The following is a 54,069-nucleotide window of genomic DNA, read 5'->3' as shown; positions in this document are numbered from 1 at the left end:
CGTTGAGCACGGAGAAGATCTGGTCGAGGTACTTCCGTTGGTCGGCAACGTTCTCCACCCCCGAGACGCCGGACAGGCTCTCCACGAGCACATCGGACTGAGACGGGTCCTTCAGGTTGACCCAGAAGGTCTGGTTCAGCTGGTCGGGGGTCACATAGTCGGCCACCGGGTTGCCTGCGAACTGCTTCTTGAAGTTCTCAAAAGCCTGATCGTGCGTTTCGAAGTAGTACTTGTCGATGAACGGTGCCAGGGTCGGCGACTCGAGCTGGGCCGTGACCGAGTCGATCTGGTCTGCCGAGGCCTCGCCCGCGGTGCAGGTCTCGCCGGGCGAGATGGCGGTGCACATGTAGATCCCGACCTGAGCCCGGTCGTACCAGAAACTCTTCATCTGACCGACCTGCATCTGCATCAGGATGGCGGCGCCGACAAATGTCAGCGAGATGAAGGTCACGAGAACGACCGACACGACCATTGAAGCGTTGCGGCGGAGGCCGCTTGCGGCTTCGGAGAGCACAAGGCCGAGTCTCATCGGGTGGGTCCTACATTCTGTTCGCCGGACTGGTCCGTTTTCTCGCCGGGGGCGCGCAGACCGAGTTTCTCGGCCAGCGTCAGCTGTTCCGGCACGTCGTGCTGGGTGACCGGCAGCACCGGCCGCGTCATCGGACGGCCCGTCTCGGCGGGTGGAGCCTCGTCCGGCTCCGGGTCTGGCTGCCGCATGGGCATGCCCGTGTCGGCCGCGGTCGCGGACGTCTGCTCACGCCAGGGCCGGCTCGGCACCGGCGTCTGGCGCGCGGCGGGTGCCACGACCGGCTCAGGCGCGGAGGGATGGGTGAGCGGCTGGGCGGGAGCCGGGGCGAAGACCGACGGGAGGCCGGGGGCGACGGCGGGAAAAGCGGGGGCGTGCGCGACCGGGGCGTGCGCGACCGGGGCGTGCGTGACCGGGGCCGCAGAGTCGCGAGCCGCTGCGGCCTGGACGACTGGGACGGGAACCGCCGGGGCGTCGGAGTGCCGATGCGAACCGGAGCCCTCCGTGATGGTTGGAATGGCCGAGGTGGCATAGCCGCCCTGGCGCTCGTCGCGCACGATCTTGCCGCCGGCAAGCTCGATCACGCGGCGGCGCATCTGATCGACGATGCCGGCCTCGTGGGTCGCCATGATCACGGTTGTGCCGCCGGCGTTGATCCGTTCTAGCAGCGCCATGATGCCTGCGCTGGTCGCGGGGTCGAGGTTTCCGGTGGGCTCGTCGGCGAGCAGCACCTGCGGCTTGTTCACGATCGCACGGGCGATGGCCACGCGCTGTTGTTCACCACCGGAGAGTTCGTGGGGCAGTCGCTGCGCCTTTTCGGCCAGGCCGACCATCTTCAGGGTGTCCGGAACGGCTTCCTGGATGAAGCCCCGCGACTTGCCGATGACCTGAAGGCTGAAGGCGACGTTGTCGAAGACCGACTTGTTCGGCAGCAGACGGAAGTCCTGGAAGACCACTCCGAGATTGCGGCGGAAATACGGCACCTTGCGATTCGAGATCGACCGCAGATCCTGACCGAGCACGTGAATGCTGCCGCTGGTCGGTCGGTCCTCCTTGAGGACGAGTCGCAGACAGGTCGACTTGCCCGAGCCGGACGCGCCGACGAGAAAGACGAACTCGCCGCGCAGCACTTCGACGCTGACGGCGTCCAGGGCAGGTCGGTTGGTTCCCGGGTACTTCTTGGTGATGTTGTCAAAACGGATCATGGCCCCTTGAGCCTAAGCAGGCTTCTGGGTTTTTCCTACTGCGACATACCCAACCGCAGACTCGGACCGAAAAGCGGTCCGCGAGGCGCTAGTCCTTCGGTGCCTGCTTGCGCCAGCGGATTCCGGCGGCGATGAACGGGTCGAGGTCACCGTCGAAGACCTGGCTGGGATTGTTTGTCTCGTGGTTGGTGCGGAGATCCTTCACCATTTGGTAGGGCGCGAGCACGTAGCTGCGCATCTGGTCGCCCCAGCTGGCGGTGATGACCCCGGCCAGTTCCTTCTTGGTCGCGGCCTCCTGCTCGCGCTGCAGCAGGAGCAGACGTGACTGCAGCACCCGCAGAGCGGCGGCCCGGTTCTGGATCTGGCTCTTCTCGTTCTGACAGCTCACCACGGTGCCGGTCGGGAGGTGGGTGATCCGCACCGCGGAGTCGGTCGTGTTCACCGACTGGCCGCCTGGACCGCTCGAACGGAACACGTCGACTCGAATGTCCGTGTCGGGAATCTCAATCGATTCGGTCTGTTCGATCAGGGGCACGACCTCGACCGCGGCGAACGACGTCTGACGTTTGCCCGCAGAGTTGAACGGGCTCATCCGGACGAGCCGATGGGTGCCCGCCTCGACGCTCAGCGTGCCGAAGGCATACGGGGAATCAACCTGGAAGGTCGCGGACTTGATGCCGGCCTCCTCGGCGTAGCCGACGTCGAGAACCTGGACCGGGTAGTTGTGCTGCTCGGCCCAGCGCAGGTACATCCGCAACAGCATCTCGGCGAAGTCGGCGGCGTCGACGCCGCCGGCACCGGAACGGATCGTGACGACGGCGGGACGCTCGTCGAATTCGCCGTTGAGCAAGGTCTGCACCTCGAGCTGCCCGAGCACCTTCTGCAGGCTTGCGAGCTCGGTGGTCGCTTCCGTGGCGGATTCTTCGTCGCCCTCACCGTCATTGGCCATCTCCACGAGGACCTCGAGATCGTCGAGGCGGCGCTCGATACTCACGATCCGGGCCAGATCGGACTGGCGATGGCTGAGGGCGCTGGTCACCTTCTGGGCGTGCTCGGAGTCGTCCCACAGGTCGGGCGCGCCGGCCTGTTCGCTCAGGTCGGCGATGTCCGTGCGAAGCCGATCGATATCGATCACCGACCGGATGTCGTCAAAGGTGGCCCGCAGTGCGGCGATCTGCTCCGAAAAGTCCAGCTCAATCATGTCGGACCCCAGCCTACCGGGCCGCTCGGCGGAGGTCATTGCCGCGCGGGTGCTGAAGTAGCATCGAGGAGCCATGAGTAACGAAGAACGCTCCTTCAGCCTGCGCTCTGTTGCACTCGCCGCCTTCCTGCCGACCCTGCTGTTCTCGATCGGCGAGGGCGCGATCATTCCGCTCATTCCCATCGTCGCCAACAACCTCGGAGCGTCCCTGGCCATCGCCGGGCTGATCGCCGCGATGATCATGGTCGGCGAGCTCATCGGCGACATTCCCAGCGGCTGGGTGGTCTCCCGGATCGGCGAGCGCAACGCGATGATCTGGGCCTCGCTGCTCGCGATCATCGCCGTGCTGATCTGCATCGCCGCCACGAGCCCGCTGATGCTCGGCGTGGGCATCTTCCTCGTCGGCCTGGCGACCGCCGTGTTCGCCCTGGCCCGGCACGCCTTCATGACGACATACGTGCCACTCGCCTACCGGGCCAGGGCACTGTCCACCCTCGGCGGCATCTTCCGGGCCGGCTGGTTCATCGGACCGTTCATCGCGACCGGCCTGATCCGGGTGACCGGCAACACCCAGTCCGTGTTCTGGGTCTTCGTGGTCTGTTGCCTGGGCGCTGCCGCCATGCTCCTGCTGCTCCGCGACCCGTCGAGCACCTTCGGGAAGCCCGAGATGTCCGTCGCAGCCGACGGCACCGTGCGGAGCGCCGGCGAGGAACTGGCGGCCAAGGAATCCGAGGGGCTCTTCCGCACCATCTGGAGCTACCGGGCCGTGCTCGGCAAGCTCGGCTCCGGCGCGGGGCTGATCGGTGCCATGCGCGCCAGCCGCACGGTGATCCTGCCGCTCTGGGCCGTGAGCATCGGCATCAGCGAGCCGGACATCGCGCTGATCATCGGCATCGCCGGCGGCATTGACTTCGCGCTGTTCTACGCCAGCGGCCAGATCATGGACCGGTTCGGCCGGATGTGGACGGCGTTGCCGTCGATGATCGGCCTGGGCGCCGGGCACCTCGTGCTCGCGGCCACCCACGACCTGCCGAGCAACGTGGAATGGTTCATCGCCGTCGCGATGTTCCTGTCCCTGGCCAACGGGATCGGCAGCGGTCTGTTGATGACTCTCGGGGCCGACCTCGCCCCGAAGAAGAATCCGGCACCGTTCCTCGGTGCGTGGCGTTTCACGGCGGACCTCGGCGGCGCCGCCGCTCCCCTGGCGGTGTCTGGTCTGACCGCGCTGGCGTCCCTGTCGCTCGCGAGCGGAGTGATGGGGGTGTTCGGGCTACTCGGTGCGGTGATCCTCGGGCGTTACCTTCCGCGCTACGCGCCGGGTCGGCCCCGGCGACGACCGTAGGGAATGCCGGCCCCGCGAATCGCGTTGAATGGTGACATGCCATTGCACGGAGAATACGAGCCCAGCCCTCAAAAATGGGTACGCGACCAGGTCGACCTCTATGAGAGCTCTGGCGGACAGGACGGCACCACGATGCGCGGGATGCCCGTCATCGTGCTGACCACCGTCGGTGCGAAGTCGGGCAAGCTGCGCAAGGCCCCGTTGATGCGGGTGGAGCACGAGGGTCGTTATGCCGCGATCGCGTCGCTCGGCGGCAGTCCGAAGAACCCGGTCTGGTACGCCAACGTGGTCGCGCATCCGCTCGTCGAGCTTCAGGACGGTCCGCAAAAATGGGACATGGTCGCCCGCGAGGTCAGCGGCGCCGAACGGGACGAATGGTGGGCCCGGTCGGTCGCGGCCTACCCCGATTACGCGGACTACGAGGCAAAAACCGACCGCGTCATCCCCGTCTTCGTGCTCGAACCGGCCTCCGCCTCCTGATGGCGGCACGTTCGGCGACCCGCGGTCCGCTCATCGACCCGATCCGTCTGAGCGGACTCAGCGCCGCCGACCCGGCCGCCGTGCGGGCCGGCGGCAGCTACGACGCCCTAATCTTTGACGGTTTGGATCTGTCCGGCCGCGACCTCACCGGCGCCGGCTTTCTCGAGTGTGAATTCCACCGGGTCTCGCTCGACGGCGCGACCCTGCGCGGTGCGACCCTGGCCGAGTGCGTCGCCGGTGAAGTGCACGCCGCAGTGCTGAAAGCACCGCGCTCGAGCTGGCGCGACGTGCGCATCGAACGCTCCAGACTCGGCTCGGTCGAGCTCTACGAGTCCGAACTCCGCGGTGTTCACATCGACGGTTCCAAACTCGATTTCGTGAATCTGCGGAACGCCAGGCTCACCGACGTGCTCTTCTCCAACTGCATCATCGAAGAACTCGACCTCGGCAGCGTCGTCGCACAACGGGTGGAGCTGCGGGACTGCCGAATCGGCACCCTCGATCTGTCCGGCGCCACCCTCAAAGACGTCGATCTGCGTTCGACCGGCTTCAGCGTCATCCGTGGCCTTGACGGGCTCCGCGGCGCGACCATCGACGACCAGCAGTTGAGCTTGCTCGCTCCCCTGCTCGCGGCCCACGGCGGAATCGTCGTCGAATAGCGTCCCGCGGGTGCAGCGCCGCGCAGCGGCAGGATCAGGAGATCGCGCCCGCGGTGATCTCGAGGTCGGATTTCGGGCGATCGCGCTGGGTGGCGATCGAGACTCCGGCTGCCGTACAGACAACGACGATGGCCACCACCTGCTGCACCAGGAACGTCTCCCCGAGCACCAGTGCGCCGAACAGGGCCGCGACGACCGGGCCGAAGCTCGTGATGATCGCGTAGAGGCGCGGGGTGATCCGGCGCAGGATGTAGGTGTCGAGCGTGTAGGGAAAGGCCGAGGAGAGCACACCGACCGCGAGCAATAGCCCGACGACACTCCAATTCAGGCTGGAGTAGTCCACCGTGACGAGCGCGAACGGCACGAGAAGGGTCAGGCTCACGACGCTGGCCACCGAGATGCCTTCGAGCCCCGGAAAGGTCACGGCCACCCGCCGGGTGAGAAGAATGTAGGCCGCCCAGGATGCTGCGGCCGCCAGAGCGAAGAGGATACCGAGCAAGTTCAGCTCCCCCGCGGACCAGGTGAGCAGGAAGACCCCGGCCGCTGCTGCACTCGCGCAGATGAAATCGATGGGGCGCCGCGAGGACGCGAGAGCGAGGGCGAACGGGCCGAGGAACTCGATGGTCGCGGCCACGCCCAGTCCCAGCAGGTCGACGGCCTCGTAAAAGGTCAGGTTCATGATCGCGAGGACCAACCCGAGCGCCAGGGCCGGCCAGAGCCTGCGCCAGGACAGGTTCGCCAGTTTCGGACGGTAGAACGGCAGCACCACACAGGCCATCACGAGTTGCCTGACCGCGACCACGACGGGTGAGCCGACCAGCGGAATGGCCAGGCCGGCAAGCGAGGATCCGAAGTTGATGCTCACTTCGGTGGCGAGCTGTGCGCCCGCGCCAGCCAAACGGTCGCGCTGGGCGGTCACGGCTCTCCTCGTCCGCGCCCGAACGAGCGCGCTTTTGAGAGTACCGGTTCACCGGGACCGGTGTCCCCGCTCCCCGCTCCTTGCTCCCTTCTCCCTGCTCTCCGCTCCCTGCTCCCTGCTCCCCGCTCCTTGCGCCCTGCTCCCTGCTCCCTGCTCCCCGCTCCCCGCTCACCGGAACACGGATCTGGCAACGGCCGTGACCTCCAGCGGCACGCCCTCCGGCAGGAAGAAGGCCAGCACCGGCGGGCGCCAGATCGCGCCGAGCGAGACGGTGGCGCTCCGACCATCCGCCGAGTCGGCCCCGGTCAGCTGCACTCCGACCACTCCGCCATGGGGCGCAACGGTCAGGTAGGCCTCAGCGGCCGCACGCACCTCGACTGAGCGAAGCACCGGCCGAGGCGTCTGCGCTTCCAGGGACACGGCGTCGAGGGTGAAGGACTCGGCACCGGCGAGCGCGGCCCCGTCGGCCAGGGCGAGCAGTCGTTTGCGCTCGAGGTAGAGCGAACTCGCCCCGACGACGACGAGGATCAGAACAATGGCGAGGAATCCGTAGAAGATCGTCAGGATCAGGGTCGATCCCTCGTCATCGGATGCGCGGTGCCCCCGGGGCATCATCCGGCCCGCCGGAAACGGGAGACGGTCTGCGTGGCCACACCTTCCATCGGGATGCTCGCCGCACTCCGAAGGGAGAGCAGGTCGGGTACCAGCGGCAACGGCACCCGAATCCGCACGGTGACGGACACCGGACTCCGCCTGGCCAGGCATCCGCCGGCCCCACAGTCGATGGTCATCTCGGCACTGTCCCCGGGAATGCCGTAGTCGTCGAGTCCGACCCGCACCGCTCGGAGGGCACCGGCATACGCCGCGGCCTCGTCGGGCGCCTGCACGAACACGCGAGCGGCCTGCCGTGCGGCTCCCTCCACCGCGAAGGCCCCGCCCTGCAGCGCCGACAGGGCGACCACAAGGTAGACGAGCGGGACCAGAAGGATCATGCCGGCGGTGATGAATTCGAGGGAGGCCGACCCTGTGTCGTCGTGCGGCAGTCGGAGCCTCCGCCCCGTACCGGTCCGAGTCTCAGCCCAGGCGCTCAACGGCGGCATGGCCCACCACCTCCAGTCCGCGGTCGAGTCCGATCAGGCCAAGCAGCGGCAGGGGCGCGACAACCCGAACCTGCACGCTCGGGTAGCCGTCGTACTCGCCGTAGCCGGCCACGACATCCGTGGCGTAGCCGGGACCGAGCGCCACGGTGACCAGTTCCCTGGTGCGCGCGACGCCCTCGGCCAGGCTGGAATCGGCGAGCGCGGCGAACCGTGCACCCTCGGCCGCCGCATCGAGTGCGGTGTTGCGAACGTGCAGGGCGAGGGCCAGTTGCATGACGGTGAGGGTGAGCACCGTGAGGAGCGCGCCGACCATCACGAACTCGGCCGCCGCCGAACCAAGGTCCCCGGCGGGCCCGGACGTGCGTCGCAGGTGGGCCATGGTCCGCGGTCAGAAACCGCTCACGCGGTCGATGGCCTGCTGGAACACTCCGCTCAGGGCCGGGCCGGCGAGACCCCAGATGATGATGACCAGCCCGGCGGTCATCAACATGACTCGTGTCTAATCTCTTCCAGTGATCGCAACACTCGCGCGAGGTCGACCCGGCGTCACCGAGACCCGTTCAATCAGTGAGCGCAGGATCTCGCGCCGCTCCGGGACCAACAGTCGGTCCCACTGGGCTATCACCTCAGGCAGCACCACGAGCGGGGCGTGAGATGCCCGCACGGACGACGCCAGCAGTTCCGCCTCCAAGGTCTTGCGCTCGGCCTCCATCGCGTCACGCAGGCGCGTGTAGCTTTCCTTCGGGATACCCGAATCAATCAGCCGGGCCGTGAGAGCATCCATGCGCGCATCCAACGCCGTGATCTTCCGAGCCAACTGCGCCCCCGGATTCGCCACCGCCCGCTTCGGCCCGGTCTTGAGCGCCGCCGCCGCCGCATCCCGCAGCTCGGCCTCGCGCTCCACCAGCCACGCAAACACGGCAGCCTCCACCAGTGACGCCGTAGCATACCCGCCCGAATGTGTGCGCTTCGAATGAGCATCCTTGCACCGGTACTTCGCCACCTTGCCCGCCCCGAACTGGCCCGCCGTCATCTTCGACCCGCACGCACACCACACCATCCCCGACAGCAGGTACTCCGATCGTTCGATGCGCCCGTACGTGCTACGCCTCCCTCGCGCCTCCCGGTACGCATCCCATTCGGGCGGGGTAAGGATCGCTTCGTGCGCGCCAGGGGATAGTTCGCCACCGGACGAGATGAAACCGGCCGCGAACCCGGAATCCATGACCCGCCGCAGCGTCCGATCCGACCAGAGCCCGTCACCCTTCACCCCGTACCCACCAACCGGCCTCGTGCCGCCAGCATTCAGCCATTGCACGAGCGAATACATAGACTGCCCTCCGAGGTACCGGGTGAACGCCTGACGCAGTACGGGGCCGCTCACGGCGTCCACGGTGAACCCGGCGCCCTTCGCGTACTCATACCCGAACCGGGGTTTTCCATTCGCCGGCAGACCATTCCTGATCCGGCGCGCATGAGTCTCTTTCCACCCGTCCCCGATCCGCTCAGACTCGAAAGCGGCAAACTCTGTCATCATCCCTCGCGCAAGGCGACCCGTCGAGGTGGTGGTGTCGAGTGGTTCGGTGGCCGACTCGATGCGCCCACCCGCAGTTTGCACCCGGTCAGCGGCCACGGCCCAATCAAGCCGGGAGCGGGAAATTCTAGACCATTTCCACACGATTACCACATCAATTTCCCCGGCCTCGATCGCGGCCATGACCTTGGTAATTCCAGGGCGCTTGAAGGTTCGCCCGCTGATTCCGATGTCTTCGACCACGCTAAGGACCTCGTAGCCGTGTGCGGAGGCGTAGCGGCGGCCCTCGTGCTCTTGCAGTGCGCTGCTGATTGACTCTTCACGCGCTGTGGACTGGCGGATATAGATGCACGCCTTATCCATGGCGGCGCGAGGGGTAGACGTAATCTGGGTGTCGAGCCTTCCATCGAAGAAGGCGCGCACGGGTGCATGTCCGGCATGCGCGAGTTCCGTTCGGCCCGGGCTTCGTATTCTCCGGCGTGTACTCGTGCCCATTATTGCAATGCGTCTTGGCAGCATTCCTAGGCGCAATGCCGCGCCCACGCATGCAGTTTTCACCAAACGAGACCGGGTCGAGATGGGCCGGATTCACGCATGCGCGGTGCGGGCATGTGGAGTTTCCGGGACACGTTGCGTCAGCCGTGTGGCAGGTGTGGTCTAGCACAGCACCCTCCGGGATGGGGCCAATGAGCAATTGATATAGGGCGCGATGAGCGAGGACTGTCTTCCTGTGCCCATCCTCCCCACCGTCTGCGAGCAGGTGGCCATACCCTGCGCTTGTCTTGGCAGCGGTCCAGGGCCAGCACTCGCCCTCCCCTCGCTGATTGAACTTCTGGAAGATGCGGGTTTCGATACTTCGGCGCTTAGGGGGCATGCCTCAATGATATCTGGAAACGGTCCGCGTTTGTGCACCCTGGATTCTTCACGGTGCGTGGACTGGCGCAGGTAGAGCACCGCGCGGAGGCCGCTCATTTTGCGAGCCCGTCGATGATGGCCTGGCTCACAGGAGAGTTCAGGGTGGACCCGTTGCTGCCAGCTTCGACGCGGCGCAGCATCTCGGTTAGCAGTTGGTGGTCGGTGGCACGGGTGAGCGCTTCCTCAATTCCGAATTCAGCGGCTTCGCTGGGGGTGATGAAGCCGGCGGCAATGAACGCGGGCGCAAATCTGAGCCCGTAGGAACGACAGATAGCCACAACTGTCTCAATCGTTATGCTGCTGGTCCCATTGAGCTGCCGGTTCAAAGTGGACTGGTCAACGTTGGCTTTGATCGCGAGCGCACGGATGGCTTTTTCGCCTGTGACCTTGAGGAAATGGTCTTTAGTTCGTTCATTCATAACGTCATAATGTAGCAGTTTTGCTACACGCGCAAGGCTAATGCGCTCCCAATTCGGGGGTGCACGTTGCAAGAATGCCGCAACATGCCGCATTAATGACTTAAACGCTCTAGGTCTGTGTCACCATTGCTACGTACCGAAGCAAACATGACACGGGGAGACAGGCATTGAGCGCAACACTGAAAATCAAAACGGGGCTAATCAAAAGGCTGAAAGTAGTTCGGGACATTCCGTCGGACGAACACTTCGCCCGCCTCGTCGGGGTAGAGCGATCCACCCTCAGCCGCATCGAAAAAGGCGGCGTACCATCCGGTGCATTTATGGCCCAGTTCTGCGTGGCATTCGGCCTTGGACTGGGCGAAGCATTCGAGATTGACCGCGAGCCCGCCATTCAAGCTATGGACGCAGCATGAGCATCATCGAGCAGGTCGCCGAGTCCGCCCGCCTGGGCCGCGAATCCGCCGCCCGCAACCGGGCGCACGACGCCGCAGTGGCAGCCATGACAGCGCGTGAGCCTTCCGCCCGCGCCTACCGTGACACCGGCGTGATCGCCGCCCGCATCCTCACGACTGCCGCTGAACGCGACGCGGCTGCCGCCTAACTAGCACCCCCACATTCTCGGCCGCCTACCTGGTGGCCTAACCGCCGGCGTGTCTGAAAACGCCCTGAGGAATTACCTGCCCCATGCCACATGCCGCCTCCGGGTCCGCGTGAAGGAGGGGGCGCGCGCACCTTGACAACTTCACAGCGGATCCCCGAACGAAATGAGAAGGGGCGCCCACCGCATAGCAAAGCGGTTGGGGACGGGGCATGGAAGCCCGTCATGAGCGGACCCAGACGGTCCGCCTGAGTGGGCTCAGATAGCCCACGTTGGAACCGACTAAGTCTCGGCGACCAACAAGGCGCGGGTGGCGTCGAACGTAACCACCCAGCGGCGAGCCCTTCGAGGGTGGTGCGAGGTGTGACTCCTCGCCGTCGCACAAGGCCAGCCGGGACACCTTCTCTGCGCGGGCGACGGTGGACGCCGACTGGCCTCCATCAACGAGAGAAGCCCCCGAGTTCGAGTCGGGGGCCATGACACGAAAGAGAGATTCGATGACGAACGAAATCGTACCATTCGCATTCCAAGGGGCCGAGGTGAGAACGCTCCTCATCGACGGTGAGCCGTGGTTCGTGGTCGCAGATGCCGCCCGCATCCTCGGCTACCGTGACGCGGGCAACGCAAGCCGCCTACTTCGACCGCAGCAACAGGGGTACTCAGATGTGAGTACCCCCAGCGGGACGCAGACAATGCTCATCACGAACGAGGGCGGGATGAATCGCCTGCTGATGCGCAGCAACACCGAACGGGCCGAAGCCGTGCAGGACTGGTTCACCGATGAAGTTCTCCCGGCCATCCGCAGAACCGGCAGCTACGCGGCTCCCGAAACTCCCGAGCAGCTCATGGCCCGCGCGCTGGTCACAGCTCAAGGAATGCTCGAACAGAAATCAGAGCAGATCGAAGCGCTCACGCCGCGCGCTGATGCGTGGGATGCGATCGCTTCCGCGAAGGGTGACTACTCGGTGGGCGACGCCGCGAAGATGCTCGCTCGTGCTGGCATCCCGACGGGGCCGACTCGCTTGTTCGGCCAGTTGGCCGCGATCAAGTGGACGTACCGGGCCGCTGACGGGAAGCCGCGGGCGTACGCGGACCGGGTGGAGAAGGGCTTCCTCTCCGAGAAGCCCCAGTTTCACTACCACCCGAAGTCGGGCGAGCGCGTCGTCGATGCCCCGCAGGTGCGCGTGACGATCAAGGGCCTCGACCGGTTGCGGCTCCGGCTGCACGACGGGGCGCGCGCGGCGGTGTCGTCGTGAGCACCACGGTTACGATCACGATCCCGAAGTTCTGGATCCTCTTCGCCCCGTGCGGATGCGCAGACGGGTCGATGGTATCCGTCCGTATGGATGGAACGATCTGCGCGGCATCCGCCGCTGACGCGTGGGAGAAGTTCACGCCCAATGCGCGGAGCCGCGCCAGAGAGGCCAGAGGCGGTTGGGTCTGCCGCGGACTCACCGATGAGGAACGGTCGAGGTTCACCGCCATGATGACGGCCCCCTGCACGCATGGGGAGTCACTGTGAGCCCCCGCCGCTCATCGTTCCGCGTCGTCAGCCCGAACCCGGCCGCGAATCTTGCCGCCGCTACCGCCGCGGTCCTCGCGGTCCACAACATCTCGCACGAAACCGACAACGAATCGGAGCCCTGCTCATGAGCATCACACCCACGAACTTTGACCCGCACGCCGAAGCCATCGACGGCCCCCGGCTGGCATGGTCCGACCCGGAGATTTCCCGCCTCGACCTGATGGAAAACCGACCCTGGGCCCGCGAGGCTGTCGCCGCCGCTGTCGCCCGCAGCCGCACGTACACGGTCGAGGTCCCCCTGATCACGACGTCTATCCCCGCCCCGGTCCCTGTGTCGTCGGTGTGGCATCGTCCGCGCGTCTGGCCTGCATGGGTCGCGCTCGCCCTGCTCGTCATCGTGGTAGCCCTCGAAGCCCTTGCTGTGGCGGTGTCCTCGTGAAGTGGCAACACGTCATGTGGGCGTCTGTCTTCTGTACCGCGTTCATTATCGCGTGGGCGCTCGTCGCCGTCCTCTCTGGGGTGCGCGCATGAGCAGCAGTGGCCAAGACGCCTTTCACATTGAGGAGGTCGTCACCTGCGACATCGACGGCTGCACTTTCCTCGGCATCACGTACGGCATTTTCGACCCCGAGATCAGCCACGGCACCTTCGGGTGGACGTGCCCCGATTGTGACGAGTTCCACGAGGAGAAGTTGTGTTGACCTATTCGGATCGGGCGTCAATGAACGCAGTAGAGAAGATCGAAGCCGCCATTGAACGGCTCGAAGAAATGAAAGCCAAGAGCACGCCGGGGCCGTGGGCCGTGGAGGAGATCCCCGAAACGGGCGAGTGCAGGCTGCTCAGAGAGTTCGAATTCTTCGGACACCACGTGGAGGAGATCACGTCCGGTGGGTCTATTCGCGAAGACGCCGACCTGATCGTCACCTTGCACCGCACCGTCGACGTGCAGTTGGTCATTCTCGGCCATGCCCTCAACTCGGCCAAGCGCAGCATGGAACGCGGCGAGGTCCCCCGAGGCCCCGCGCTCGACCTCGCTGAGGCGATCCTCGCATGATCCGCCGCCTCCGCCTGATCGCCTTGGCCGCATTCGTCGCCGCGGTCCTCGTCATCGTCATCCAGTTCACCCGCCCACCAGCCACGGACGGGCTGACCCTCCTCGGCATGCTCCTCAGCTTCACCGTCCTCGGCTGCGCCGCGGGCGTCCACCACCTTGAACATTTTGAAGAAACGGACCACTCATGACCGACCAAACCATCACCAAGATCACCGTGACCGACTTCATGGGCATCGAGGGGACGATCGAACTGTTCCCCACGGGCAGCCTGCAGATCATCGCCGGGCCGAACGGTTCCGGCAAGTCCAGCTTCATCCACGCGCTCGAGGAGTGCTTTGACCCGCAGGGCACACGGCTGATCCCGAACCCGGTGAACAACAAGGCCGACCGCGCGAAGGTGGAGATCCTGCTCACCGATGGGCGGATCGTCCGCGAGTACCCGAAGGACGGGCCCGGCGTGCTCAGTGCCTACGCCCTCGACGGGGCCAAGTACCCCAGCGGCAAAGAGTTCGTGGCCGACATCACGGGCGGGGTGCTGTTCGACCCGAACGACTTCGTGAAGCTGTCAGACAAGGAACAGCGCCAGATGCTGCTGTCGAAGGTGACGCTCCCGTTCGACCTCGCCGAGATTGACGCCAAGCGAAAGGGATTCTTCGACTCCCGCACGGACAAGACGCGGGAGGTGAAGCGCCTGGCCGCGCAGCTCGCCGGTGCGGCGCCGGCCGACGCGACTGTGCCCACCGAGGAGGTCAGCGCCGCGGGGCTCGTCGCCGAGCTTGACCAGATCCGCGAGCACAATGCGCACGTCGATGGACTGTTCAGCGTCGCGGCCGACGCCGCAGTCGCACGGCGCCTTGTCGAAGAGCAGGGCCGCGAACTCGCCGCCGCGCTCGACAAGGCGCGCGCCGACCACAAGCTGGCCGTCGCCGCCGAGAAGGCCGCCGACCAGGAACTGGCAGCCGCCGAGCGCAAGTCGCCGGATGCCGTCACCGAGCAGCTCGCCAACATCGACACCGTCAACGGCAAGGTGCGCGCACAGGCCGCCCGGGCCGCACTCGCCGCCGAGCTCGCCGACCGCACCACCGAGGAGGCCGCGCTGAACGCGAGCATGGCCGACATTGACAAGACGAAGGCTGACGGCCTCGCCGCCGCCGACTTCCCTGCAGGTCTGAGCCTCGGTGACGACTCGATCCTCTTCGACGGGGTGCCGTTCAAGCAACTCAACACGGCCCGTCAGGACTCGATCGCGTTCGACCTGGCGACGAGCGGTAATCCCGCACTGAAGATCGTCGTGATGAAGTCCGGCAACGACCTCGACGAGGTGAGCCTTGCGGCCGTCCGGAAGCTGGCCGGTGAGCGCGGCTACTTCGTGGTCATGGAGCGCATCACGGGCGACGCCGAGTCGGTCGGGTTCAGCGTTCAGATCCCGGCGGTGTCCGCATGAGCGCCGCCCCGAAGCCTCACCCGTACGTCGCCCCGTCGCCGATCGCACGGGACAAGGACGGTGCCGCCCTCGGCATCGACTGGGAAACCGTCGTCAACACCACGCTGATCAAGACCGAAGGAATGCGCGCATGAACTTCACCGACCTCGCCATGCACCACCTCAGAGAAGCCGAAGAGATCAGCAACTCCACGCTGAAGGCCGAGCACCTGTCGAAGGCGCAGACGTACGCGCTACTCGCCAACGCGGACGCCCTCGACGAGAACACCCGGGCAGTGCAGGGTCGGTCGTGACCGCGCTCCTCACCCTCCCGTACACCGACCGGATCCTCGGCGACTCGAAGGACCGGGAGGCGTGGCTGGTCGCCCGCGAGCCGATCGTCGGTGCCAGCGACGCGGCCAAGTTGGTCAAGGCCTCGTCGATCGAGGCCTACCTCGCGGCCAAGCTCCGGCCGTCCACGTTCCAGGGCAACGCGTACACGGAATCAGGGAACCTCTGGGAGCCGATCATGCTCGCCTGGGCGGGCATCCCCCAGAACACTCTCCTGATTCGCTCAGAGGCTCACCACGGGCTCGCCGCGACCCCGGACGGGTTGCTCGTCACCCCTGAGGGCATCGTGCTCGCAGAGGTCAAAGCGAAGCACAACAAGATCGTCTACGGCCCGACGCCTGGTGAACTCCGGCAGGTCGCCTTCCAGCAGTTCTGCATCGGCCCCGAAGTCCTCTACACCGACTTCATCTGGGCCGAGATCGTCAACGGCGAGATGCGCACGGAGGTTCCCAAGAGCCTGCGCATCTACCCCGCCGACGTCGACCAGGTCCTCGCCGACCTACTGCCGATCGCCATTGAACTATCCGCGCGCCTCACCGACGCGCTCGAATTTGAAAGAGGTATGTGATGAGCAAGGAAATCACCCAGTACGAGGCCGCGGGCCTCGACGAGAAGATGCGCTACGTGCAGACGCTCTCGTCGGCGGGCGACCTGATCCCGAAGGGGCTCTGGACCGCCGGCAAGCCCAACCCCGGCAAGGTGCTCTTGGTCTTCGAGACCGGCGCCATGCTCGGCATCCATCCGATCGCGGCGCTCAGTGGCATCGACATCATCGAGGGCAAGCCCGCGATCTCCCCTGGCCTCATGTCTGGTGTGATCCGCAAGGCTGGCCACAAGCTACGCGTCACGACCCGCGGCAGCATCAAGGCCGGGGACTTCGAGGCCGTCGTGACACTCACCCGTGCCGACGACCCCGACTTCACCTACGAGGCCATCTGGACCATGGAGCGGGCCACCCGCGCCAAGCTCGCGCACAAAGACAACTGGGTCAAATATCCGGAAGCCATGTGCAAGGCGCGGGCCATCTCCGAAGTTGCCCGTGAGGGCGCCGAAGATTGCCTGATGGGAGTGAAGTACACCCCGGAGGAGATGGGCGCGCTCGTCAACGAGTCGGGCGAGATGGTCGCCACATCGGAGGCAATCGAACCTTCCGAGGACTGGGCCGCACTGGTCGGCGCCGTCACCACGACCGACGACCTCAAGGCGCTCAGAGACCGGGCTCAAGCCGCCGACGAGTACACGGCCAACCGGGCACTGTTTCTCGCCAGGGCGGGCGAACTGGGCCGCGCCGGGGAAGCCGCCGCCGAGCCTGCCGCCGAGCCCGCCCCGGATGACAACGTGATCGACGCCGAGATTGTCCCCGACGACGAGCCCGCGGCACCCACTGAGGCCGCGGCAGCCGAGCCCGAGGACGAGGAGACGGAGCTGCAGCGCTACGAGCGCGAGACCGCCGCCGAGTTCGAATCGCAGGCGAGCACGAATGGTTGAGTTCACGGATCCGGACACGGGTGAGGTCGGCGCCGAGGTCGTCAAGTCGGAGTTCGCGGCCAAGGCTGACCGGCTCCGGAATTCCGCACCGACGAACCCCGTCGAGATGGAGTTCTTCATCCGGGAAGCGAACGCGCTGCTGGAAGAGCTGCCCGAGGTGATGCTCGAGATCAACGAGCGTCGGTACGCGGCAGAGCGGGCCTATTCAGCTCGGAAGAACTCGCAGATGGCGTTCTACGGCCGCACCGGTCACCCGGTTTCATTCGCCAGGGCAAGGGCCGAGGTGGACGCGCAGCCGGAACTTGAAACGTGGCACAACACGAAAGCCGAGTACCACTACGCGGAGGACACCGAGCGTGGTCTCCGCACGCGCATCTACTCGATGCTCAACATCAACAAGTCCGTGACTGCCGCCTACAACACCGGCGGCGGGCGCTGACCCTCACTCATCAAGCACATCGCCAAAGGCCGCCCGTAGCAACACGATCGGGCGGCCTTCGGCGTACCACCGCCGGGAGGCATCATGAACGAAACGACAGGCGTTGAGGGCGGCTTCATTCCCTTCGAAACCACCCTCCACTTCGACTGGCCCAGACCGCCCTTGTCGATGAATGACAACTTCGACCGCTTCAAGAAGCGGAAGCTCATCAAGGAGATCCGGGCCGCATCCGCGCTAGCCGCCGCCCGGCTCACAGCCCTCGGTAAATGCCGGGTCACTCTCACCTGGTTCGTCGTCGACCGGCGCCGCCGTGACGCGATCAACGTGTGCGCGACGTTCAAGCCGCTCGCCGACGGGCTCGTGGATGCCGGTGTGGTCATCGACGACGCCCCCGCCTACATGGACACCCTCATGCCGACGATCGTATGGCTCGACAAGAAGGCCGGGCACGTTGCATACCTGGAGATGCACATCGAACGGTTGGCAGCATGATCGGCCTGTCAGCTCAAGCGATCGCTGGCAGCGGGACCGATCATCCGTGGGACCCGAGCGACCTGCGCCGATGCATCACCTACTGCGCGGGTCGCCTGAGCACGGAGCAACTTCGATCTCGCATGTCTGGTCGGTCGATCTTCTGGGATCGCCTGCTGCCCGAGTGGGACAACCTCGTCGCGCTTCTGCATCTCGAGATGGACACGGCGACTGACTTCCGAGCGCCGCGCACCTACCGGGAGATGAAGCGCGTCCTGGCCGGTGGCGCGAAGTGCGCCGGATGCGAAGGCAGCGGCCGTGGCGAGGCCTGCGCTAAGTGCAAGGGAACCGGGTACAGGTGCGGCGGAACGTGCCGTGCTGTCGGCTGCTATCGCGGGGCTGCTTTCTGCTCGACCTGCCGAGGCCGTGGCTACACGGTGAGCGCATGATCCGGCCGAAGACTCCGAAGCCGTCGAAGGCAGACGAGACGGACGCCTACGAGCTCGCCACGCTGCGCGACAACGACACGTGCCAGCGCTGCCGCCGAGGCTGCGGGCCGTCAAACCGTGACCACCGCAAGAACCGGTCGCAAGGTGGGCACACGATCGTCTCGAACCTTCAGATCCTCGGAGGGACAGGGACGACCGGCTGTCACGGCTACATCACACAGCATCCCGCCGAAGGGATGGCGGAGGGGTGGACGGTGCCGAGCTTCGCGATCCCCGCGGAGTGGCCGGCCCGCCGCTGGATCCGCACCGAACATGGTGTGCTCCGCCTCGGCTGGGTGCTCTACGACGACGCCGGCGGCATCACGGAGATCACCGAGGCTGACCGGCTCGTGCGCATGGGGCTGGTGCAAGACATGACGGAGGCGGCGTTTTGAGCCTCTGGAAGCGTCCTGTCATCACCTGCGACACGAAGCCGTGCAATGCCCGATTCCTCGGCGAACTTGGCGAGGCGTCCGGTGTGGCGCGGAAGCGAGCCAAGGCCAAGGGCTGGTACTCGTTCACCACCTCATCGGACATGTTCCGGGTCTGGGTGGACTACTGCCCCAAGCACGGGTCGGGTTCCTGATGGCCCTCGACCGGGCGCGTCTACTCGCGCACATCAAGGAGAAAGCAGATCACCCGCAACTGCTCGTCTACGCGGTCCTCACCGGGCTCGCGACAGCGATTGAGCGCGGCGACTTCAACGAAGAGGAAGGAGGAAAGACATGAGCTACCGCGCAACACATTGGGCCTACGATCTGCCACTGATCGGTCCCGCGAAGTTCGTGCTCGTCGCCCTGGCTGACATGGCCGACGAGGCGAACACGTGCTATCCGGGTCAGAAGCGACTCGCGATTATGACTGGGTTCTCGGAGAAAACCGTGAGCCGGGCGATCAACAGCCTCGACACGATGGGGCTCCTCACGAGGGAGCAGCGGCACGGCAATTTCGGCTACAGAACGAGCGATCGTTACCGGCTGAATCTCGACGTTGGGATGCCTGAAACCCTAACGGACAGAGAGCCTACAAGGCAGAGAGCCTTCAAGGCTCTCAGTCCATCCCTAACGGACTCTCAGTCCATCCCTAACGGACTCTCTGGGGGGGCAGTAGAAACACCAGATGAATCACCAGTAGAACCACCAGTAGTCGCGAAGGTGTCGAAGCGGAAAGCATCCACATCGGCTCTCGCCGCATCATGGTCGCCGTCCGAGGCCAACATCACATTCGCCACGGCCAACACGATCGACCTCAAGCACGAGGTGGGTCAGTTCAGGGCTCATGCTGCGGCAAACGATCGGCGCCAGGCGGACTGGGATGCAGCGTTCAGGGTGTGGCTGGGGAACGTAGTCAAGTGGCGCAAGCCTGAGGCGAAAGGGGGCGGTTCAGATTGGGCGCTCCGAATGTGAACTCAGAGCATGCACTCCTCGGCTCGGTCCTCGGCGACAATAATATGTTCTGGGCGGCGTCGAAGCTGGTAACCGGTCGCGACTTCCAAGATCCTCGCCTCGGCGCGGTCTGGGATGGTATCGGAACCTATTTGGCGCAGGGTCGCATGGTGGCGACGACAACAGCTCCCGACTATTTCTCGGAGTGGGGGGTTCTGGGCATCGGCGCCGCCGACCCGTGGATTTGGTCTGATGCGGCACAGGGTGTCTTCATCTACGCGGCCGAGTACGCCCGGTCGGTAGCTCGATCATCAGCGGCCCGGTTCGCACGGGAAGTGTTGGGGCAGGGTGTCGAAGCACTGAGTGACCCCGGCAACGACCCGGAGAAGGTCATCAGTGACGTGGTGACTCGTGTGCAGCAGCGCGGCGCGGCGTCGAGTGAGATGGAGTCGGTGAACCTGGGCGAGATCCTGGCCGCTGAGGAGACGTTCGATTGGGTGATACCAAACCTGATGGAGCACAAGGATCGTCTGATCCTCACCGGGCATGAAGGGTTAGGGAAGTCGACCATGGCCCGCCAGTTGCTACTTCTGCCGGCTGCGGGGTTACACCCGTTCACGTTCGAGAAGATCGAGCCGGTGCGCAGCCTGGTGATTGACGCGGAGAACACGAAACAGCAGTGGAAGCGCAACGCCGGGTGGATGGTTCACCAGGCGCGACTCCAAGGCGCGTGTGACCCCGTACCGAATGTGGAGATGGCTATCAGCGGCCGGGTGAACATTCTTGACCCGCGCACTCAGGGTCAGATTCACCGGCTGATCGACAAGACGAAACCTGACGTGGTTTTCATTGGCCCGCTGTACCGCATCGCCGTGAAGTTGAACTCTGACGAGGAGGTGGCCCCGGTCATCGCCGCGCTGGACAGCATCCGGGACCGTGGTGTGGCGCTGATCATCGAGGCGCACGCCGGCCATGCAAGTGACTCGTCGGGCTCACGCTCGGTGCGTCCTCGCGGTTCGTCGTCGCTCATGGGCTGGCCTGAGTTCGGGTTCGGCATCCGTGCCGGCGAGGAGGTCGGAATGTACGACTTCGTACCGTGGCGCGGGCAGCGTGAACAGCGTGACTGGCCGGAGCAGATGCGCCGGGGCGACCGTGACCGTGCGGAGTTCCCGTGGGTGCCTGTGGGCTGGGGGCTGTGATGGACGCGGATTTGGAGATGGCCGAGTTCCTGGCCCGTGCAGTGCGGCGGGGAAGGGTGCGGCGCGAACGGTTCATGCCAGCCGAGCGAACCATTGCGGCTCGCGAGTACGACAACGAGACAGCGAAACACCTGTTGCTCATTCGGGCGCAGGAAACCGAGACGAAAGCGAGAGCAGCATGACCGCCACAGCATCCCCGAGGGATGGCAAGTTCGCGATCCGGTGCGCTGAGTGTCCCAACTTCCAGTTTTCCAGCCTCACCCAGAACGAGGCGGTACGGGTCATGCGTGACCATGACCGCAACCGACACCCACAAACGAAAGAGAGCAAGTAGCCATGGCAAGAGCCACCATCACAATCGAGGCGTTCGTCGCGAAGGACCCGGAGACGCGCACTGTCACCGGACACACGATCACATCGGTGACGCTCCCGGTCACCCCCCAGAAGAAAGATGGCAACGGCGGGTACGTCGATAACGGCGACACCGTTTGGTATCAGGCTGAGTTCTGGGATGAGCATGGGCAGGCGGTCGCGCAGGAGGTCCACAAGGGCCAACTGGTGACGGTCACGGGGAACATCGAGATCCAGACGCGCGAGAAGGACGGCAAAACGTACACGAACACGGTGATCACGTTCCCGACGATCTCGGTAATCGTCAGGAAGCCGTCACGCGGGGCCGGAGGATCGACGCAGACGCGACAGGGCGGCGCGCAGGCATCAGTGGACGAACCTTGGGCCGCAACGGCTCAGACGGGCGCACAAGGCGCGGACGCGTGGGGCCAAGAGAGCCCATTCTGATGCCGAAGCGCATCTGGCATAGCCGTGGTGCGGGATGGAAGCTCCCGCCGAACACTGTCAAGGTTTCACGCCGCACCAAATGGGGCAACCCATTCGCCAAGCGAGTCAGGGGTGGCGAGGACGGGCAGGCGACGATGACCCGCGAGATGTTCGCTGACGAGTACCGCGAATGGCTCACCAAGGAAACGCGCCTCAACCGTAACCGGGACGGCGACTTGGTACAGATGCGTCTCGCCTGCTACCCCAACATGCTCGGCGTGCCATTCGAGGGGCGGCCGACAATCGCAGAGATTCAGTCGGAGTTGCGCGGCAAGGACCTCGCGTGCGACTGCCACATGAGCCAGCCATGCCACGCCGACGTGCTGCTCGAAATAGCGAACACCTGATTCACCACCCGCGGGGGCGGCATCCGTCGCCCCCGCTTTGACAACTCCACACAGACGAAAGGCCACCATGGCTTCCCCTGCAAGATCCGTTTCCCCCGCCCCCCGTTCCGCATGGCTGCCTGGTGGTGGCCGGGATGAGGTGGAGCACCGTTGCTCCACCTGCTGGACCCCGTACGGCAAGAGCGCAATCAAGTGCCCGAATGAACCGAAAGAGAGCAAGTGATGACGAACGGCGAGGCTCCAATTGGACCGAAGCTGGGTGACCGCGTGACATTCACCGGAACCGTGGAGAAGACCAAGCAGCCATGGGAGGGGGTCTTCTACGAAGACCGCCCCCTGCCGGGGTTCGAGGGGTACCAGTGGGCCAACGGCAACGCGGTCACGAAGAACCTCATCTCCGAGGGGGTCATCGTCGGCAAGCGTCGGTACACGTCCATGGAGAACGACGAGGGTATTTGGGTCCCGGACGGCGCGCAGATTTTCACCGCCTACCTGGTGGCCTACCACCTGAGCCGCAAACCCGTCATCGTCCGGCTCGACCAGATGACGCTCACGACCACCACCGAACCGGAGGCACCCCATGAGTGACTACACCCGTTCCATGCGCCGAGCATTCCCCGGTGTCACCGGTCAGCCCGTGGAGGAGTTCGACCGGTGGGTGGCTGATATACAAGCGAACGTACTGGAAGAGGCGCGGGACAAGATGATGCCCCCGCTGAACTGGAACCTTGACCCGTGGACCGGCAATGAGCGACCCGGCACGGCCAACGTCGATGAGGTTTACGCGGATGTGCACCGCGAGATGAGCGACATGGCCGCTGAGTACCGCGCAACGGCCGGGCACGACCACGACGACGGCGGCTGCACCTGTGGCTGCCCCGTGGTCGGCTGCTGGCCGTGTGGCGGCAACCCGGAACCGACAACGACGAAGGAGGGCGACCTATGAGCCGCGCTGCATTGGTTTGGAAGTCCCGCGCAGACGGCGGGGAAATCACCCCCGGCGCGTTGCTTCGGTGGCGAGAGGTCAAGCGCGGGCAGTACCAGTACGGGTACTACCGAGGAGTGCAGAACCGAGCGATGGCGTTCTCGCTCACCTCGGACGGCCCGATCTTTCTCTGGGCGTTCGAACTCGGCATCGGGGCGCAAGTCGCAACGATCACCACCGATTCAGGGTCAGGGGTGGACTCGTGACCCCCGACCTACCCCCAACCCCGTGCACGTGTACCGCGTGCAAAATCAGGATCGAAACGGCTGCACGAGAGGAATGGCGTGATGAGTAAGCACGTGTGGGTCGTTGATGCAGACGGTCGGCGGGATGACTGGCAGCTAGAGGTTGGCTATCACAACGGGCCGAGGTGCAAGGTCTGTGACGAGAGCTACTGCGAGCACTGCACCGATGTTGACGCGCTCGATAACTGCGCCGGGGCGGAGGAAGCGTGATGAGAGAACCAGCCGCAGTAGAGACACCCTGCGCGAGAGGCTGCACATGGGCTCCCGCGTCCGAGGATGAGGCACCACGGCCCAAACCCGCGAAACACGGGCACCTGTGCAATTCCTGCTTCTACCGGCTCACAGGGGCGCTCAAGCTCGTGCCCGACCTCATGGCAAACATGCGGGCGCAACTGTTCAGCCTTGGGGCCGCTGAATACTCGGTTCGGGTGTCCGGTGGCGGGGATGGTTCGCCGGCCCCGCTCAACCTCGGACCCCTCGACGCCTCCGACGCACTGTTCGCCAAGCTCATCGGGTGGACGGAAGTGTTCGCCGAAGAGTTCGACGTACGGGCGCCGACATTCCCCACCTGGGCGAATGGCCGGGAGGTGCAAGGGTCCAAGCCCGTGACGGTGGAAGCCGCGCACGACCTGGCCGCGAGGATGACCGGGTGGCTGACGGATCGCCTCGACGAGATCGCCGGGAGCCGCGGGGCCGTCGCATTCCACGACGACCTGATCTACGGACATGAGGACGCGCGCGGCGTGCACACGCTCTGCGCCATGTACGGGGTCGAACCGCGGCCCATTCGGCAGGCAGACAAGCGCGAGTGCCCGGTGTGCGGCGCTCACGACGTATTCGCCAAGCTGCCCGACACCCTCAACCCGGAGTATTCGATCATGTGCGACCGGTGCAAGTGGATCGAAGAGCCGGAGAAGGTGGCGAAGACGAGTGCACGACTCTTCGGGTAGGGAATGGCTCACCCTCACCGAGGCGATCACCGACACCCGCATGAGCCGGTCAACCATCAAGACGTGGATGCGGGAAGGCCTCGAAACGCGCCGCAGCCTGGACGGTAAGCTCATCGCCGCCGACGCCCTGTACGCCCGATTGCGACGCACGCTCACCGAAAACCCGAGGGTCAAAACACGCTGGCTGAATAGGCAGACAGACTGACCCTCCATCCACTATGCTATGCATAAGGCATGAACCGTCCCCCACGGTGAGTGCCTATTTTTATGAGCGAGAGAGGGCCGTCACTTCACAGTGGCGGCCCACTTCTGCGTTAACGATCCAATGGATGGCGAAGTCCCGATGGCGGGGCACTGGTGTCGAATACCAGGGCACGGTTTGTAGCCGTGAGGGGTTCGAATCCTCCGACATCCGCTAGCACCACACGACCATTTTCGTCAAGCGGCGGAAATGGTCCCCCAGACCGCCACTCGCCGACACCGAAGCATCAAGGTCGACCCGGCCGCCGTCACCGTGCGTAGCTCCCACGATGGCGTCAGGAGCGTCGCATACGTGCACACCTGGGCGAGTGGCACCCCTTTCCGGCAGGCGTCAACGCCGCTCATTGCACGGCGAAGGACCCCTGAAGGCCCCGTTATCTGTTCCGGGCTGGTCATCCTGCGCGCTGCCGGAACACCCCGAGGTTGCTACAAAGTCTCCAGAAACACGGGGTTAGACCACGCCCGATCGGCTCGACGACCGGAAACACGCGGAAGTCGCCCAACTCTGTACCAAGCGGAGGCCAAATGACGAAGCGTGCGCGAGTCAACGGGGACGAGCAAGACGCCTACTCCCGCTACTGGCGACGGTCGCTCTGCTGCCTCAGCCGTGCAGGCATCGTGAAGAAGACCAAGCGGCGCACCCACAAGCGCGAACGCCGCGAAGGCAAAGCAGAAGCGCGCGCATGACCCACGCCCAACGGGACGCAGAGACCGCAGAGTCCTACAACACCCAGTACGACCTCGAACACCACGCCGAGGAAGCCCCCACAATCCCCGAGGCCTGAGCCTCACTCCCAGAGCGTCCAGGCGGCGCCAATGAGGTGAAGACACATGGCACGAAGCGGAACATTCGACCAAGGCACGCGCGCACGCGAACTGTTCGACGCGGGGAAGTCCTGCAACGCCATTGCCCGCGAGCTTGGCTTCTCTCCCTCGACGATCAGTCGTTGGGCGAAGCGTGAGGGTGTCAGCTTTGACCGTGCGAAGACCGTCGAGGCGGTCGCCGCTCATCGGATCGACCGTGCGCTCATCCGGGCCGACATCATCGACCGGATGTATCTGCGTTCGCAGAAGGTCCTCACCCGGCTTGAGGCTGACACGTTCACGTATCGTGTTCCGACGCAGTTCGGGAGTGATCTCGTCAGCGATGAGGACCCGCCCGCCGGCGATGAGAAGAACCTGGCCGCGGCGCTGGGCATCTACACCGACAAGGCCACTCGCCTCGAGCTGGTCGACTCGGATGCTGGCGAGTCCGGTGCCCGTTCGATGCTGGCTGACCTCGGTCAGATGTTGGGTCTGGCGGACGTTCCAACCGTCTAGACGAATCGGGGTCGCTGTGGCTGATCCGATGTCGCCGAAACAGATCCTCTCGATCCGTGAGTCCACTCAGCGCGTCAACATCTGGGAGGGCAGTGTCCGGTCGGGCAAGACCATCGCGTCGCTGCTGCGGTTCCTGATCTACGTGTCGACGTCGAAGGTGAGCGGTGAACTGATCGTCGTGTCGCGCACCCGCGACTCGGCCGCCCGCAACGTGTTCGCCCCACTGATGGACCCGAACCTGTTCGGCGAGGTGGCTAAGCACGTCAGCTACACCTCCGGCAGTGCGTACGGGATGATCCTGGGCCGCCGCGTGTGGGTGCTCGGCTCCTCGGACGTCCGCTCAGAGAACGTGCTGCGTGGCCTCACCTGTGCCGGTGCGTACGTGGACGAGTTGACCCTGCTCCGTGAGGACTTCTTCACCCAGCTACTCAACCGGCTGTGGGAGGGCGCGCAACTCTTCGGCACCACGAACCCTGACTCCCCCGGTCACTGGTTCAAGGTCAACTTCCTCGATCGGGTCGCCGCTGACCATCCCCAGTGCCTGCCTGACTGGCGGGCATGGAAGTTCCTCCTCGACGACAACCCGATGCTGTCCGAGTCGCGCAAGGCCGGCATTCGCCGCGAGAACACCGGGCTCTACTATCGCCGGAACGTCCTCGGCGAGTGGGTGGCCGCTGAGGGTGCGATCTTCGAGACCTTCGACCCTGACCCTGCCCTCGGCTTTGTGATGCCGTGGGGCGACCTGCCGCCGATGCGCGAACTGATCGCCGTCGGCATGGACTACGGCGTCACCAACCCCACCGCCGCCCTCCTGCTCGGCATCTCCAACGAGGTCGACGCGTACAACCGGCCGGCGCCGCGCCTGTTCCTCATCGACGAGTACTACTTCGACTCGAAGGTGGAGCAACGCCAACTCCCCCCGTCTGAACAGTCCCGCGAGCTCAAGGCGTGGCTGGACGTCAACCACCTGCCGCCGAACAGCTACCCCATGAAGCCGCGGTACATCATCCTCGACCCGTCAGCCGCCCCGCTGCGCACGGAACTCGCACAGCAGGGCGTGATGACCACCCAGGCCGACAACGAGGTGCTCTACGGCATCCGCACGATGGCCTCCCTCGTCGCCGACAAGCGCCTCATCGTCTCCGACCGGTGCAAGAACCTGATCCGGGAGATGCCCGGCTACTCCTGGGATCCGAAAGAGACCCTGCTCGGCAAGGACAAGCCGATGAAGGTCGCCGACCACGCCTGCGACGCCGCACGGTACGCACTCGTCACCACCGAGAACATCTGGCGACCGCACATCAAGCTCGCCGCCTAACCCCACAGAATCGAGGCCACCATGGCTGATGCCGTCTGGCCACCGACCCCCTTCGATCTCGCCGCCGTCCGTTTCTCCGAGCATGACGCCTGGTGGAGCGGCGACATGGAGACGCTGCAGAAGATCTACTCCGGCACGGGCGCACAGTCGGCCACCCACCTGCACAACGGGAAACCGTACCGCGGCGGTGTGGTCGGCAGCCTCTCGAAGATGTGGATCGGTCAGCCCCTCGTCGAGGGCGAGGCGCGCCGGAAAGCGCACTTCGGTATGCCCGCCGTGCTCGCCCGGGTGTCTGCTGCGCTGCTGTTCGCTGAGGCCCCGAAGATCCGTTACGGGAAGCCGGCCGACGCGCCCACCATCGAGGGTCAGAAGTGGGTCCACCCGGGGCAGGCTCGCCTCGACGTGATCATGGGCTCCGATGAGACTCACGCGGAACTGCTGAAGTCGGGCGAGTACTCCTCGGCTCTCGGCGGCGCGTACCTCGCCGTCACCTGGAACGCCGCCCTGCGCCAGCACGTGCGCATCCGGGCGTACGCGTCCGACTGCGCGATCCCCGAGTTTCAGGACGGCATCCTCACCGGTGTCACCCTGTGGACCGAGTACGAGCATGGGCGCGACATCTTCCGCCTGCTCGAGCGCCACGACCGCGGCCTGGTCTCGTTCACCCTGCACAAGGGCGGCACGAAGATCCTCGGCGAGGTCGTGCCGATGAACACTCTCACGGAGACCGCACACTACAACCGGCTCCGCACGGACGCTGAGATGACCATGGCGCTGGAGTTCCCCGCACTGTGGAACGAGAGCGTCGTCGTCGCCACTGGTGTTGACGAGCTCGCGGTCGTGTACTTCCCGAACGAACTGCCCCAGACGGACTGGCGGAAACTGGGCGTGCTGGCCAACCTCGGCCGGTCGGACTTCGCGGGCAACGAGGAACGCTTCGACAACATCGACCAGGTGTGGTCGTCGCTGCTCCGCGACATCGACAACGGCGCCGGGCGTCTCACCGTCCCCGAGTCGTACCTGGAGGCAGGCGCACCCGGTACGGGCGGCACCTTCGACGGTGGCCGGCAGGTGTACTCGGGCATCAACGCGCTCGGCTCGTCGTCGGATTCGTTGGGCTCGCAGATCACCATCTCGCAGTTCGAGATCCGGGTCACCGAACACCTCGCCGCGATCGACGCCATCAAGCGGGAGATCGCGAACAAGTGCGGCCTGTCCCCCCAGCACCTCGGCCTGAAGGCGGAGAGCGGCGGGAAGACGGCCACCGAGGTCGTCGCGGACTTCTCCGACTCGGAGCTGACCCGCGACAAGAAGGCCCTGTACGTGAAGCCGGCACTCGCCCGGCTCGCGCAGGTCGCTCTCGCCATCGACGGTGTCGTGTTCCCGGCCATGGGCGGGAAGTTCTACGACGAGCTGCCAGACATTGAGTTCGCGGCGGTGTCGCAGATCGACCCGGAGAAGATCGCCCGCACCATCGGCCTACTCGACATCGCCCGCGCTATCTCTACCCGTCAGCGGGTGAAGGATGCGCACCGCGACTGGGATGACGAGGAGGTCGACGAGGAGGTCGCACTGATCATGGCGGAGAACGGTATGGGCCCGGCCGCGGATCCGACGCTCATCACCAGCTAGGAGGTCACCGTGGCGCTGTTCGTACCCAACCCGGACGTGCCCGCGGTAGACTTCATCGACGATATGGGTCGGACGTTGGCGGAACGGTATGCCAACGCTGAGGACTCGCTGATCCGTGAGGTCGCCGACCGTGCGTACCGTGACCTTGAACTGCAGGCGAAGCTTGCCAGGGCCACGGCGGAACGTCGCGCCGGGTTGCGGTATGCGCTCGACCGGAACCGTGCTCTCGCGGATCTGGCCGGGCATCGTGCGCAGGCGCTCCGGGATCTGCAGTACCTCGCCGTGCAGACCGCTGGTCGGCTGCGTGACGAGGGGCTCGCACAGGATTTGATCAGCGTCGCATCCCAGCAGGGCGAGGCGGAAGCGGCTGCACGGTTGGGCATGGCGCGGAGGCTACCGCAGACGACGACGCTCACGGGCACATCGACGCAGGCGACCGCGCAGGTGGCCCTGTCGCTGCAGTCCCGGCTCGAGGTGCTCAATCAGCGCATCACCCGTTACCCGCAGGATGCATACCAGCGGGTCGTGGCGATGACGTCGCCGAACGTGCTCCTCGGGACACAGACGAGCCTCCTCGCCCAGCGCGGCGCGGTGCAACAGTTCCTCTCCGAGGGCATCACCGGGTTCGTGGACAAGGCCGACCGGAACTGGCGCATCGGCACGTATGCGGAGATGGCCGGCCGCACCTCAGTAGCGCGGGCGTTCAACGACGCTGGCGTGTGGCGGATGCAGCAGTCGGGCGTCAACCTTGTCACCATCGTCGGCAGCAACGCGGCGTGTGCGAAGTGTGCACCGTGGATCGGGAAGATTCTCTCCACGGATGGCAGCACCGGCGCCGTAGTCCTCCCGCACTCCACCAAGGATGCCGAGGTCACAGTGACTATCGAGGGCACCCTCGACGGGGCGCGCAACGCCGGCTGGGGACACCCCAATGACGCCTGCCGCTGCGTTGCTTACCTACCTGGCCTCTCGATCCCACAAGCCGATTTCAAGTACGACCCGAAGGCCGAATGGGGTCGCACGCGTCAGCGTGAGATCGAGGTCGACATCCGAGCGGCCAGGCGGAAGCTGGCCACCGCGGGTGACCCCGTGACCGCACAGCGCGCCAAGGCGAAGATCCGGGCCAAGCAAGCCGACCTCCGCGACCACCTCGAAGCTACCGGGCGCAAGCGCAACAGTGCCCGCGAACAGTTGCACTTCGCGGACGGCGGCTACACCCCGAAGCCTGCAGGCATCCCGCCGCGGCCCCCGAGCCTGTCGATCGTCGGCCGGTAATCCCACACGCTCCACGTCGCGTCCGGCCCTGTCACGGGCGCGGCGTGGTCACTCGTTCGACGCAGGGTCGAACGCCCCCCTACAGCGGCCAGGAGCCGCGAAGGAGCATCATGCACATCAACACTCAGCACACGTACGGCCCGGTTCGCCGGTCGAAGCTCGACCTCATGGGCATCCGGTTCATCAACGAGCCCGGCGACGGTACGGGAGCGGGCGGTGACGCCGCAGCACAGGCGGCAGCCGCAGCGGCCGGCACCGGCGAAGAGCCCAAGGTGTTCGATGCCGCGTACGTGTCCTCCATCCGTGCCGAGGCTGCCGCGAACCGTGTCGCAGCCAACGAGGCCAAGGCCGCCGCCGAAGCGAACAAAACCCAGTTCGCGGACTTCATCAAGTCACTCGGCGCCGCTGCCGGTTTCGGCGCACAGGAAGAGACCGACCCGGCCAAGCTGCAGGCGAAGGTCACCGACCTGTCCACGCAGATCACCGACCGGGACTCGACCATCACTCAGGGGCAGGCGGCCATCAAGGCGGCGAACCTCTCCACTGCCGTCGCGGTCCTCGCGCACGGTCTCGGCGGCTCCGCGCGGCTCCTGCTCGCGAACGCCGACTTCAAGACTTCCATCGCGTCGGTTGATCCGACAGATGAAGCGGCCATCACGGCCAAAATCACGGCCGCAATCCAGGCGAACGCGGCGCTCAAGACCACCCCGTCGAGCTCAGGCAGCTCAGAACACACGGGTGGTCAGATCCTCGACCTCGAAAAGCTGCTCGCAGCCGCTCAGAAGGCCGGGGATGTCGGAACATCCATCTCTCTCAAGCGTCGCATCGCCGCCGCCAAACGCTCATAAGGAGCAACCATGCCAGGAATTACCGGTCAGGGAACGACCTACAACGAGCCCAACTTCGTCGGGGAACTGTTCCAGATCACCCCCGAATCCACCCCGCTGCTCTCCGCCATCGGTGGTCTTACCGGCGGCGTGTCCGTCAAGACCGTCGAGAAGGAGTGGCAGTTCGAGGATCTCCGCGACAGCGACCAGATCACCGCGCTCGAGGGCGCGAACGCACCCTCCGGTGTGGGTCGTGTGCGTTCGTTCGCGCGCAACATCGCCGAGATCCACCACTCCGCGGTCGAGACCAGCTACACCAAGCAGTCGACCCCGAACCTGCTCACCAACGCCGGCGCAGACGGCACCAACCCCGTCGCCAACGAGCACGACCACCAGGTCATGCTCGAGATCAAGGCCATCGCCAAGGACGTGAACCACGCGTTCTGGAATGGCGAGTACGTCAAGCCGAGCGACAACACGCAGGCTCGGAAGACTCGCGGCCTACTGCAGGCGATCTCCACCAACCGGGTCATCTACGGCAACGCGGAGATCCTGGCGACGGCGGCCACGGACACCATCACCGGCACCCACTCACTGAGCGTCGGCGACAAGGTGATCTTCACCGGACGTGGCGCATCGGGCGCTGTGGTCATCGGCCGCGTGTACTTCGTGCAGTCGGTCGCCACGACCGTCTCGTTCAAGGTCGCTGCGACCGTGGGCGGCGCTGCCATCACCATCGGCACCGCAACCGGCGTCAAGGTCATCCCCGTGTCGAGCACCGCGCCGACGCTGGACACGTACAACTCCCTGTTCCAGAAGGCGTACGACAACGGTGGACTCGGCGACGTCGTGTCGGCGACCATCGCGGTCAACTCCTCGCAGAAGCGCAACCTGACCGCGACCTACGCGGCCGCCTACGCGAAGGTCGACCCCATGGGCGGCACCCGCAACGTCGGCGGGGTGAACCTGACGACCATCGAGACTGACTTCGGCACGCTGAACATCATGCTCGACCGTCAGCTGCCCCAGGACGCCCTCGCGATCGTGTCGCTGGAGCAGCTCGCCCCGTTCTTCCTCGAGGTCCCCGGCAAGGGCCACTTCTTCGAGGAGGACCTGGCGAAGGTCGGCTCCGCTGACCGCACCCAGCTGTACGGCGAGATCGGCCTGGAGTACGGCAACGAGAAGGCTCACGCCCAGCTGCGTGGCCTCCCCGTGTTCGCCTAGCACTACCCGCCGGCCCCGAGGCGTCTTCCACCGTCTCGGGGCCGGCACCCCCGCTCTCTAGCTCAGTCGGCAGAGCGCACGGCCCATAACCGTGATGTCGCAGGTTCGACCCCTGCGAGAGCGACAACCCCGCCCCTATCTGATCGGAGGCCCCCATGGCCCGCGTGAAGCACCCCAACCCGAAGCCCGGCACGTTCACCGACAGGATCGGCGGCGTCGTCTTCCATGACGGGTTCGCCGAGGTCGACCTGACCGACGACCCGAACCTCCTCGACGCCTACCGTCTCCATGGGTACGAGGTCGAAGAGCCTGCCGCTGAGGGGACACCATTCTTCGATCTGACCGTGGCGCAACTGCGCGACCTCGCGAAGATCGAAGGTGTCGACGTGCCCAAGGGTGCGACCAAGGCGCAGATCGTACGTGCCTTCCTCGACGCGGGCTCCACGGAGGACTGAACATGGCCCAGCGCGTCTACGCCACGAGCATCGACTACGCCAGCCTCGCTGAGGACCCGTTCATCGGCGACACCGCCAAGCTGGGCAAGCGGCTCCGCTCCGCGTCCATCGAGGTGGAGAAGCTCACCCGTCTGGCACGTTACGACGTCGACGTCGACGGCTACCCTGCCAGCCTGCCCGTCTCGGACGCGTTCAAAGAGGCCACCTGCGCGATCGTCGAGTACTGGGAAGAGACGGACGACCCGACCGGCGCCACCGCAGCACAAGGCGCGGTGAAGATCGGCTCCGTCTCCCTGGGCACGACGAGCAGCAACCAGACAGCCGCATCCCCCCGCGACAAGCTCATCCAGCGCATCGGCGAGCGGGCCGTCGACATTCTCACGAACGCTGGCCTCACTTCGTCGATCGTTTCGCACACGTAGGAGGCACCATGGCCCGCCTGAGAGCGAAACACCTGCCGCACCGCATCGATATCACCCGGCTCACCGGGCAGGGCGCTGAGGGGCAAACGTGGGCCGCCCCTGACCTTGCCCGGCCCGCGTACGTGGAAGCGAAATCACGCCTCGTCGTCGACCGGCGGTCATCGTCACCGACCGTGGGGCAAGAGGTCACGTCGACGGCGTTCGTCGTGCTCCTGCTGACCGATGACGTGCTGCCCGCTTCCCTCGTCACCGTGTGGAAGGGCACCCCGCGCGAACACCAGGCGGAAGTCATTGACAGCGCCTACTTCGAATACGCCGGGACCCCGAGTCACGTGGAGCTGTACCTGTAGGAGGTCATCATGGGCGTTCGCGTCTCCGTCAGCCTGACCAGCATGATCGGCGAGGTGTCGAACATGATCCTCGCCGGCGTCGTCACCGGGCAGAACATCGCCGCCGAACGACTCCTCGCGCTCTCAGCGGCTGAGGCGCCCATGGATGATGTCGGCGCGCTCGTCGCCTCAGGGCAGGTCGACCCGGCTACGAACGCTGGGGATGATGCCACCGTGGTCTACGACGCTCCGTATAGCGCCCGATGGCATGAGGACCAGGCGCTCGTCGACTCCCTCGGTCGCCGGTACGCGGGCGGGTCGAACTTCCAGAACGGCCGCAAGTCGAAGTACCTCGAAGACCCCGCCCTGCAGAACAAGGACGAGCTGGGCCAGATCATCGCAACGGAGGCCGGACGTGGCTGATCCTGATTCCCTCGCCATCGTGTTCAAGCGGGCACTCGCACAGCACCTCGAAGACGCAGGGTGTGGCGTGTACCGCTCGGACGGCACCGCGTACCTCGCCACTGAGCGGGGCATCTACACGAACGGGCCCGACCTGCCCACGGCCGCCGGCACCGACAACTGTCTGATCCTCACATGGCTGTCACCGGTCCCTGACGGCCGCGCGAACATGCTCTACCGGGTGCAGGTCCTGTCCCGGCTCAAGGGCAGCCGCATCGCCGCCGACAACTGGGCCGCGCTCATCGCGAAGGCGCTCGACCAGAAGCAGAACACCCCGCCCGGGCACAGCATCGCCTGGACGGAACTGTTCTCCGAGCTCGCGTACACCGCCGACACTTCGGGCCGCGCCTCCACCGCGCAGACGTTCACGTTCCTCGGACGCCGGCAGTAACCCACCCCCACAAACTCCCCACAGCCGTGGGGTTCGTCGGCGCGCCCGACACCACCCCCAATTGGAGAAATCATGACCACAACCATGTTCGACGCCGAGGTCCCCACCGCCGGCACCATCGCACTCGCCCACGAAGAGATCCTCCGCATCAAGCGGGCCGGGTCATTCGAGAACGTCTCCGGCGACATCAACGCCCTCGTCAACACGCCCACCCCGATCACCGTCGCCCGCGAAGCCTACGGGCTCAAGGGAACCGACTCCGTCTCGGTGATCGGATACAACCAGGTCATCACGTTCACCGCGGAGGGCATCCGAGACAACCTCGGCCGCATCGCCCAGGCGTGGCTCGTCGCCCTGCTCGTCGTCGCCCGCAGCACCGGCGCCGCGAACAAGGTCTCGGCGCAGACCTTCGACGCGAAGGACGAGAACCTGATCGCCCTCGAAGGTTCCTACTCGGTGGCCGCGGTCAAGTCCTCGACCGGGTTCAAGGACAAGTTCGTGTGGACGTTCACCCTCACGAACGACGGCCCGGTCGCACAGATCACCTCCCCGATCGCGGGAACGGGCATCCCCGTGCTCGACTCGGCCCTCCCGGCCAATGCGATCGCCAGCGCGAACGTGTATTGCCGCGGCTACAACGTCTCGGCGATCACCGCGGCCACCATCGGCGGGGTCCCGGTCACGTCGATCTCGCAGATCCCCGGCGAGCCGAACATCGTCGTCCTCGAGGTCCCCGCAGGCACCGCCGGGTCGGCGCCGATCATCCTCACGAACGCAGTCGGCGCTTCCGCGTCGTATCCCTACACGCGTGGAAGTTAGCGCCTGAATGTCGGGGGTCTTTGGTAGAATTACCGAAGACCCCCGCATCTGCGCTAACAGACCGGGGGCATGACCAACTCAGTAAGGAGTTGATGTGACCGATATTACCTGTCCACAAGAGGTCTGGAAGCCCATCGGTGGCCACGAGGACCGCTACTCGATATCGAACTTGGGACGCGTCTGGTCGAACTTGACCAAGAATATGCTCAAGCCGTTTCTGGCTGGGCGATATCTTGCGGTCGACCTCAGGCTCGACGGTGAATCCGCAAGGTGCTACGTGCACCACCTCGTCGCGACCGCGTTCATCGGTCTCCGGCCAGACGGGCAGGAAGTCTGCCACGGTCCAGGCGGCAGCGACGACAACCGAGCGAGCAACCTCCGGTACGACACCCATTACGCGAACATGCGCGACACCCTGGATCAGGGCACGCATCTGAGCCTGCTGCGCACGCACTGCGTGCACGGTCACGAGATGACCGCCGAGAACACCTATCGCCGAATCTACGGGAGTGCTGACGGCGGGGAAAAGCGCCGCGATCGGTGCAAGACCTGCCTCAAGGCCAAGAGCAAGCATGACTACGCCCTCTGGAAACAGAGGCAGGCGCTCAAGTAGCGCACCTCAAACTCACGCATCACCCGGGCGGCTGGCCCTTGTCAGCCGCCTTTTTTGTACCCTTTTCCACCTTCTGACAGGGAGAACACCATGATCACCACCACCATCCAAGGTCGCAGTCTCGCCATCCACGTCGACGGCATCGAAGAGTCCTTCATCATCGCCCCGCTCGGCGGCCGCCAGGGGCAGGCACTCACCGAGACGTTCCTCAACATCGTCGCCGGGAACCTCAGCCCCGCAGGGATGGATGACGTCCTCGCCGAAGCTGTCGGCCCGGTCGTGTACGAGCGCATCCGCGAGGAACTCTCCCTTCACGAGGCCGAGTCCGTTCTCCTGCCCGCGTTCTACTGGCAGACCGTGCTCGGCCTCGACGGCGTCAACGCGTACATCTCCGGGGGGGAAGGCCTCGCCGGATCAAAAAAAGCACTCGAGCTCCTGATCTTGACTTTGGGGATCTCACCAACGCAGACCGCGCCCAGTACGGCATTGGAGAGCCTGATCCAGAAACTGGCACCTACCCCGCCTACCGGCAGGAGTACTACGACCGTCGACAGGCTGCCGGCCGACAAGCCGCGCGCGAATCGGTCGCCGAAGAAGACGAGGCCCGCAGCCTCACCGCAGTAGAGCTGTGGGGCACCGTGCTCCCCCAGCTTCAGGGCGAGGTCGAACTCGACCTCGCCCAGCACGGCCTCATCACGGACCTCGACCGGGCGCTCGACACCCGCACCTGGCATTACATCCGTTCCGCGATCCAACGCCTCCTCGACTCCGACGACGAGTCATGGCTCAAGAAAGAGGTGACCAGTGTCCGCAGCATTCAACGCAGGCGCGATCGCATTCCGCATCCAGACGGTCGGCGCGGAGGTATTCAAGCGTGACCTGACCGACGCTGACCGCGCTGTCGCAGGTCTGGGAGCATCCGCTGACACGGCCGCGAAGAAGATCGCCCCAGTCGGCGAGCAGGTCGACAAGACGGGCAAGGCTGCGAAGGCGGCGAAGGCACCCGTCGAGGATGCTGGCAAGGCCACGAAGAAGCTCGGCGAGGAAGCCGACACCGCTGCGCCGAAGGTCAAGAAGACCGCGGCAGAAATCGAGGATCTCAAGAAGAAGTCCGACGACGCCGGCCGCCTGATCGGCACGGCTGCGGTCGGCATCGGTGCGGCCATTGCTGCCATGGCGGCTGTGTCGGTCGCGAAGTTCTCCGAGTTCGCGCAGGCCAACTCCAACACGGCCGCAGCGACCATGGCGAACGCGGCCACACAGAAGCAACTCGGCGCCGCAGCGATCAAGGCGGGCGCGGACTCGGCCTACTCGGCCACGGAGGCTGCCAACGCCCAGACGGAACTCTCCAAGGCTGGCCTGACGACCAGCGCCATCCTTGGTGGTGCGTTGAACGGATCCCTCGCCCTCGCTGCCGCCGGCGAGCTGGGTGTGGCGCGCGCCGCAGAGATCGCGGCCACGACCCTGTCCGTGTTCAAGCTCAAGGGTTCCGAGGCTGGGCATGTGGCCGACCTGCTCGCCGCCGGCGCGGGCAAAGCTCAGGGGTCCGTCGACGACTTGGCCCTCGCACTCAACTACGTTGGCCCGACCTTCGCCCGGCTGAAGATCCCGCTCGAAGAGACGGTTGGCACTCTCGGCCTGCTCGCAGCCAACGGCATCCTCGGCGAAAAGGCCGGAACCGGGCTGCGCGGCGTCATCCAGTCCCTGACTTCCCCGATGAAAAAGGGCGCCGATGTCATGGAGGAGTACGGCATCAAGGTATTCGATGCGCAGGGCAACTTCATCGGCATGGGCGCTGCAGCTGAGCAACTGAAGAAGGGCCTCGGCGGGCTCAATGAGGAGACCCGTTCCGCTGCCCTCGGTGCCATCTTCGGCGCTGAGTCCGCGAACGCCGCGGGCACACTATACGAGGCGGGCGCGAAAGGCGTGGCCGAGTGGACGGCGAACGTCAACGACGCCGGATATGCCGCACTCCAGGCCGCGAAGAAGCAGGACAACCTCGCGGGCGACATCGAGAAGCTCGGCGGGGCGATGGACTCCGCACTCATCAACACGGGATCCGCTGCGAACGGCAGCCTCCGCGAGATGGTGCAGATCGTTACCGGCCTCGTCGACGTATATGGAAGCCTCGACCCGGCCGTGCAGGGAACTGCACTCGCGCTCGGCGTCGGGACCGCTGCGGCGCTCCTGCTCGGCGGCACCATGCTCCTGATGGTCCCGAAGATCGCCCAGTTCAAGATCGCCCTGCTCGAACTGAACACGACGATGAAGAAGACCGCGGTCGCGGGCGGTGCCATCGGCCTCGCCCTCACAGCACTCGTCGTCGTCCTCGGCCTCGTGGGCAGCGCGAACGCTGACGCCCAGGCGAAGACCTCCGCATACGGCGACACCCTCGAAGCGACCACCGGACGGATCACTGACTCTACCCGCGACATGATCAAAGCGAACCTCCAGATCAAGGGTAGTTTCCTCGGCATCCAGACGGGGGCGGATTCCGCCTACGACGCCGCGCAGAAAATCGGCCTCGGCCTCGATGTCATCACGAACGCAGCATCTGGAAGCGTGCCTGACCTCAAGCTCGTGCAGCAAAAACTCGCTGAAATCCAGGGCATGACGGGCACGCAAAAGGAGGCGGCATTCGGAAAGGACTGGGTGCTCGCTGCGGCCAGCGCTCAACGGGTATCCGATGCGGTCAAGGGCGAGTCCGACTCCCTCGCCGAGGCTATACGTCTTGCGGAGCAGAAGCAGTCCGTGGACGGCGAGACCGTTGACAGCAGCGGCGAGGTCGCGGCAGCGTACGACGTCACCGCGGCCGCCGTCGACGGGGTCTCCTCATCACTGGCGGACCTGGCCGACTCGATCGACGCGGCCAACGGGAAGAACCTCGACGCGCGCGCCTCCGCACGCAAGCTGGAGGAAGCATACGACTCGTTCGACCAGTCGCTGAAGGACAACGGGACGACCCTCGACATCACCACGGAGAAGGGCCGGAACAACCAGGCCGCGCTCGACGACATCGCCCAGGCGGCCATGGACTCGGGGCAGGCTGTCATCGACGCCGGCGGCGGGTACGCGGAGTATCAAGCTTCGCTGGAGGCGTCGCGTGACTCGCTGATGACGCGCATCACCGACCTCGGCGTCACCGGGCAGGCGGCATCTGACCTCGCTGACGAGATCCTCAAGATCCCGTCCAAGGCTGAGTTCGAGGCGATCGCGAAAACAGACGCGGCGACAGCGAAGGTGCAGGCGTTCCTCGGCCTGCTGGCGAGCGTCCCGGCGTCGAAACAGACGAGCATCGGGATCACCGTCCCGAACGCACTCGACCCGTACCGGCTCGCCGACGGCGGGGTGATGGAGTACTTCGCCAACGGCGGCACCCGGGAGAACCATGTCGCACAGATCGCCCGCGCCGGGAGCATGCGGGTGTGGGCTGAACCGGAAACCGGAGGCGAGGCATACATTCCGCTCACCCCGGCCAAGCGAGGCCGCTCCACAGAGATCCTCGCGGACGTCGCCGGGAAGTTCGGGTATCAGCTGGTCCCTGTCGGCGCGCAGTCGTACGCCGGCGGCGGCGTGAACGGCGGCACTGCAGGGGGCGCGACGTGGACGGGAGATGTCAACGTGACCACCCCCCCGAATGAGGATCCTCGCATTCTCGCGCGCGGGCTCGCTCGTGAACTCGTAACGAATCTGGCAGGGATGAAATGACTGAAACGACGATCGACATCGCCGGGCTCACTGTTCATGGTGAGGATCAGCACACATCGGGCGCGCTCCAGTTCGTGAATCTCATCGACTGGTACTCCATAACGGAGTCGAAGTCGGACGTGCGCGAGCGGCCCCAGGCGCATGGCGCGTTCGGTATCGCTGACGACTTCCGGAAGTCAGCGGTCATCTCGTTCGATGGGTGGTGCGAGTGCGATTCGTGGGCGGAAACGCTCACCCGTATGAGGGAGGTGAGGCGGGCACTCAATGGCAACCGGCCGGCACTGATCACGGTCACCGATGAGCTTGGGGCAACCTCGCGCACAGTCTCAGTGCGCACGGCTCCCCTCAAGGAGGACCAGTTCGCTAGGCGGTTCACGTTCGCCGTAGACATGGTTGCCCCCGATGCAAACCGGTACGGCCCCGCAGCGTCCGTGTCGACCGGCCTGCCAACATCGGGCGGCGGTATCGCCTACCCGATCGTCTACCCGATCAGCTATGGCACACCGGGCAATCCGGGCCGCGTCATCACGGAGAACCCCGGCGACGAGGACACGTATTCGTTGCTCGAGGTGACCGGTGGTCTTGGTGGCGGTTTCGAGCTGACGGAGGGCCAGACGGGGCAGGCGCTCCGGTTTGAGCGGGTCATCCCGTTGGGTTCGACCGTGTTCCTGAATCCGCGCACGGGCCGCGCGTACCTCGATACTCCCGGCAATGACGTGTCTGGGTTCCTCACTCGCCGCGAGTGGTGGTCGGTTCCTGCACAGGGTTCCCGCGAGATCCAGTTTGCATCGATCGGTGTCGTCACTGGCACCCCAACACTCACAGCCCGCACTTCGCCGGCGCACTGACTTAGGAGATTCACATGACAATTCAAGACGCGTTCCCCGGTGCTTCTGGGACGGTGGATACGGTGAAGCTTCGCAAGGATTTTGCGGGCCTGGTCGTCCGGGATTCTGCTGGTGTCCCTCGTGGCGGGATCTTCCCCCGGCATGCAAACTCTCTGCTCACGGCACGCGCTGACTTGTATGTGGACGTCGCCGCGTTCGAGGGCGCGTCTGTTCGTGGCGGCGGGCCGTTGTTCCAAGCGAATGACGGTGTCGTACAGGCGGGCCCGTTCCCTGCGCCCACCGCGAACTCGCGCATCGACGTGGTGTACTTCAAGCAGAACGAGAATGCCTTCGGGTTCTTGGACGCGGACGCCAACCCGATCATTGGGATCCTCGCGGGCACTGCTGCGGCGTCCCCAGTGAAGCCCTCTCTCGCGGGCATTCCGGGCGCTGAGGAGATCGGCACCGTGCTGATGCTGGCGGGCAAGACGGCCACGAACCAGGCGGGCGTAGTCATCACTGGCACGCACCGGTTCACGGCTGCGTCGGGTGGCGTGCTGGTTTTCCGTACGACCACGGAGCGCGGCCTGTTCGCTGCTTCTCCGGGCCAGCCGTGCTATGTCATTGCCGCAACTTCGGCGTACAACTGGGATGGTTCCGCTTGGGTGCGTTCCGGTCAGGGCGATTTGGGGTTCGCGGATCGCGGCGCAACACCAGCCGATCAGGTCGTCAGCGCAGTTTCCACATGGCAGGACGTTGCCTCCGTGACGGTGTCGGGGACAACTGCGGGCGGTGCTGTCCGGGTCGTTTGGGATGCGCTGGCGAAGAACGTTTCGGGCGGGGCGTCGTACTACGAGATCCTCTATCAGGTTCTCTGTGACGGTGTTGTTGTTGGCGGGCCGCGTTCTTTCTCGCTGCCGGGCGTTTCGGGTATCAACCCGAAATATCTGGTCGGTGGCCGGATTCGACACACGCCCTCGGCGGGCGCGCACACGTGGAAGTTGCAGCACCAGTGCGGTGCGGCGACGGTCACGGGCACCAACGCGGCTTCCATCGAGATCACCGAGATGAGATAGGCAATGACCTCCATCATCCTTGCCGCGCACGGGGGGATCACGACCCACTTCCATGAGGACATTGGGCGCGGGTTCCTGCACCGTGGCATCGATCAGGGCCACAGTGATGGGACTACCTACGACTTGCAGATCATGGCGCCTGCTGACGGTCTGGTGACGTTCTCCGGTCCGTTCGGAAGCTATGGCAACGTCCTGTTCATTACTCATGCTGACGGCTGGGTGTCGGTCCTCGCGCATCATGCCCGCCAGCTCATATCCAAGGGCGACTGGGTGAAGCAGGGCCAACTCGTCGCCGTCATGGGCAACACCGGCACCGTCTACGTCCACAGCCACCAAGAGCTTCGAGACGCGGGCGGAAACCAGGTGGACCCGCTGCTGCACCTCACGTCGGCCACAGTTGCCGGCACCACCCAAACCCTTTTAGGAGATCTCATGGCACTTGACGACACTGACAAACTGTGGCTGAACGGCATGGGCGCGAGCATTGTGAAGCAGGTTCTCGCGCAGGTTGGCCCGAATACGTGGGCGACCCCGATCGTGCACTCTGGTGCGACCGGGCCGGCGTCAGAGTGGCTCGGCAACGCTTCGGATGCGATTGCCCGGTTGCAGGCGAGCGGTGTGGACATCAACGCGCTTGCGGAGGCGATCGCAGCGAAGGCGACGGCAACTGGCGTGACTGCCGCGCAGATCGTGGACGAACTCAAAGCACGACTGTAGGGGGTAGCTGGTGATTCGCTACTTCCTCGCTGACCTTCGCACGGGCAGGAACATCCTGGACCTGCCCGTGCTCACCGGTCGGTGGTCTGACGTGTTGAATGATGCGGAATCCATCGACGTAACCCTCGACATGCAGGACCCTGACACGATCGCGTTGGGGCTTCGGAACACGGCGTCACCGGGGAAGACGATCCTTGCCGCGGCTGTCGGCGACCGGATCATGGCGGCAGGGCCTATTTGGGTTCAGTCCTATGACCGGGACTCTAAGACGGTGCGCCTGTCAGCTAAGGGCATGTGGTCATATTTTGATCACCGGCAGATCCTTCCCGTGGTGGCGCTGACAACGTCGACGGGTGCGTTCGTGGTCCCCGACCCGTCTGACACGACGAAGACAATGCCCAACCCGGCATTGAACACGGACCTTACAAACCTGTCTTATGGGACGATCGCTAAGCGGTGGTTGCAGCAGGCGCAGGCGTGGACTGGTGGCAGCGTCCCCGTTGTGTTCCAGGATGATGAGGCTGGCACGTTTGAGCGGCACACCATCGGCACCGACTTCAAGAGCCTAGGCGACGCGCTATCGCAGTTGACACAGGTTGAGAACGGGGCTGATTTCAAGTTTCAGCCACGGTTCACGGCCGACAAGTTGGGGATTGAGTTCCTGTTTCGTTCAGGTTCGCTCGCACAGCCCCAGCTCGCATCGACCACAACGCACAAGTGGGATGTGACAGTGCCGGAGTCGGTGGTGTCGAACCTGACGATCAACAATGATGCGTCCGAAATGGCGTCTCTTGCATGGCTCACTGGCGGGCGTGCTGCTGACACGGTTCTGGTGGCACGGTCCTACGATCCGACACTGGTTGACTTCGGTTACCCGTTGCTCGAGCGTGTTGACGGTTCGCATTCGACGGTGGAGTTGCAGGGCACCCTTGATTCGTATGCGACGGAGGCGACCCTTGCTGGGCGTGGCGCCGAAGAGGTGTGGTCGTTCAATGTGGAGGCCGCCGGGTTTGAGGCTGGTGTTGGTGATTGGTGCGAGTTGCATTTCGCCGTCTACAGGCCAACCGAGGGCGAGGGTGTGGCGTTGTATCCGGGCGCTGACGTTTACCCGTCCGACACGCTGTTTCCTAGCGCGGGTGTGATCGTTGGTTCACCCGGCGACCCATTCATGCCCGAGGGCGGGGACTACCGGCGCCGCATTATCAGTCTTGGTGGAGACGAGAAGGGTGAAACAGTGAAGATCCAGTGTGCACCATCGAGGGCCGCCTGATGGCTGGCGGGTTTCCTGCCGGCGGGTCTGAGGTTCAGAAGCTCCTCCGCAACTTCACCGACATTTTCCGCCGTCTGCGTGAGCTCGAAACACCAACGGGCACACAGACTGGTTCGTTGGTCGCACAGGTGCAGGCCGCACTAGTCAACATCAACGCGACCGTCACGGCGGCTATCACGGCACTGTCATACACGCGCGCCGAGATCGACTCGAAGGTCGCAAGCCCTGGGCCGATCGCACCGACGACGGTTACTGCGTCTGACACGATCACCGCGGGCGGGGTGCTGACTGCTGATGCGGGCATGTCCTCGCTGGACGTGCGTAACCGGTTGCTGTCTAGCAGCTACGTATCCGTCTACGCCGATAGTTCGGGGCGTCTCGGGTATGTCCCGTCCTCCCTGAATGTCAAGACGGTAACGGGCGCCTACACGGCCAACCTTGAGGACTGGCTGGAAATTGAGCCACAGTTCTTCTACTACAACGACGACGAAACACAAACACCCCGCGTTGGGTTCATCGCGGAGTGGGTCAATACCCACTTCCCCGAATTCGTTGTGCACGATGAGGTTGAGGGCAGGGTCGGGACATTCCCCGCTGGCATCCATTACGAGTTCATGATCGCGGGGATGCAGTCGGCATTCCAGCAATACGTGAGCGAGTCCCGAGCCCACATTCAGGCGCTCGAGACTCGCGTTACTAACCTGGGGGGTTAGTCGCAGTGGGGCTGGCCGTCGGCTCCGGTAGATGCCCCATTGGGGCAGGCTGACAGGTCCCAGTCCCCGCCATTGGCATTGTTCGTGTCGGCGGAGGGGACCCATGGGGCGGCGGCACCTTCGGGTTCGGGTGCGGGGGCAGGTGCTACGGCTTCGGCTGCGGCCTGTTCCTGCGCCGCTTGTGCGTCTGCTGCTGCTTGTGCTGCGGCGGCGTCTGCTGCGGCCTGAGCGGCTACGGCGGCGGCTTCTGCGGCTGCTGCGTCGGCGGCCGCTTGGGCGTCGGCCTGAGCCTGAAGTTCGGCGGCTGCGGCAGCCTCATCCTCGGTTGCAAGCCCGTTGACGTACACGCTCGAGGTCGGTGTCGGCTCGGGTGCCGGTGCGGTCGACGCGAACGCCGTGCCCACGGATACGAGGCCGACGAGTGCGACCCCTACGACTGAACTGATTACCGCTGTGCGCTTGATCATGCTTCCCCCTGATTAGAAGACACACGTTACTCCGAACTACCCGAAATTAAAACACCTGAGGGGGAACCAATGGCCTGTCGCCACAACCCGCATTCGACCTGCCCGCACGGCCACTCCTGCGATTACTGCACCTGCGAGGAGGCGCGGTGACCACGGAGCCCGAACCGAACGGATGGGAGCTGCTGCGCAGCATCCGCGACCTCAAGGATTCATTCGACGGGGTAGCCCGCGGGATGGTCTCGCAGTCCCAGCACTCCGCAGCAACAGACCGCATCACCAAGCTCGAAGCAGACCGGGACGAGCAACGCAAAGCGAAAGCACAGCAATGGTTCGCGATCGGCCTGAGCTTCCTGGGCATGGTCGGCACCGTTGTAACCGGCATCATCCTATTCAGCATTCGAGGAGCCTGATGGTTTTCCGCAACACACGTATCTGGCAGGCGGCCACAGCACTAGTGGTCATCCTCGCCGTCACCATCCTCACCTCCGGGGCCATCTACCTCGGGACCGTCAACAACGATCTACGGCATGACCTGACCCTCGCGCGCGAAGATATCCGGGCGTCGACGGTGAACGCCGACTCGCTGTATGAGCAACTGATTGCTTCGGGCATCAAGCCTGCTGCGGAGAAACCTGCCGAGGTCGTGGCCGGCGACATTGGCCCGTCCGGTGATCAGGGCCCGCGAGGGTTCACCGGTGACACGGGCGCGACGGGCGCTGACGGCATCAAGGGTGTCGATGGTCTCCCCGGTGCTGCAGGCTTGGCGGGGATCTCCGGCACCTCGGGGCTGAATGGGGAGAATTCCACGATCCCGGGGCCCGCGGGCGCGGCTGGCGCAGATTCCGCCGTACCAGGTCCGACTGGCCCGACCGGAGCCGCAGGAGAGCCGCCGTGGTCCTGGACCTATGCCGACCCGGCAGGCCGCGACTACACCTGCGCCCGCACCACAACATTCGACCCTGCCGCCCCCACCTACGAGTGCGCGGCACAGACCAAAGGAGTAACGCCATGAACACCCTCACCCCCACCCAGGTTGCCTACCCCGGCGCGGCCGTTCTGCGCACCATCCTGCAGACCGTCGCCGGTGTCATCCTTGGCGCCGCATCTGTCGTCGCCGTCGTCGCCGTGCTCGCCCCTCAGTTCCTCGAAGCGGTCGCCGTGATCCTCCCGCCCGAGTGGCTCGCCTGGGCCACCGGTGCTGTGGCAACGATCGGCGCCCTTGCGGGTGCGTTCGCCCGGATCATGGCGATCCCCGGCGTGAATGCGTGGCTCACCAAGGTGCAGCTCGGCGCGGCCGGAAAGCACGAGGCGTAGAGCACATGGCGTACATCAAAAAGGATTGGCAGAACAAGCCGTCGACGGGTTCACCCATCACCGAGGCGAACCTTGACCACCTCGAAACCCAGTATGACGAGGCGCTGTCAGAGGTCATCAATCAGGCGGGCGTTCCGTCGTCACTCGTCGGGGTTGCTGTTGCCACCGCCGCGCTCGCCACCGATGCGAACTCGGCCAGTGCACTCCGGATGCAGCAGGACGCGCGGCAGGCTACCAATTTTGCACCGGTTGTTTCTCTGGCCGGTAGTGTTTCAGCGTCGAACGCGGCCGCGGCGAACACGGCCGCGATTCAGGCGGCAGTAAACAAGGCGCAGCTTACCGGAGCAACCGTCGTCTTCCCCCCAACGCCGTCTGGTGGGTTCATTGACATTGCGGGGCGTATCACTATTACGGGTGGCATCACGATCCGTGGGGCGGGAAAATACCGGACTCGCATCCGACAGACAGTTTTTCCTGAAATGGTCTTCGACGTGACCGGCCCGAATGTGACCATTGAAGGCTTCTGGTTGGAGCAAGCGGCATTTGTCGTTGGCGGTGGCGACTCTGGCACATACCGGGGCGCATCGCCTCTGTATGCGTACAATGCCGGGGTCGCAGTTTTCGCAAACAATGTAACCGTCCGAAGGGTGCACGCCGAAAATCTGATTACCGGCGTGTATTACGGCGCGTGGAATACCACAACCGACACTCTCAGCCCATCACTCACTGGCGGCTCAGTGGACGACCTCACCGTCAATAAAGTCGTGTTCGGTCTGGTAGCAAACGGTGTCGCCGGGTTCTCCCACTCTCGGCTCAAGGGGCATTACTACTCTGCCCCCGGAACCTCCGCGCCCCCGCACCTGATCTACTTCGTTGAATCGCGGCCAAACACTGACGTAACCGGAACTGACTGCCTGGCAGTCGGCGGCGAAACATCATTCGCCTACCAGTACAAGGGTGTTTCTGGAGGTACTCTATCCGGCCTCAACGCGCGCAGCTCGCAAGGACTGCTGCACCTCATGTACTGCGACGACGTGACCATCTCTGACTGCCGCGCATCCGGTGACACCAGTACATCCCAGGACGTTGCAGCGGTTGACCTTGAAGCCACGAATAGCCGGGTTCGGATGTCGCGACTGACGGTTGTTATGGCGGGGCCGGGTAAGCCGTTCCGTGCACTAGACGATAACTCTGATTGTGTACTGGAGAAATCAACTTTCATTGCCAATCACACCACGGACGGAACTACAGCACACTTCGACGTAGAGGTCCGTGGAACAAACAACATCATCCGCGAAGTTACGGCAACCAATGTGGGGACGGCAACGTTTGAGGCTGGCATTGGCGTGTGGGCAGGTACAGGAAATACCATCATCTCCCCGCGCACGGCGGGAAATCGCACCGGGGTAACGATCCGCAACACGGTGGCAAACGTCAATCACCGTGTGGTCGATTACGAACTATCAGACCTTGGATCGACCACGGCCCGACCGCTCGCGATCGGCCAGCCGACCCTACTGAGGCCCAGAATAGCGGCAGTTGGCACAGCCGGCGCCTCCCGTATCATCGCCTTCGATGATGGGTCGCTGCCTGCCGGATCGTTCAAGACTGCTGCAATGACCCTTACCGGTCAGACATGGGTGCACAATCGGGGTTCATGGGTTGCAGATGGAACGCACATCTACAGCTCGGCTGCGGCATCTCTCGCGCTGCTCTACCTGAACGCTGGAACCGCGAACATTGATATTGAGGCTGGCATCAAGGTCAAGAACAGGGAAGGTCTGGCCGTCAGGGCCACCGACTACAACAACTCACTCGGGGCACGCATCAATAGCGCCTCCCAGACGCTTGAAATATTCAAGCTCGCGGCGGGCGTAATGACAGTGCTCGCAACTGTCCCGGCGGTCTATGTAATTGGACGGCGCTACCTCCTGCGGGTCGTTGCATTTGGGGACCAGGTGGAGGCATACGTCGATGGTCAGAAGCTGCTCACCTGTACATTGTCGGCTGGGGATCTTGCGGCATACGTGGCCACCAATCACGGCCTGCATTCGGCCGCGGGCGACCCCCTGGGCCTGTTCGACAATGTAACCCTGCGCTCGCCCGCCTAGTCCCAGCACGGTTCAACCTAGATGGCAGCCCCGCCCCTGCACGAAAGACCCCCTTCCAGCCTTCGGGTCGGGAGGGGGTCTTTTCGTGTATCTGCTGCCTGTTGCTGTGAGGGTTGCTATACCTTGTTGGTGTAGCAACCCCCCTTCCCTTTGTTTTACTGTGCACCCCCCCGGACTTGAACCGGGAACCCACTGATTAAGAGTCAGTTGGTTGCGTCAACGCGCGAGCACCGCTGACAGTACCCTGAGGCATGGATATTTCTGAGCTCATCGTCGTCCTGGCCGTCTCGACAGTCGCCGCTACCGCCATTCTCTACTGGACGATACGGAATGCGGTCGCGGCCGCCCTGCGCAGCGTGAACACTGACCCGACCGGTCAGGGTGCCAGGCCGGGCCAGCTTGACCCGCGAGAGTGAGTCGTCGGCAAGGCCACGAGCTACGTCTCGCCCCAGCTACTTGTCGAGAAACGCCCACCGGTAGTACTCCCCGTTCTGGGTGGTGATGCGACCACACACCTCTTCGCCCGGGTCGATGCCGAGCGTGAGCTTGTGCAGCTCATTGCGCAGGGTCGCGAGGGATGCCGCTGCGCCGGCCGTGTCTCCGTCATCGAGGCGGCGGAGCAGGTAGCCCATTTCGGCTTGCAGGTACTCGGCTTGGCTGATCGGGGCGGTGGTGATGTTGGTGCTCATGGGTAGTCCTTTCGCGGTTCCTGGTGACAGCAAATACTATTGACGAACGTGATCAGGACCCAGCCGGTTACGTTGCAGTGTTGGTTGTGCCTCACTTTGCACTTAAGTAACAACCCGAGACTGAAAATAGTGCATTGTTGGACATGCCTCACGTGGACGACTGCACCCCGTCGCTCGCGGGAAGGATCTTCGCGGCTGGTGTCAGCCCTAATGCAAGAATGCGCCGTCATGGAGCTCTATTTCTCGGACGCTCAGCTCGTTGAGCGAAATCTAAAAACTGTTGCTCCTGAGCTAGACGCAGGACGGGTGTTGGACACCCGTCGGACGCTCAGGCACGGGACGCCTCTGTTCTTCAGTGGAATCCGGCCAGCCCCAATCTGGTTCGAGTACGGAGTTCATCTCGGAAACGGATGGGAAGGCTCCACGCTGCGCCAGTACGCGTACGTAGCCCTCCGCTTCGCAAAGTTCCTCGAATCGCTGAATATGGACCTGACTGAAGTTACAGAGAGTCATCTCGCCAGCTATCGCGATTCCCGAACAATGTATGGACCTCGACCTATCTCTGCGGTTTCCTGGACAGTTGAAGCCGTTGCAATCCGCATACTCTTCACCTATCTCGTTGACGCCCAGGTCATAGACCGTGTTCCCTGGATATCTCACGGGAATCGTGACGTGCTTAGACAACCAGTTCGCACTCAGCCAAACGTCCGCAGTATCTCCGAACGCGAGTGGCATATCTTTTTCAACGTCGGGCTTCAGGGGCGACTAGTCGACAACGGAGCAGACACGACCTTTCGCGGACGACTCGCGATGCGGAATGCGGTCGGGGCGCAGGTTGCCCTCACCACTGGAATGAGATTGGGCGAATTTCACAGCCTCCTCCTCTGCGAGATCAGCGCAGACGAGCAGGGCGGTTTCGGATCTCACGTCACTTTGCAAGCATGCGCGAAGGGGGGCAGGGAAAGGTCGGCCTACATTCCGCCACGCGTTTTGGCGAAGCTAGGTCTATACATCGCAACCGAACGCCAAGCAATGTCGGCCGCCGCGTCGAGATTGAAAACCAACTCACATGCATCACTGTTTATCGTCGACGACCAGTGCCCGCACGGAACGTGGTTGTCCGGTGAGCTCGACGGTGTTCGTGTTCGCCGTACGGTGAAAGCAATGAATCCGACACTTCGCGCTCGCACCTTCAGAGAGACGGGAGACGGCCTCGAGCCGATGTCGCTCTTCGTGAACTTCAGCGGCCGGATGCCATCCAAGGACTCCTGGCATCGAGCTTTCCGCGAGGCATCTACACGGATATCGGTTGTCCTTGGGCCCACTCGATCCACTCGTCCAATCACACCCCACATGTTGCGGCATACCTTCGCCGTAACGATGCTGAAGAACTTGGAACAAACAAACGGTACACGCAAAGCCTCACTAGACCCCATTGTGGAGGTGCAACGTATGTTGGGCCATGCCAATCTCGCTACGACGTCAATATATCTGGGTGCACAGAATGAACTTTCCGATGAAGTTGAGGCGGCCTTCGCGAGTTGGACCGAAGAGTCGCAAGATTACGGGAGCCTTATCGATCAGTTTCTGTTAGAAAAGTTCTCCCACAATGACTAATCGCGAGAAGTATTCGAAGCGATCGGTTTCCGGGCCGATACGTGGTCGGGTGGCCACCCATTTCTTGTACCCGCGTGATTTTGAGTGCGCCAATCTCGCCGCGGAACTTGGCGATCTTTGGACTGATCACGTGAAAGCCAACGGGGCAACCATCAGCACAGCCGGCGGGTACAGGGCGGCCATCGTTCTCTTCTGCAGGTTTGCAGATACACGAGGAGCGCCGAGGAAGGCGTCCATCTACAGGCCCGACGACGACCTCGTATTCACGCTCTATGAATGGCGATCTTCGCTTTCCACTGCAGGTCAAAACAAGGCCTACTCACAAGTCGCTGCCTTGATTAGGCGAGCCGTTTTGACCAACCGAACGGCGAACGCTTCACTCGCAGCCATGGTGACCAGCGCGTTCTCGGCATCGCGACCAGAGGACACTCCGCTCGACGAATTCTCGAACGCCGAACGGATCCAGCAGATGAGGGCCGCCACGAGCGACGCGGCGATCACGGAAATGCGCATTCAAGACGGGCAGATGCTATTCCGAAATAGCGCTTCCTTCCGATCATTGATCAGAACAGCCCTCGCAGGTGCTGGAGCCGAGGAAGTGAAGCGCCAGCTTCGTGCGGACAGAGACCTGATACGTGCCATAGTTTCTGCGCTGTCTGCGAGCCAGCTTGGCGTAGTCGGGCGGGATTTCGAAGGCCCCGCAAGCCGTGGATTGCGAGCGATTGCATCTCTCGTCGCGCCGAGCGAAACAGAGATGATGAGCTTTCAACTCCTACTGATGTGGTCCACAGGTATTGCACCGGAACAAGTCCGCGACGCAAGAGTGGGGGACCTCGTATTCTCCGACGGCGGATTGGATTGGACGACATTCAAAGCGCGGTCCCACGTACTCATGCGGCTCAACTTCACGGGACCCGCGTCCCAAGAAACTTGGGGAACGGCCGGTCTATTTAAACGGGCTATCGCCGTCACGACTCTCGCGCGCAGCTTGGTCGACGACGATCAAACCCTTTGGATGGTCCACAAGCTCACGAACGGCAAACTCGTCATTAACCAGCAAAACTTTCAAAAGATTAATCTCGGAGACTGGGCGCTAGCCCACGGAGTTCAGCTGTCGTTGCCGATCGACCTCCGAAGAATTCGCAAAGCCGTAAAGGCGGTACGCGCCGGAATTAGTGGATCGGCCAAAGCGGCCGCGGGCACGGATCATAAGGAGACGACTTTCAATCGGTACTACCTACCTGTCACTTCGGTAATTTCAACCTCGGCGCGCACGATTGCACGCGCTCAGGAACGAGTCTTCGAACAGGCCCTCGCCTCAACCCCCACGCTAATTGTCCGTTCGGCGAACTCGGTATTGTGCGATGAGTCCACAGAGGTCCGTGCGCGTCAACTGGCAGCACTTGTTGCCGATGAAACCCCGGCGGAACGTGCACTCGGCGTAAGCGCTTGCGCGGACCCAACCAACGGTCCCAACACGACCGCAGGAGAACTCTGCATGGAACGTCCTTTCGCCTGCTTGACTTGCCCCAATGCTGTGATCTTCACAGATCATCTGCCGCAGTTGCTTCTCATGTCGGATCACATAGAAGCCCGAAGACAGGACCTGTACCCGCCTCGCTTCATCGAACAATGGGGAGAGCGAAGAGAGAGTCTAAAGGCAGTCCTAGAACAGTTCAGCAGTTCCGAAAAGGATGTCGCCCGAGGTGCTGTCAAAAGTGATTCCGAGCACCTTCATCTTCCGCTTGCCTGGCGAGCGGAGTTAGACAGATGAGCGCCCTTTCTCACCTGAGGGTCGTCGCGACTGCCGCCTTCCCGGCCAACACCTCTGTCGCCATGGAACACTCGATTCGCAGGGAGACAGAACCAATTCCGGTGTTCGGTGATGACTCAGTTCTGGTTTGGAACCTCAATTGCTTGGGGCGTCCGGCCAATGCCAATGGTGCGTGGGGACGCATCAGCTTCATAGGCCTGGAAAACACGTGGCTTACATATGCAAAAGAGATTGCGATGATATTACTCAACCCATCACACCCGCTCTTGCTTAACCGCGGGGTCTTTCTTTCCACTCCCCCACGACAGCCGCGAACCGTTCGCAGCTTTGTGAAGTGCATGGCCATACTGCAGGACTTAGCCAAGGACAACGGATTTCCTGCGAGCCTCACCTGGTGGAGCCGGGACGATTTCATCAATTCGATCCGACACTTGCAGCAGGTCCCGCAGCCGAGCCCGCAAGTAATTGCGTCTGTCGGGAAGATCGCGGCGCTCCTATACACATGCAGATCCGTCTTGAGCGAAGGCGGCATCGCTCAACATCCTTGGCCTAATCCTGAGAACAATCCGCTGCGAGGAACGCAGCGGCGCAAGCCGTTGGCAACTCAGCCTGTGTCGCCAGAATTGTTCTATCCGCTCATACAAGCGGCGTGGGCCTATGTCTCTTTGTTCTCTGTCGACATCATCGCCGCCAGGGGGCGGAGCGCGGTCTCCAATGAGAGGCCGCGCCAGCCTGCGAGCACGGGAAGCTTGGACACATCCTTCGACCAATATATGGATCGCGACGATGAGCCAATCCTGCTCAAGAAATCTCGCCATCCGACCCAAAAGGAACAAGAAAATGTGAACTGGAGACAGCTTTCGGCTCGAATCACCGGCGGCGCAACGTTAGACCTGTTCACGAATGGAAATCTGTCAGGACGACGGCGGCGCCACGTAGTCGCCCAAGCACTCCAGTCGGGGCGCATCTCCGTTGTTGGCGGGGTGTTCGCCCCGGTGCAGGCGCTGCCAGGGCGAGACCGTCCTTGGCGCGACAGCTTTGATTCCCATTCGGCTGGAGTAGAGACCCGGATGCTGCGGGAGGCTTGCTACGTCATCATCGCCTCGATGACGATGATGCGAGATTCGGAAGTGCAGGAGCTGCAGCGCGGCAGTGTTACCGCTCACTATGGAGTAGCAGCCCTAAAATCACCGCTGATAAAAAACGAGCCTCATCGCCCACTCAAATACTGGTGGATCACCGATCCTGTTCAGAAGGCTATAGAGGTGCTTGAGAGTACCAGCCCACATGAGACTCACCTCTTCAGCAGTTCCCGCGCATCTACCGCACGGTCCAAGGTTGCCGATCAACGCGGGTTCCACGTGACCAAAGCTCTTCAGCGATTCCGAAAGCGAATCAACGAGACGGTGCTCAGCACGGGGCTGAGCCCGATCCCCGCGGGTCCAATCACGCCTCATATGCTCCGACGAACGATGGCTCTACTGACCGAATATGAGCACGGCGGACAAATCGCCGCGGGGCTGCAGCTAAAACACTCTCAAGCCACAGGGACCTCCAACGCCTTGACCGCTAGCTACAGCCGCGAGACTGAACGATGGGCCAAGGAACGAGGAGAGGTAAAGGCGCGAACCACGGCTCGACTCGCGCTCGATGAACTCGCCGTCGGCACGCCGAAAGAAATCAGCGCGCAGGGCCCTGGCGGTTCCTCTGTCCAGCGCGTGATCGGGTCGACGCGTCGGTCCGCTGCTCAAGTGGTTGATAAGACCACCAGGGCCAGACTTCTTGCGGCCGAGTTTCCAGACATGCGATTCGGCACAATCAACCTGTGCCTGGGGGACAAGGGGATCGCCGCTTGCTTGACAAAGTCGGAGCGGGAGACGAACACGGACGTTAAGCCGTCGATGTGCGTGCCATCTGAATGCCCAAATTCGGTGCTGCTGCCGACTCATATAGCCGTATGGAAAGCCGAAGAGAAGTCGCTGTTGGAGTTGCGCAGTAGTCGCAGGTTATCTGCTTTGAATCGTGCCCGCATAGACAGTGAACTACTGTCCATCCGCAAAGCGATCCGCGACAAAAACTCGACGGAAGACGCCACCCGGTGATGCCCACTCGCATCACCTCCGAGTCGCGTTTGCGATCTGCGATGCAGCGGCTCCTAAACGGCAAAGCACTCTTCACCGACGGTACCCTCTCCAAGAAGAACCTCTACACAGAGGCACAGGTGAGCCGAGCGACAATGAATAGGGAGAAAGAAGTACTGGCGGAGTGGGACAGCTTCGTAGGTTCGGTCCGTACTCCCCACCCCTCTGACACAACGTCTCGTGAGGTGCAGACTGACAAGGTCGCGTTACGGG

General features: G+C 64.1%; 70 protein-coding genes and 1 tRNA gene (1 of these 71 cut by a window edge). 60 read left to right on the top strand and 11 right to left on the bottom strand.

Annotated elements, in window-relative coordinates:
- The 3 genes from ftsX to prfB form a co-directional block, all read right to left on the bottom strand.
- Positions 1–529: the 5' portion of a permease-like cell division protein FtsX gene (ftsX, locus tag QMG61_RS05505; protein ID WP_283493333.1), read on the bottom strand. It extends 386 nt beyond the left edge of the window; the window shows 529 of its 915 coding nt (coding positions 1–529); its start codon is at positions 527–529; the stop codon falls past the left edge of the window.
- Complete coding sequence (ftsE, locus tag QMG61_RS05500; RefSeq protein WP_283493332.1) at positions 526–1,731, bottom strand: cell division ATP-binding protein FtsE; 1,206 nt, start codon at positions 1,729–1,731, stop codon at positions 526–528. The genes ftsX and ftsE overlap by 4 nt, the downstream gene beginning before the upstream one ends.
- Positions 1,732–1,819: 88 nt before the next feature.
- Complete coding sequence (gene prfB, locus QMG61_RS05495) at positions 1,820–2,932, bottom strand: peptide chain release factor 2 (RefSeq protein ID WP_283493331.1); 1,113 nt, start codon at positions 2,930–2,932, stop codon at positions 1,820–1,822.
- A 73-nt stretch (positions 2,933–3,005) separates the two neighbouring features.
- Here prfB and QMG61_RS05490 point away from each other — a divergent pair, with 73 nt between their 5' ends.
- The 3 genes from QMG61_RS05490 to QMG61_RS05480 are packed head-to-tail and all read left to right on the top strand — an operon-like array spanning position 3,006 to position 5,413.
- The gene (locus QMG61_RS05490; protein ID WP_283493330.1) at positions 3,006–4,274 is read left to right on the top strand and encodes an MFS transporter; all 1,269 of its coding nucleotides are present in this window, start codon (positions 3,006–3,008) and stop codon (positions 4,272–4,274) included.
- 36 nt (positions 4,275–4,310) lie between these two features.
- Positions 4,311–4,754, top strand: coding sequence for a nitroreductase family deazaflavin-dependent oxidoreductase (locus QMG61_RS05485; protein ID WP_283493329.1), 444 nt, complete (start codon positions 4,311–4,313; stop codon positions 4,752–4,754).
- Positions 4,754–5,413 carry a pentapeptide repeat-containing protein gene (locus QMG61_RS05480; protein ID WP_283493328.1) on the top strand — a complete coding sequence of 220 codons (660 nt, stop codon included), beginning with the start codon at positions 4,754–4,756 and terminating at the stop codon, positions 5,411–5,413. The genes QMG61_RS05485 and QMG61_RS05480 overlap by 1 nt, the downstream gene beginning before the upstream one ends.
- Before the next feature lie 34 nt (positions 5,414–5,447).
- Here QMG61_RS05480 and QMG61_RS05475 read toward each other — a convergent pair whose 3' ends face one another.
- From QMG61_RS05475 to QMG61_RS05450, 6 genes are all read right to left on the bottom strand, one after another.
- Positions 5,448–6,332 carry an EamA family transporter gene (locus QMG61_RS05475; protein ID WP_283493327.1) on the bottom strand — a complete coding sequence of 295 codons (885 nt, stop codon included), beginning with the start codon at positions 6,330–6,332 and terminating at the stop codon, positions 5,448–5,450.
- A gap of 168 nt (positions 6,333–6,500) precedes the next feature.
- Positions 6,501–6,947, bottom strand: coding sequence for a pilus assembly protein TadG-related protein (locus tag QMG61_RS05470; RefSeq protein WP_283493326.1), 447 nt, complete (start codon positions 6,945–6,947; stop codon positions 6,501–6,503).
- Positions 6,944–7,432 carry a hypothetical protein gene (locus QMG61_RS05465; protein ID WP_283493325.1) on the bottom strand — a complete coding sequence of 163 codons (489 nt, stop codon included), beginning with the start codon at positions 7,430–7,432 and terminating at the stop codon, positions 6,944–6,946. The genes QMG61_RS05470 and QMG61_RS05465 overlap by 4 nt, the downstream gene beginning before the upstream one ends.
- On the bottom strand, positions 7,407–7,811 hold the full coding sequence (locus QMG61_RS05460) for a TadE/TadG family type IV pilus assembly protein (protein WP_283493324.1): 405 nt from the start codon (positions 7,809–7,811) through the stop codon (positions 7,407–7,409). Before QMG61_RS05460 ends, QMG61_RS05465 begins: the two co-directional genes overlap by 26 nt.
- 120 nt (positions 7,812–7,931) lie before the next feature.
- Positions 7,932–9,389 carry a recombinase family protein gene (locus QMG61_RS05455; protein ID WP_283493323.1) on the bottom strand — a complete coding sequence of 486 codons (1,458 nt, stop codon included), beginning with the start codon at positions 9,387–9,389 and terminating at the stop codon, positions 7,932–7,934.
- Positions 9,390–9,934: 545 nt separating this feature from the next.
- Positions 9,935–10,300 carry a helix-turn-helix domain-containing protein gene (locus QMG61_RS05450; RefSeq protein WP_283493322.1) on the bottom strand — a complete coding sequence of 122 codons (366 nt, stop codon included), beginning with the start codon at positions 10,298–10,300 and terminating at the stop codon, positions 9,935–9,937.
- A gap of 167 nt (positions 10,301–10,467) precedes the next feature.
- Between QMG61_RS05450 and QMG61_RS05445 the strand changes: the two genes are divergently transcribed.
- The 49 genes from QMG61_RS05445 to QMG61_RS05205 all read left to right on the top strand — a co-directional run bounded on the left by QMG61_RS05445 (position 10,468) and on the right by QMG61_RS05205 (position 43,743).
- Positions 10,468–10,713, top strand: coding sequence for a helix-turn-helix transcriptional regulator (locus tag QMG61_RS05445; RefSeq protein WP_283493321.1), 246 nt, complete (start codon positions 10,468–10,470; stop codon positions 10,711–10,713).
- Entirely contained in the window at positions 10,710–10,901 is a 192-nt protein-coding gene (locus QMG61_RS05440; RefSeq protein ID WP_283493320.1) for a hypothetical protein, read from the top strand. The genes QMG61_RS05445 and QMG61_RS05440 overlap by 4 nt, the downstream gene beginning before the upstream one ends.
- A gap of 536 nt (positions 10,902–11,437) precedes the next feature.
- On the top strand, positions 11,438–12,154 hold the full coding sequence (locus QMG61_RS05435; protein ID WP_283493319.1) for a phage antirepressor KilAC domain-containing protein: 717 nt from the start codon (positions 11,438–11,440) through the stop codon (positions 12,152–12,154).
- 393 nt (positions 12,155–12,547) lie between these two features.
- Entirely contained in the window at positions 12,548–12,862 is a 315-nt protein-coding gene (locus tag QMG61_RS05430; RefSeq protein WP_283493318.1) for a hypothetical protein, read from the top strand.
- Between the two features lie 88 nt (positions 12,863–12,950).
- Positions 12,951–13,124, top strand: a complete 174-nt coding sequence (locus QMG61_RS05425) for a hypothetical protein (protein ID WP_283493317.1) — start codon at positions 12,951–12,953, stop codon at positions 13,122–13,124.
- 20 nt (positions 13,125–13,144) lie between these two features.
- Positions 13,145–13,477, top strand: a complete 333-nt coding sequence (locus QMG61_RS05420; protein WP_283493316.1) for a hypothetical protein — start codon at positions 13,145–13,147, stop codon at positions 13,475–13,477.
- Positions 13,474–13,665, top strand: coding sequence for a hypothetical protein (locus QMG61_RS05415; protein ID WP_283493315.1), 192 nt, complete (start codon positions 13,474–13,476; stop codon positions 13,663–13,665). The genes QMG61_RS05420 and QMG61_RS05415 overlap by 4 nt, the downstream gene beginning before the upstream one ends.
- Complete coding sequence (locus QMG61_RS05410; protein WP_283493314.1) at positions 13,662–14,921, top strand: AAA family ATPase; 1,260 nt, start codon at positions 13,662–13,664, stop codon at positions 14,919–14,921. The genes QMG61_RS05415 and QMG61_RS05410 overlap by 4 nt, the downstream gene beginning before the upstream one ends.
- Positions 14,918–15,055 carry a hypothetical protein gene (locus QMG61_RS05405; protein WP_283493313.1) on the top strand — a complete coding sequence of 46 codons (138 nt, stop codon included), beginning with the start codon at positions 14,918–14,920 and terminating at the stop codon, positions 15,053–15,055. The genes QMG61_RS05410 and QMG61_RS05405 overlap by 4 nt, the downstream gene beginning before the upstream one ends.
- Positions 15,052–15,213: a hypothetical protein gene (locus QMG61_RS05400; protein WP_283493312.1), complete on the top strand. Its 162-nt coding sequence runs from the start codon at positions 15,052–15,054 to the stop codon at positions 15,211–15,213. The genes QMG61_RS05405 and QMG61_RS05400 overlap by 4 nt, the downstream gene beginning before the upstream one ends.
- Positions 15,210–15,818 (top strand): hypothetical protein, encoded by a 609-nt coding sequence (locus QMG61_RS05395; RefSeq protein WP_283493311.1) that lies wholly within the window; start codon positions 15,210–15,212, stop codon positions 15,816–15,818. The genes QMG61_RS05400 and QMG61_RS05395 overlap by 4 nt, the downstream gene beginning before the upstream one ends.
- Entirely contained in the window at positions 15,818–16,738 is a 921-nt protein-coding gene (locus QMG61_RS05390) for a hypothetical protein (protein WP_283493310.1), read from the top strand. The genes QMG61_RS05395 and QMG61_RS05390 overlap by 1 nt, the downstream gene beginning before the upstream one ends.
- Positions 16,731–17,177: a hypothetical protein gene (locus QMG61_RS05385; protein WP_283493309.1), complete on the top strand. Its 447-nt coding sequence runs from the start codon at positions 16,731–16,733 to the stop codon at positions 17,175–17,177. Before QMG61_RS05390 ends, QMG61_RS05385 begins: the two co-directional genes overlap by 8 nt.
- 84 nt (positions 17,178–17,261) lie before the next feature.
- Complete coding sequence (locus tag QMG61_RS05380) at positions 17,262–17,669, top strand: RusA family crossover junction endodeoxyribonuclease (protein WP_283493308.1); 408 nt, start codon at positions 17,262–17,264, stop codon at positions 17,667–17,669.
- Positions 17,670–18,093: 424 nt separating this feature from the next.
- Positions 18,094–18,531: an HNH endonuclease gene (locus QMG61_RS05375; protein WP_283493307.1), complete on the top strand. Its 438-nt coding sequence runs from the start codon at positions 18,094–18,096 to the stop codon at positions 18,529–18,531.
- Positions 18,528–18,722: a hypothetical protein gene (locus tag QMG61_RS05370; protein WP_283493306.1), complete on the top strand. Its 195-nt coding sequence runs from the start codon at positions 18,528–18,530 to the stop codon at positions 18,720–18,722. Before QMG61_RS05375 ends, QMG61_RS05370 begins: the two co-directional genes overlap by 4 nt.
- Positions 18,722–18,865: a hypothetical protein gene (locus QMG61_RS05365; RefSeq protein ID WP_283493305.1), complete on the top strand. Its 144-nt coding sequence runs from the start codon at positions 18,722–18,724 to the stop codon at positions 18,863–18,865. The genes QMG61_RS05370 and QMG61_RS05365 overlap by 1 nt, the downstream gene beginning before the upstream one ends.
- Positions 18,862–19,542 carry a helix-turn-helix domain-containing protein gene (locus QMG61_RS05360; protein WP_283493304.1) on the top strand — a complete coding sequence of 227 codons (681 nt, stop codon included), beginning with the start codon at positions 18,862–18,864 and terminating at the stop codon, positions 19,540–19,542. Before QMG61_RS05365 ends, QMG61_RS05360 begins: the two co-directional genes overlap by 4 nt.
- Positions 19,524–20,720, top strand: a complete 1,197-nt coding sequence (locus QMG61_RS05355) for an AAA family ATPase (protein WP_283493303.1) — start codon at positions 19,524–19,526, stop codon at positions 20,718–20,720. Before QMG61_RS05360 ends, QMG61_RS05355 begins: the two co-directional genes overlap by 19 nt.
- Before the next feature lie 336 nt (positions 20,721–21,056).
- Positions 21,057–21,518 carry a single-stranded DNA-binding protein gene (locus QMG61_RS05350; RefSeq protein ID WP_283493302.1) on the top strand — a complete coding sequence of 154 codons (462 nt, stop codon included), beginning with the start codon at positions 21,057–21,059 and terminating at the stop codon, positions 21,516–21,518.
- Positions 21,518–21,904: a DUF4326 domain-containing protein gene (locus QMG61_RS05345; RefSeq protein WP_283493301.1), complete on the top strand. Its 387-nt coding sequence runs from the start codon at positions 21,518–21,520 to the stop codon at positions 21,902–21,904. Before QMG61_RS05350 ends, QMG61_RS05345 begins: the two co-directional genes overlap by 1 nt.
- Before the next feature lie 267 nt (positions 21,905–22,171).
- Positions 22,172–22,492, top strand: a complete 321-nt coding sequence (locus tag QMG61_RS05340) for a hypothetical protein (protein ID WP_283493300.1) — start codon at positions 22,172–22,174, stop codon at positions 22,490–22,492.
- Positions 22,485–22,850, top strand: coding sequence for a hypothetical protein (locus tag QMG61_RS05335; RefSeq protein ID WP_283493299.1), 366 nt, complete (start codon positions 22,485–22,487; stop codon positions 22,848–22,850). The genes QMG61_RS05340 and QMG61_RS05335 overlap by 8 nt, the downstream gene beginning before the upstream one ends.
- Entirely contained in the window at positions 22,847–23,095 is a 249-nt protein-coding gene (locus tag QMG61_RS05330; protein WP_283493298.1) for a hypothetical protein, read from the top strand. The genes QMG61_RS05335 and QMG61_RS05330 overlap by 4 nt, the downstream gene beginning before the upstream one ends.
- Before the next feature lie 410 nt (positions 23,096–23,505).
- Entirely contained in the window at positions 23,506–24,084 is a 579-nt protein-coding gene (locus QMG61_RS05325) for a hypothetical protein (RefSeq protein WP_283493297.1), read from the top strand.
- Positions 24,065–24,289: a hypothetical protein gene (locus QMG61_RS05320; protein ID WP_283493296.1), complete on the top strand. Its 225-nt coding sequence runs from the start codon at positions 24,065–24,067 to the stop codon at positions 24,287–24,289. Before QMG61_RS05325 ends, QMG61_RS05320 begins: the two co-directional genes overlap by 20 nt.
- A 581-nt stretch (positions 24,290–24,870) precedes the next feature.
- Positions 24,871–25,032 (top strand): hypothetical protein, encoded by a 162-nt coding sequence (locus QMG61_RS05315; protein ID WP_283493295.1) that lies wholly within the window; start codon positions 24,871–24,873, stop codon positions 25,030–25,032.
- 144 nt (positions 25,033–25,176) lie between these two features.
- Complete coding sequence (locus tag QMG61_RS05310; RefSeq protein ID WP_283493294.1) at positions 25,177–25,665, top strand: helix-turn-helix domain-containing protein; 489 nt, start codon at positions 25,177–25,179, stop codon at positions 25,663–25,665.
- 28 nt (positions 25,666–25,693) lie between these two features.
- On the top strand, positions 25,694–26,983 hold the full coding sequence (locus tag QMG61_RS05305) for a PBSX family phage terminase large subunit (protein WP_283493293.1): 1,290 nt from the start codon (positions 25,694–25,696) through the stop codon (positions 26,981–26,983).
- Positions 26,984–27,004: 21 nt separating this feature from the next.
- Positions 27,005–28,615 (top strand): phage portal protein, encoded by a 1,611-nt coding sequence (locus QMG61_RS05300; protein ID WP_283493292.1) that lies wholly within the window; start codon positions 27,005–27,007, stop codon positions 28,613–28,615.
- 9 nt (positions 28,616–28,624) lie between these two features.
- On the top strand, positions 28,625–29,890 hold the full coding sequence (locus tag QMG61_RS05295) for a phage minor capsid protein (protein ID WP_283493291.1): 1,266 nt from the start codon (positions 28,625–28,627) through the stop codon (positions 29,888–29,890).
- Positions 29,891–30,000: 110 nt separating this feature from the next.
- On the top strand, positions 30,001–30,738 hold the full coding sequence (locus tag QMG61_RS05290) for a hypothetical protein (RefSeq protein ID WP_283493290.1): 738 nt from the start codon (positions 30,001–30,003) through the stop codon (positions 30,736–30,738).
- 9 nt (positions 30,739–30,747) lie between these two features.
- Positions 30,748–31,941: an SU10 major capsid protein gene (locus QMG61_RS05285; protein WP_283493289.1), complete on the top strand. Its 1,194-nt coding sequence runs from the start codon at positions 30,748–30,750 to the stop codon at positions 31,939–31,941.
- A 51-nt stretch (positions 31,942–31,992) separates the two neighbouring features.
- Positions 31,993–32,065, top strand: a tRNA-Met gene (locus QMG61_RS05280).
- Positions 32,066–32,096: 31 nt separating this feature from the next.
- Positions 32,097–32,396 (top strand): hypothetical protein, encoded by a 300-nt coding sequence (locus QMG61_RS05275; RefSeq protein WP_283493288.1) that lies wholly within the window; start codon positions 32,097–32,099, stop codon positions 32,394–32,396.
- 2 nt (positions 32,397–32,398) lie between these two features.
- Positions 32,399–32,818, top strand: a complete 420-nt coding sequence (locus QMG61_RS05270; RefSeq protein ID WP_283493287.1) for a head-tail connector protein — start codon at positions 32,399–32,401, stop codon at positions 32,816–32,818.
- Positions 32,819–32,826: 8 nt separating this feature from the next.
- A complete protein-coding gene (locus tag QMG61_RS05265; protein ID WP_283493286.1) occupies positions 32,827–33,168 on the top strand; it encodes a hypothetical protein in 342 nt (113 codons plus the stop codon).
- 9 nt (positions 33,169–33,177) lie between these two features.
- On the top strand, positions 33,178–33,570 hold the full coding sequence (locus tag QMG61_RS05260) for a hypothetical protein (RefSeq protein ID WP_283493285.1): 393 nt from the start codon (positions 33,178–33,180) through the stop codon (positions 33,568–33,570).
- Positions 33,563–34,000: a hypothetical protein gene (locus QMG61_RS05255; RefSeq protein WP_283493284.1), complete on the top strand. Its 438-nt coding sequence runs from the start codon at positions 33,563–33,565 to the stop codon at positions 33,998–34,000. The genes QMG61_RS05260 and QMG61_RS05255 overlap by 8 nt, the downstream gene beginning before the upstream one ends.
- A 72-nt stretch (positions 34,001–34,072) precedes the next feature.
- A complete protein-coding gene (locus QMG61_RS05250; protein ID WP_283493283.1) occupies positions 34,073–34,819 on the top strand; it encodes a hypothetical protein in 747 nt (248 codons plus the stop codon).
- Between the two features lie 94 nt (positions 34,820–34,913).
- Entirely contained in the window at positions 34,914–35,432 is a 519-nt protein-coding gene (locus tag QMG61_RS05245) for an NUMOD4 domain-containing protein (RefSeq protein ID WP_283493282.1), read from the top strand.
- A gap of 90 nt (positions 35,433–35,522) precedes the next feature.
- Positions 35,523–36,056 (top strand): hypothetical protein, encoded by a 534-nt coding sequence (locus tag QMG61_RS05240; RefSeq protein ID WP_283493281.1) that lies wholly within the window; start codon positions 35,523–35,525, stop codon positions 36,054–36,056.
- Between the two features lie 14 nt (positions 36,057–36,070).
- Positions 36,071–36,310 carry a hypothetical protein gene (locus tag QMG61_RS05235; RefSeq protein ID WP_283493280.1) on the top strand — a complete coding sequence of 80 codons (240 nt, stop codon included), beginning with the start codon at positions 36,071–36,073 and terminating at the stop codon, positions 36,308–36,310.
- On the top strand, positions 36,237–39,140 hold the full coding sequence (locus QMG61_RS05230) for a phage tail tape measure protein (RefSeq protein ID WP_283493279.1): 2,904 nt from the start codon (positions 36,237–36,239) through the stop codon (positions 39,138–39,140). The genes QMG61_RS05235 and QMG61_RS05230 overlap by 74 nt, the downstream gene beginning before the upstream one ends.
- Positions 39,137–39,988 carry a hypothetical protein gene (locus QMG61_RS05225; protein WP_283493278.1) on the top strand — a complete coding sequence of 284 codons (852 nt, stop codon included), beginning with the start codon at positions 39,137–39,139 and terminating at the stop codon, positions 39,986–39,988. Before QMG61_RS05230 ends, QMG61_RS05225 begins: the two co-directional genes overlap by 4 nt.
- Positions 39,989–40,002: 14 nt before the next feature.
- Positions 40,003–41,043, top strand: coding sequence for a hypothetical protein (locus QMG61_RS05220; RefSeq protein WP_283493277.1), 1,041 nt, complete (start codon positions 40,003–40,005; stop codon positions 41,041–41,043).
- Positions 41,044–41,046: 3 nt separating this feature from the next.
- Positions 41,047–41,760: a M23 family metallopeptidase gene (locus tag QMG61_RS05215; protein ID WP_283493276.1), complete on the top strand. Its 714-nt coding sequence runs from the start codon at positions 41,047–41,049 to the stop codon at positions 41,758–41,760.
- Positions 41,761–41,770: 10 nt separating this feature from the next.
- Positions 41,771–43,030: a hypothetical protein gene (locus QMG61_RS05210; protein WP_283493275.1), complete on the top strand. Its 1,260-nt coding sequence runs from the start codon at positions 41,771–41,773 to the stop codon at positions 43,028–43,030.
- The gene (locus tag QMG61_RS05205; protein WP_283493274.1) at positions 43,006–43,743 is read left to right on the top strand and encodes a hypothetical protein; all 738 of its coding nucleotides are present in this window, start codon (positions 43,006–43,008) and stop codon (positions 43,741–43,743) included. Before QMG61_RS05210 ends, QMG61_RS05205 begins: the two co-directional genes overlap by 25 nt.
- Here QMG61_RS05205 and QMG61_RS05200 read toward each other — a convergent pair.
- A complete protein-coding gene (locus QMG61_RS05200; RefSeq protein WP_283493273.1) occupies positions 43,740–44,210 on the bottom strand; it encodes a hypothetical protein in 471 nt (156 codons plus the stop codon). The genes QMG61_RS05205 and QMG61_RS05200 overlap by 4 nt on opposite strands.
- Positions 44,211–44,356: 146 nt before the next feature.
- Between QMG61_RS05200 and QMG61_RS05195 the strand changes: the two genes are divergently transcribed.
- From QMG61_RS05195 to QMG61_RS05175, 5 genes are all read left to right on the top strand, one after another.
- A complete protein-coding gene (locus QMG61_RS05195; protein WP_283493272.1) occupies positions 44,357–44,620 on the top strand; it encodes a hypothetical protein in 264 nt (87 codons plus the stop codon).
- The gene (locus QMG61_RS05190; protein ID WP_283493271.1) at positions 44,620–45,222 is read left to right on the top strand and encodes a collagen-like triple helix repeat-containing protein; all 603 of its coding nucleotides are present in this window, start codon (positions 44,620–44,622) and stop codon (positions 45,220–45,222) included. The genes QMG61_RS05195 and QMG61_RS05190 overlap by 1 nt, the downstream gene beginning before the upstream one ends.
- Positions 45,219–45,524, top strand: a complete 306-nt coding sequence (locus tag QMG61_RS05185; protein WP_283493270.1) for a hypothetical protein — start codon at positions 45,219–45,221, stop codon at positions 45,522–45,524. The genes QMG61_RS05190 and QMG61_RS05185 overlap by 4 nt, the downstream gene beginning before the upstream one ends.
- A gap of 5 nt (positions 45,525–45,529) precedes the next feature.
- Positions 45,530–47,635: a right-handed parallel beta-helix repeat-containing protein gene (locus tag QMG61_RS05180; protein ID WP_283493269.1), complete on the top strand. Its 2,106-nt coding sequence runs from the start codon at positions 45,530–45,532 to the stop codon at positions 47,633–47,635.
- A gap of 251 nt (positions 47,636–47,886) precedes the next feature.
- Positions 47,887–48,051, top strand: a complete 165-nt coding sequence (locus QMG61_RS05175) for a hypothetical protein (protein ID WP_283493268.1) — start codon at positions 47,887–47,889, stop codon at positions 48,049–48,051.
- Positions 48,052–48,087: 36 nt separating this feature from the next.
- Here QMG61_RS05175 and QMG61_RS05170 read toward each other — a convergent pair whose 3' ends face one another.
- Positions 48,088–48,324 (bottom strand): hypothetical protein, encoded by a 237-nt coding sequence (locus tag QMG61_RS05170; RefSeq protein WP_283493267.1) that lies wholly within the window; start codon positions 48,322–48,324, stop codon positions 48,088–48,090.
- A gap of 228 nt (positions 48,325–48,552) precedes the next feature.
- Here QMG61_RS05170 and QMG61_RS05165 point away from each other — a divergent pair, with 228 nt between their 5' ends.
- The 3 genes from QMG61_RS05165 to QMG61_RS05155 are packed head-to-tail and all read left to right on the top strand — an operon-like array spanning position 48,553 to position 53,817.
- Positions 48,553–49,941: a tyrosine-type recombinase/integrase gene (locus QMG61_RS05165; protein WP_283493266.1), complete on the top strand. Its 1,389-nt coding sequence runs from the start codon at positions 48,553–48,555 to the stop codon at positions 49,939–49,941.
- The gene (locus QMG61_RS05160) at positions 49,934–51,715 is read left to right on the top strand and encodes a hypothetical protein (RefSeq protein WP_283493265.1); all 1,782 of its coding nucleotides are present in this window, start codon (positions 49,934–49,936) and stop codon (positions 51,713–51,715) included. The genes QMG61_RS05165 and QMG61_RS05160 overlap by 8 nt, the downstream gene beginning before the upstream one ends.
- Positions 51,712–53,817: a hypothetical protein gene (locus QMG61_RS05155; protein WP_283493264.1), complete on the top strand. Its 2,106-nt coding sequence runs from the start codon at positions 51,712–51,714 to the stop codon at positions 53,815–53,817. Before QMG61_RS05160 ends, QMG61_RS05155 begins: the two co-directional genes overlap by 4 nt.
- Positions 53,818–54,069: the final 252 nt, after the last annotated feature.

It is taken from the genome of Cryobacterium sp. PH31-AA6, assembly GCF_030063195.1.
In the GTDB taxonomy this organism is placed as follows: Bacteria; Actinomycetota; Actinomycetes; order Actinomycetales; family Microbacteriaceae; genus Cryobacterium.
This window is presented reverse-complemented; position numbering and strand designations above follow the sequence as displayed.

Excerpts from the sequence above, each read along its gene's own strand:
- QMG61_RS05335 (WP_283493299.1), top strand. The coding sequence starts at position 22,485 with ATGAGTGACTACACCCGTTCCATGCGCCGAGCATTCCCCGGTGTCACC.
- QMG61_RS05155 (WP_283493264.1), top strand. The coding sequence starts at position 51,712 with ATGAGCGCCCTTTCTCACCTGAGGGTCGTCGCGACTGCCGCCTTCCCG.
- QMG61_RS05220 (WP_283493277.1), top strand. The coding sequence starts at position 40,003 with ATGACAATTCAAGACGCGTTCCCCGGTGCTTCTGGGACGGTGGATACG.
- QMG61_RS05180 (WP_283493269.1), top strand. The coding sequence starts at position 45,530 with ATGGCGTACATCAAAAAGGATTGGCAGAACAAGCCGTCGACGGGTTCA.
- QMG61_RS05390 (WP_283493310.1), top strand. The coding sequence starts at position 15,818 with ATGAGCAAGGAAATCACCCAGTACGAGGCCGCGGGCCTCGACGAGAAG.
- QMG61_RS05160 (WP_283493265.1), top strand. The coding sequence starts at position 49,934 with ATGACTAATCGCGAGAAGTATTCGAAGCGATCGGTTTCCGGGCCGATA.
- QMG61_RS05275 (WP_283493288.1), top strand. The coding sequence starts at position 32,097 with ATGGCCCGCGTGAAGCACCCCAACCCGAAGCCCGGCACGTTCACCGAC.
- QMG61_RS05480 (WP_283493328.1), top strand. The coding sequence starts at position 4,754 with ATGGCGGCACGTTCGGCGACCCGCGGTCCGCTCATCGACCCGATCCGT.
- QMG61_RS05265 (WP_283493286.1), top strand. The coding sequence starts at position 32,827 with ATGGCCCGCCTGAGAGCGAAACACCTGCCGCACCGCATCGATATCACC.
- QMG61_RS05330 (WP_283493298.1), top strand. The coding sequence starts at position 22,847 with ATGAGCCGCGCTGCATTGGTTTGGAAGTCCCGCGCAGACGGCGGGGAA.
- QMG61_RS05310 (WP_283493294.1), top strand. The coding sequence starts at position 25,177 with ATGGCACGAAGCGGAACATTCGACCAAGGCACGCGCGCACGCGAACTG.
- QMG61_RS05420 (WP_283493316.1), top strand. The coding sequence starts at position 13,145 with ATGAACGCAGTAGAGAAGATCGAAGCCGCCATTGAACGGCTCGAAGAA.
- QMG61_RS05315 (WP_283493295.1), top strand. The coding sequence starts at position 24,871 with ATGACGAAGCGTGCGCGAGTCAACGGGGACGAGCAAGACGCCTACTCC.
- QMG61_RS05405 (WP_283493313.1), top strand. The coding sequence starts at position 14,918 with ATGAGCGCCGCCCCGAAGCCTCACCCGTACGTCGCCCCGTCGCCGATC.
- QMG61_RS05485 (WP_283493329.1), top strand. The coding sequence starts at position 4,311 with ATGCCATTGCACGGAGAATACGAGCCCAGCCCTCAAAAATGGGTACGC.
- QMG61_RS05410 (WP_283493314.1), top strand. The coding sequence starts at position 13,662 with ATGACCGACCAAACCATCACCAAGATCACCGTGACCGACTTCATGGGC.
- QMG61_RS05375 (WP_283493307.1), top strand. The coding sequence starts at position 18,094 with ATGATCCGGCCGAAGACTCCGAAGCCGTCGAAGGCAGACGAGACGGAC.
- QMG61_RS05365 (WP_283493305.1), top strand. The coding sequence starts at position 18,722 with ATGGCCCTCGACCGGGCGCGTCTACTCGCGCACATCAAGGAGAAAGCA.
- QMG61_RS05350 (WP_283493302.1), top strand. The coding sequence starts at position 21,057 with ATGGCAAGAGCCACCATCACAATCGAGGCGTTCGTCGCGAAGGACCCG.
- QMG61_RS05250 (WP_283493283.1), top strand. The coding sequence starts at position 34,073 with ATGACCACAACCATGTTCGACGCCGAGGTCCCCACCGCCGGCACCATC.
- ftsE (WP_283493332.1), bottom strand. The coding sequence starts at position 1,731 with ATGATCCGTTTTGACAACATCACCAAGAAGTACCCGGGAACCAACCGA.
- QMG61_RS05300 (WP_283493292.1), top strand. The coding sequence starts at position 27,005 with ATGGCTGATGCCGTCTGGCCACCGACCCCCTTCGATCTCGCCGCCGTC.
- QMG61_RS05170 (WP_283493267.1), bottom strand. The coding sequence starts at position 48,324 with ATGAGCACCAACATCACCACCGCCCCGATCAGCCAAGCCGAGTACCTG.
- QMG61_RS05225 (WP_283493278.1), top strand. The coding sequence starts at position 39,137 with ATGACTGAAACGACGATCGACATCGCCGGGCTCACTGTTCATGGTGAG.
- QMG61_RS05415 (WP_283493315.1), top strand. The coding sequence starts at position 13,474 with ATGATCCGCCGCCTCCGCCTGATCGCCTTGGCCGCATTCGTCGCCGCG.
- QMG61_RS05465 (WP_283493325.1), bottom strand. The coding sequence starts at position 7,432 with ATGCCGCCGTTGAGCGCCTGGGCTGAGACTCGGACCGGTACGGGGCGG.
- prfB (WP_283493331.1), bottom strand. The coding sequence starts at position 2,932 with ATGATTGAGCTGGACTTTTCGGAGCAGATCGCCGCACTGCGGGCCACC.
- QMG61_RS05490 (WP_283493330.1), top strand. The coding sequence starts at position 3,006 with ATGAGTAACGAAGAACGCTCCTTCAGCCTGCGCTCTGTTGCACTCGCC.
- QMG61_RS05470 (WP_283493326.1), bottom strand. The coding sequence starts at position 6,947 with ATGATGCCCCGGGGGCACCGCGCATCCGATGACGAGGGATCGACCCTG.
- QMG61_RS05290 (WP_283493290.1), top strand. The coding sequence starts at position 30,001 with ATGCACATCAACACTCAGCACACGTACGGCCCGGTTCGCCGGTCGAAG.
- QMG61_RS05285 (WP_283493289.1), top strand. The coding sequence starts at position 30,748 with ATGCCAGGAATTACCGGTCAGGGAACGACCTACAACGAGCCCAACTTC.
- QMG61_RS05360 (WP_283493304.1), top strand. The coding sequence starts at position 18,862 with ATGAGCTACCGCGCAACACATTGGGCCTACGATCTGCCACTGATCGGT.
- QMG61_RS05440 (WP_283493320.1), top strand. The coding sequence starts at position 10,710 with ATGAGCATCATCGAGCAGGTCGCCGAGTCCGCCCGCCTGGGCCGCGAA.
- QMG61_RS05430 (WP_283493318.1), top strand. The coding sequence starts at position 12,548 with ATGAGCATCACACCCACGAACTTTGACCCGCACGCCGAAGCCATCGAC.
- QMG61_RS05240 (WP_283493281.1), top strand. The coding sequence starts at position 35,523 with ATGATCACCACCACCATCCAAGGTCGCAGTCTCGCCATCCACGTCGAC.
- QMG61_RS05325 (WP_283493297.1), top strand. The coding sequence starts at position 23,506 with ATGGCAAACATGCGGGCGCAACTGTTCAGCCTTGGGGCCGCTGAATAC.
- QMG61_RS05425 (WP_283493317.1), top strand. The coding sequence starts at position 12,951 with ATGAGCAGCAGTGGCCAAGACGCCTTTCACATTGAGGAGGTCGTCACC.
- QMG61_RS05260 (WP_283493285.1), top strand. The coding sequence starts at position 33,178 with ATGGGCGTTCGCGTCTCCGTCAGCCTGACCAGCATGATCGGCGAGGTG.
- QMG61_RS05185 (WP_283493270.1), top strand. The coding sequence starts at position 45,219 with ATGAACACCCTCACCCCCACCCAGGTTGCCTACCCCGGCGCGGCCGTT.
- QMG61_RS05165 (WP_283493266.1), top strand. The coding sequence starts at position 48,553 with ATGGAGCTCTATTTCTCGGACGCTCAGCTCGTTGAGCGAAATCTAAAA.
- QMG61_RS05305 (WP_283493293.1), top strand. The coding sequence starts at position 25,694 with ATGTCGCCGAAACAGATCCTCTCGATCCGTGAGTCCACTCAGCGCGTC.
- QMG61_RS05270 (WP_283493287.1), top strand. The coding sequence starts at position 32,399 with ATGGCCCAGCGCGTCTACGCCACGAGCATCGACTACGCCAGCCTCGCT.
- QMG61_RS05190 (WP_283493271.1), top strand. The coding sequence starts at position 44,620 with ATGGTTTTCCGCAACACACGTATCTGGCAGGCGGCCACAGCACTAGTG.
- QMG61_RS05345 (WP_283493301.1), top strand. The coding sequence starts at position 21,518 with ATGCCGAAGCGCATCTGGCATAGCCGTGGTGCGGGATGGAAGCTCCCG.
- QMG61_RS05450 (WP_283493322.1), bottom strand. The coding sequence starts at position 10,300 with ATGAATGAACGAACTAAAGACCATTTCCTCAAGGTCACAGGCGAAAAA.
- QMG61_RS05460 (WP_283493324.1), bottom strand. The coding sequence starts at position 7,811 with ATGGCCCACCTGCGACGCACGTCCGGGCCCGCCGGGGACCTTGGTTCG.
- QMG61_RS05215 (WP_283493276.1), top strand. The coding sequence starts at position 41,047 with ATGACCTCCATCATCCTTGCCGCGCACGGGGGGATCACGACCCACTTC.
- QMG61_RS05400 (WP_283493312.1), top strand. The coding sequence starts at position 15,052 with ATGAACTTCACCGACCTCGCCATGCACCACCTCAGAGAAGCCGAAGAG.
- QMG61_RS05200 (WP_283493273.1), bottom strand. The coding sequence starts at position 44,210 with ATGATCAAGCGCACAGCGGTAATCAGTTCAGTCGTAGGGGTCGCACTC.
- QMG61_RS05380 (WP_283493308.1), top strand. The coding sequence starts at position 17,262 with ATGAACGAAACGACAGGCGTTGAGGGCGGCTTCATTCCCTTCGAAACC.
- QMG61_RS05385 (WP_283493309.1), top strand. The coding sequence starts at position 16,731 with ATGGTTGAGTTCACGGATCCGGACACGGGTGAGGTCGGCGCCGAGGTC.
- QMG61_RS05175 (WP_283493268.1), top strand. The coding sequence starts at position 47,887 with ATGGATATTTCTGAGCTCATCGTCGTCCTGGCCGTCTCGACAGTCGCC.